This window comes from uncultured Marinococcus sp., assembly GCF_947493875.1.
Classification (GTDB): Bacteria; Bacillota; Bacilli; order Bacillales; family Marinococcaceae; genus Marinococcus.
The window spans coordinates 227,025-284,695 of the sequence record NZ_CANLSU010000005.1 but is presented as its reverse complement, the minus strand read 5'-3'; the positions used below and the strand labels follow the sequence as shown (position 1 = coordinate 284,695).

The 57,671-nt window shown below is 45.7% G+C and carries 54 protein-coding genes and 1 pseudogene (1 of these 55 only partly in view); 49 read left to right on the top strand and 6 right to left on the bottom strand.

Features of this window, described 5'->3' with window-relative positions:
* Positions 1-66 precede the first annotated feature (66 nt).
* The 10 genes from rpiB to Q0757_RS11805 all read left to right on the top strand — a co-directional run bounded on the left by rpiB (position 67) and on the right by Q0757_RS11805 (position 10,456).
* Positions 67-519 carry a ribose 5-phosphate isomerase B gene (rpiB, locus tag Q0757_RS11850; RefSeq protein WP_298787610.1) on the top strand — a complete coding sequence of 151 codons (453 nt, stop codon included), beginning with the start codon at positions 67-69 and terminating at the stop codon, positions 517-519.
* An 18-nt stretch (positions 520-537) separates the two neighbouring features.
* Positions 538-1,545, top strand: a complete 1,008-nt coding sequence (locus Q0757_RS11845) for a dihydroxyacetone kinase subunit DhaK (protein WP_298787569.1) — start codon at positions 538-540, stop codon at positions 1,543-1,545.
* 19 nt (positions 1,546-1,564) lie between these two features.
* A complete protein-coding gene (gene dhaL, locus Q0757_RS11840) occupies positions 1,565-2,212 on the top strand; it encodes a dihydroxyacetone kinase subunit DhaL (RefSeq protein ID WP_298787567.1) in 648 nt (215 codons plus the stop codon).
* A gap of 2 nt (positions 2,213-2,214) precedes the next feature.
* Complete coding sequence (locus Q0757_RS11835) at positions 2,215-3,039, top strand: sugar phosphate isomerase/epimerase (protein ID WP_298787565.1); 825 nt, start codon at positions 2,215-2,217, stop codon at positions 3,037-3,039.
* Between the two features lie 55 nt (positions 3,040-3,094).
* Complete coding sequence (locus Q0757_RS11830) at positions 3,095-3,985, top strand: NAD(P)-binding domain-containing protein (protein ID WP_298787563.1); 891 nt, start codon at positions 3,095-3,097, stop codon at positions 3,983-3,985.
* Between the two features lie 200 nt (positions 3,986-4,185).
* Positions 4,186-5,469: an extracellular solute-binding protein gene (locus Q0757_RS11825; protein ID WP_298787560.1), complete on the top strand. Its 1,284-nt coding sequence runs from the start codon at positions 4,186-4,188 to the stop codon at positions 5,467-5,469.
* Positions 5,470-5,531: 62 nt separating this feature from the next.
* Entirely contained in the window at positions 5,532-6,467 is a 936-nt protein-coding gene (locus tag Q0757_RS11820) for a carbohydrate ABC transporter permease (protein WP_298787558.1), read from the top strand.
* The gene (locus Q0757_RS11815) at positions 6,468-7,289 is read left to right on the top strand and encodes a carbohydrate ABC transporter permease (RefSeq protein WP_022793433.1); all 822 of its coding nucleotides are present in this window, start codon (positions 6,468-6,470) and stop codon (positions 7,287-7,289) included.
* Between the two features lie 36 nt (positions 7,290-7,325).
* Entirely contained in the window at positions 7,326-8,498 is a 1,173-nt protein-coding gene (locus Q0757_RS11810; RefSeq protein ID WP_298787555.1) for an ROK family protein, read from the top strand.
* Positions 8,499-8,533: 35 nt separating this feature from the next.
* Positions 8,534-10,456, top strand: a complete 1,923-nt coding sequence (locus tag Q0757_RS11805) for a right-handed parallel beta-helix repeat-containing protein (RefSeq protein ID WP_298787553.1) — start codon at positions 8,534-8,536, stop codon at positions 10,454-10,456.
* Positions 10,457-10,723: 267 nt separating this feature from the next.
* Here Q0757_RS11805 and Q0757_RS11800 read toward each other — a convergent pair whose 3' ends face one another.
* Together Q0757_RS11800 and Q0757_RS11795 are read right to left on the bottom strand one after the other, a co-directional pair.
* Entirely contained in the window at positions 10,724-11,395 is a 672-nt protein-coding gene (locus Q0757_RS11800; protein ID WP_298787551.1) for a response regulator transcription factor, read from the bottom strand.
* A gap of 61 nt (positions 11,396-11,456) precedes the next feature.
* Positions 11,457-12,629, bottom strand: coding sequence for a sensor histidine kinase (locus Q0757_RS11795; RefSeq protein ID WP_298787549.1), 1,173 nt, complete (start codon positions 12,627-12,629; stop codon positions 11,457-11,459).
* Between the two features lie 218 nt (positions 12,630-12,847).
* On the opposite strand from Q0757_RS11795, the gene Q0757_RS11790 reads away from it, so the two are divergent.
* From Q0757_RS11790 to Q0757_RS11700, 19 genes are all read left to right on the top strand, one after another.
* Positions 12,848-13,492 (top strand): CpsB/CapC family capsule biosynthesis tyrosine phosphatase, encoded by a 645-nt coding sequence (locus tag Q0757_RS11790; RefSeq protein WP_298787547.1) that lies wholly within the window; start codon positions 12,848-12,850, stop codon positions 13,490-13,492.
* Positions 13,493-13,638: 146 nt separating this feature from the next.
* The gene (locus Q0757_RS11785; RefSeq protein ID WP_298787545.1) at positions 13,639-14,133 is read left to right on the top strand and encodes a winged helix-turn-helix domain-containing protein; all 495 of its coding nucleotides are present in this window, start codon (positions 13,639-13,641) and stop codon (positions 14,131-14,133) included.
* A gap of 15 nt (positions 14,134-14,148) precedes the next feature.
* Positions 14,149-15,072: an NAD-dependent epimerase/dehydratase family protein gene (locus tag Q0757_RS11780; protein ID WP_298787543.1), complete on the top strand. Its 924-nt coding sequence runs from the start codon at positions 14,149-14,151 to the stop codon at positions 15,070-15,072.
* A gap of 18 nt (positions 15,073-15,090) precedes the next feature.
* Positions 15,091-15,882, top strand: coding sequence for a tyrosine-protein phosphatase (locus Q0757_RS11775; RefSeq protein ID WP_298787541.1), 792 nt, complete (start codon positions 15,091-15,093; stop codon positions 15,880-15,882).
* Positions 15,883-15,924: 42 nt separating this feature from the next.
* Positions 15,925-17,313 (top strand): sugar phosphate nucleotidyltransferase, encoded by a 1,389-nt coding sequence (locus Q0757_RS11770; RefSeq protein ID WP_298787540.1) that lies wholly within the window; start codon positions 15,925-15,927, stop codon positions 17,311-17,313.
* Positions 17,314-17,586: 273 nt separating this feature from the next.
* Positions 17,587-18,543 (top strand): GDP-L-fucose synthase, encoded by a 957-nt coding sequence (locus Q0757_RS11765; RefSeq protein ID WP_298787538.1) that lies wholly within the window; start codon positions 17,587-17,589, stop codon positions 18,541-18,543.
* Positions 18,540-19,538: a GDP-mannose 4,6-dehydratase gene (gene gmd / locus Q0757_RS11760; protein WP_298787536.1), complete on the top strand. Its 999-nt coding sequence runs from the start codon at positions 18,540-18,542 to the stop codon at positions 19,536-19,538. The genes Q0757_RS11765 and gmd overlap by 4 nt, the downstream gene beginning before the upstream one ends.
* Entirely contained in the window at positions 19,525-20,793 is a 1,269-nt protein-coding gene (locus Q0757_RS11755; RefSeq protein ID WP_298787534.1) for a lipopolysaccharide biosynthesis protein, read from the top strand. The genes gmd and Q0757_RS11755 overlap by 14 nt, the downstream gene beginning before the upstream one ends.
* The gene (locus Q0757_RS11750; protein WP_298787532.1) at positions 20,794-21,699 is read left to right on the top strand and encodes a glycosyltransferase family 2 protein; all 906 of its coding nucleotides are present in this window, start codon (positions 20,794-20,796) and stop codon (positions 21,697-21,699) included. It begins immediately after the preceding gene.
* A gap of 13 nt (positions 21,700-21,712) precedes the next feature.
* Complete coding sequence (locus tag Q0757_RS11745) at positions 21,713-23,128, top strand: hypothetical protein (protein ID WP_298787529.1); 1,416 nt, start codon at positions 21,713-21,715, stop codon at positions 23,126-23,128.
* Positions 23,028-24,134 (top strand): glycosyltransferase family 4 protein, encoded by a 1,107-nt coding sequence (locus Q0757_RS11740; protein ID WP_298787527.1) that lies wholly within the window; start codon positions 23,028-23,030, stop codon positions 24,132-24,134. The genes Q0757_RS11745 and Q0757_RS11740 overlap by 101 nt, the downstream gene beginning before the upstream one ends.
* A complete protein-coding gene (locus Q0757_RS11735) occupies positions 24,131-25,414 on the top strand; it encodes a glycosyltransferase family 4 protein (RefSeq protein WP_298787525.1) in 1,284 nt (427 codons plus the stop codon). Before Q0757_RS11740 ends, Q0757_RS11735 begins: the two co-directional genes overlap by 4 nt.
* A gap of 27 nt (positions 25,415-25,441) precedes the next feature.
* The gene (locus tag Q0757_RS11730) at positions 25,442-26,119 is read left to right on the top strand and encodes a sugar transferase (protein WP_298787523.1); all 678 of its coding nucleotides are present in this window, start codon (positions 25,442-25,444) and stop codon (positions 26,117-26,119) included.
* Positions 26,120-26,149: 30 nt separating this feature from the next.
* Positions 26,150-27,316 (top strand): glycosyltransferase family 4 protein, encoded by a 1,167-nt coding sequence (locus tag Q0757_RS11725; protein WP_298787521.1) that lies wholly within the window; start codon positions 26,150-26,152, stop codon positions 27,314-27,316.
* Positions 27,301-28,068 (top strand): YveK family protein, encoded by a 768-nt coding sequence (locus Q0757_RS11720; RefSeq protein ID WP_298787519.1) that lies wholly within the window; start codon positions 27,301-27,303, stop codon positions 28,066-28,068. The genes Q0757_RS11725 and Q0757_RS11720 overlap by 16 nt, the downstream gene beginning before the upstream one ends.
* Before the next feature lie 228 nt (positions 28,069-28,296).
* On the top strand, positions 28,297-28,815 hold the full coding sequence (locus Q0757_RS11715) for a winged helix-turn-helix domain-containing protein (RefSeq protein ID WP_298787517.1): 519 nt from the start codon (positions 28,297-28,299) through the stop codon (positions 28,813-28,815).
* Positions 28,816-28,922: 107 nt separating this feature from the next.
* On the top strand, positions 28,923-29,267 hold the full coding sequence (locus Q0757_RS11710) for a helix-turn-helix domain-containing protein (protein ID WP_298787515.1): 345 nt from the start codon (positions 28,923-28,925) through the stop codon (positions 29,265-29,267).
* Positions 29,264-29,584, top strand: coding sequence for a helix-turn-helix domain-containing protein (locus Q0757_RS11705; protein ID WP_298787513.1), 321 nt, complete (start codon positions 29,264-29,266; stop codon positions 29,582-29,584). The genes Q0757_RS11710 and Q0757_RS11705 overlap by 4 nt, the downstream gene beginning before the upstream one ends.
* Complete coding sequence (locus Q0757_RS11700) at positions 29,524-30,468, top strand: IS3 family transposase (protein WP_298787608.1); 945 nt, start codon at positions 29,524-29,526, stop codon at positions 30,466-30,468. Before Q0757_RS11705 ends, Q0757_RS11700 begins: the two co-directional genes overlap by 61 nt.
* 71 nt (positions 30,469-30,539) lie before the next feature.
* Here Q0757_RS11700 and Q0757_RS11695 read toward each other — a convergent pair.
* Positions 30,540-31,549, bottom strand: a pseudogene (locus Q0757_RS11695) (NAD-dependent epimerase).
* Between the two features lie 489 nt (positions 31,550-32,038).
* Between Q0757_RS11695 and Q0757_RS11690 the strand changes: the two are divergent.
* The 16 genes from Q0757_RS11690 (at position 32,039) to Q0757_RS11615 (ending at position 49,390) form a co-directional block, all read left to right on the top strand.
* On the top strand, positions 32,039-33,838 hold the full coding sequence (locus Q0757_RS11690; protein WP_298787511.1) for a nucleoside-diphosphate sugar epimerase/dehydratase: 1,800 nt from the start codon (positions 32,039-32,041) through the stop codon (positions 33,836-33,838).
* 38 nt (positions 33,839-33,876) lie between these two features.
* Positions 33,877-34,854: an SDR family oxidoreductase gene (locus Q0757_RS11685; RefSeq protein ID WP_298787509.1), complete on the top strand. Its 978-nt coding sequence runs from the start codon at positions 33,877-33,879 to the stop codon at positions 34,852-34,854.
* 55 nt (positions 34,855-34,909) lie between these two features.
* A complete protein-coding gene (locus Q0757_RS11680) occupies positions 34,910-36,190 on the top strand; it encodes a nucleotide sugar dehydrogenase (RefSeq protein ID WP_298787507.1) in 1,281 nt (426 codons plus the stop codon).
* A 192-nt stretch (positions 36,191-36,382) separates the two neighbouring features.
* Positions 36,383-37,801 carry a hypothetical protein gene (locus Q0757_RS11675; protein WP_298787505.1) on the top strand — a complete coding sequence of 473 codons (1,419 nt, stop codon included), beginning with the start codon at positions 36,383-36,385 and terminating at the stop codon, positions 37,799-37,801.
* A 63-nt stretch (positions 37,802-37,864) separates the two neighbouring features.
* A complete protein-coding gene (gene wzx, locus Q0757_RS11670) occupies positions 37,865-39,232 on the top strand; it encodes an O-unit flippase-like protein (RefSeq protein WP_298787503.1) in 1,368 nt (455 codons plus the stop codon).
* Between the two features lie 37 nt (positions 39,233-39,269).
* Positions 39,270-40,472 carry a glycosyltransferase gene (locus Q0757_RS11665; RefSeq protein WP_298787502.1) on the top strand — a complete coding sequence of 401 codons (1,203 nt, stop codon included), beginning with the start codon at positions 39,270-39,272 and terminating at the stop codon, positions 40,470-40,472.
* 54 nt (positions 40,473-40,526) lie between these two features.
* Complete coding sequence (locus Q0757_RS11660) at positions 40,527-41,102, top strand: acyltransferase (protein WP_298787500.1); 576 nt, start codon at positions 40,527-40,529, stop codon at positions 41,100-41,102.
* 23 nt (positions 41,103-41,125) lie between these two features.
* Positions 41,126-42,016: a glycosyltransferase family A protein gene (locus Q0757_RS11655; RefSeq protein WP_298787498.1), complete on the top strand. Its 891-nt coding sequence runs from the start codon at positions 41,126-41,128 to the stop codon at positions 42,014-42,016.
* Positions 42,009-43,163, top strand: coding sequence for a glycosyltransferase family 4 protein (locus Q0757_RS11650; RefSeq protein ID WP_298787496.1), 1,155 nt, complete (start codon positions 42,009-42,011; stop codon positions 43,161-43,163). The genes Q0757_RS11655 and Q0757_RS11650 overlap by 8 nt, the downstream gene beginning before the upstream one ends.
* A gap of 19 nt (positions 43,164-43,182) precedes the next feature.
* Positions 43,183-43,773: a sugar transferase gene (locus Q0757_RS11645; RefSeq protein WP_298787606.1), complete on the top strand. Its 591-nt coding sequence runs from the start codon at positions 43,183-43,185 to the stop codon at positions 43,771-43,773.
* The gene (locus Q0757_RS11640) at positions 43,770-44,393 is read left to right on the top strand and encodes an acetyltransferase (protein WP_298787494.1); all 624 of its coding nucleotides are present in this window, start codon (positions 43,770-43,772) and stop codon (positions 44,391-44,393) included. Before Q0757_RS11645 ends, Q0757_RS11640 begins: the two co-directional genes overlap by 4 nt.
* A gap of 16 nt (positions 44,394-44,409) precedes the next feature.
* Complete coding sequence (locus Q0757_RS11635) at positions 44,410-45,555, top strand: aminotransferase class I/II-fold pyridoxal phosphate-dependent enzyme (protein ID WP_298787492.1); 1,146 nt, start codon at positions 44,410-44,412, stop codon at positions 45,553-45,555.
* A 120-nt stretch (positions 45,556-45,675) separates the two neighbouring features.
* Complete coding sequence (locus tag Q0757_RS11630; protein ID WP_298787490.1) at positions 45,676-46,635, top strand: IS30 family transposase; 960 nt, start codon at positions 45,676-45,678, stop codon at positions 46,633-46,635.
* Positions 46,636-46,794: 159 nt separating this feature from the next.
* Complete coding sequence (locus Q0757_RS11625; RefSeq protein WP_298787488.1) at positions 46,795-47,484, top strand: YveK family protein; 690 nt, start codon at positions 46,795-46,797, stop codon at positions 47,482-47,484.
* A 237-nt stretch (positions 47,485-47,721) separates the two neighbouring features.
* A complete protein-coding gene (locus Q0757_RS11620; protein ID WP_298787485.1) occupies positions 47,722-48,075 on the top strand; it encodes a hypothetical protein in 354 nt (117 codons plus the stop codon).
* Positions 48,076-48,223: 148 nt separating this feature from the next.
* Positions 48,224-49,390, top strand: coding sequence for an MFS transporter (locus Q0757_RS11615; RefSeq protein ID WP_298787483.1), 1,167 nt, complete (start codon positions 48,224-48,226; stop codon positions 49,388-49,390).
* 57 nt (positions 49,391-49,447) lie between these two features.
* Here Q0757_RS11615 and nhaC read toward each other — a convergent pair whose 3' ends face one another.
* Positions 49,448-50,932, bottom strand: coding sequence for a Na+/H+ antiporter NhaC (gene nhaC, locus Q0757_RS11610; RefSeq protein WP_298787481.1), 1,485 nt, complete (start codon positions 50,930-50,932; stop codon positions 49,448-49,450).
* A 35-nt stretch (positions 50,933-50,967) separates the two neighbouring features.
* Positions 50,968-52,143, bottom strand: a complete 1,176-nt coding sequence (locus Q0757_RS11605; RefSeq protein WP_298787479.1) for a PLP-dependent aspartate aminotransferase family protein — start codon at positions 52,141-52,143, stop codon at positions 50,968-50,970.
* 159 nt (positions 52,144-52,302) lie between these two features.
* Here Q0757_RS11605 and Q0757_RS11600 point away from each other — a divergent pair, with 159 nt between their 5' ends.
* Complete coding sequence (locus Q0757_RS11600; RefSeq protein ID WP_298787477.1) at positions 52,303-52,995, top strand: FadR/GntR family transcriptional regulator; 693 nt, start codon at positions 52,303-52,305, stop codon at positions 52,993-52,995.
* A gap of 167 nt (positions 52,996-53,162) precedes the next feature.
* Positions 53,163-53,351: a hypothetical protein gene (locus Q0757_RS11595; protein WP_298787475.1), complete on the top strand. Its 189-nt coding sequence runs from the start codon at positions 53,163-53,165 to the stop codon at positions 53,349-53,351.
* Here Q0757_RS11595 and Q0757_RS11590 read toward each other — a convergent pair.
* On the bottom strand, positions 53,348-54,451 hold the full coding sequence (locus tag Q0757_RS11590; protein WP_298787473.1) for a diguanylate cyclase: 1,104 nt from the start codon (positions 54,449-54,451) through the stop codon (positions 53,348-53,350). The genes Q0757_RS11595 and Q0757_RS11590 overlap by 4 nt on opposite strands.
* 340 nt (positions 54,452-54,791) lie before the next feature.
* Between Q0757_RS11590 and Q0757_RS11585 the strand changes: the two genes are divergently transcribed.
* Both Q0757_RS11585 and Q0757_RS11580 read left to right on the top strand, forming a co-directional pair.
* Positions 54,792-57,227, top strand: coding sequence for a bifunctional diguanylate cyclase/phosphodiesterase (locus Q0757_RS11585; RefSeq protein ID WP_298787471.1), 2,436 nt, complete (start codon positions 54,792-54,794; stop codon positions 57,225-57,227).
* A 158-nt stretch (positions 57,228-57,385) separates the two neighbouring features.
* Positions 57,386-57,671 carry the 5' end (the start) of a hypothetical protein gene (locus Q0757_RS11580; RefSeq protein WP_298787469.1) on the top strand. The gene runs 749 nt beyond the window's last position, so the window shows 286 of its 1,035 coding nt (coding positions 1-286); its start codon is at positions 57,386-57,388; its stop codon lies off the right edge, out of view.

Sequence of the window (57,671 nt, the reverse complement as noted above, 5' to 3'; positions counted from 1 at the left end):
ATTGACAAACAAAAGATGAAATGCGAAAATTTAATCAAATATTAACAGAAACGGGGATTGAAAATAGTGAAAATAGCTATTGGAAGTGATCACGTCGCATACGATTTGAAAGAAACGATAAAAAAACACGTGGAAGAGCTGAATCATGAGGTCATTGATTACGGCTGCTATAACTGTACAGAGGTGGATTATCCGGATGTTGCATTTGAAGTGGCGGAGGATATTAACGATAATAAAGCTGACCGGGGGATTTTGATCTGCGGCACTGGTATTGGGGTAGCTATCTCGGCTAACAAAGTCCCAGGCATTCGCGCGGCTCAATGTCACGATGCGTATTCTGCTGAACGTGCCCAATTAAGCAACAATGCCCAGATTATTACGATGGGCGCCCAGGTTATCGGCGCAGAGCATGCTAAAAAAATTGTACAGACGTATTTAAGTGTAGAATTTCAGGGAGGCAATTCAGAGCGGAAAATCAATAAGATTTCAGAAAAAGAAAAAGAATTTATGAAAAAATAAATTTCAGGAGGTTTAACGGTGAAAAAGTTAATTAATGACCCGGATGTGGTCGTCGAAGAAATGCTTAATGGTTATTTGAAAGCGCATTCTCATCTTGTGAGGGGGATAGAGGCGCATTCGCGAACGATCGTCCGCACAGATGCTGGCTTAAAGCAGAAGGTCAGTTTAATTATTGGAGGAGGCTCCGGCCATGAACCGGCTTTTATGGGTTATGTAGGCAAAGGAATGGCTGATGGCGTCGCGGTGGGCAATATCTTTTCTTCTCCGCCTCCGGATCCAATTGTGGAGGCCATAAAAGCAACGCATACCGACCAGGGGGCCCTGCTTTTATACGGGAACTACCAGGGAGACATTATGAATTTCGGGATGGCAGCCGATATTGCAGACATGGAAGAAAACATAGAAGTAAAGCAGATCATCGTAAAGGATGATATTGCGTCTGCACCGAGGGAGGAAGCGGAAAAACGAAGAGGGATCGCCGGAGAATTCTTTGTGACGAAGGTGGCTGGAGCAGCAGCGGAGGAGGGTCTTTCGCTCGACGAGGTGTACCGTATAACCGAAAAGGCCAACCAGAATGTAGGCTCCATGGGCGTCGGCCTCTCCCCGTGCTCCCTTCCGCAAACCGGACAGCCAAGCTTCAGTCTCGAAGAGGATGAAATGGAAATCGGCCTTGGCCACCACGGGGAGCCGGGCGTGGAAAAAACCAAGCTGGCTACTTCAAACGAGGTTACTGAGCGTATTTTAAACAATATTATTGATGAAATGGATATTACATCCGAGGAGGAGGAGGTCTCGGTGCTTATTAACGGCCTCGGGTCCACAACCAGAATGGAGCTTTACATCATGTACGACAAGGTGGAAAGCCTCCTGAATGAAAAAAGAATAAATATCTATACTTCCTATGTAGGGGATTATTGTACGTCTCTCGAAATGGGAGGGTGCTCTATCACACTTTTAAAAATGGACGAGGAATTAAAGCCATTGATTGATGCCCCGGCCCAGTGCCCGATGTATACACAGAGTTAAGCAGGAGGGGAATTACTACATGCAGGCAGAGGAATGGAAAAATTATTTTGAGAGCGCTCACATTGTACTTGAAGAAAACAAAACCTATTTATGCGAACTGGACCGGGCGCTCGGAGACGGCGATCACGGCATAACAATGAGTATCGGATGGAAGGCCGTGCAGGAAGCCCTTCATTCAAAGCTGGCGGACGAAACAGATTGCGGAAAAATTGCGATGACAGCCGGGCGTTCCTTTTTAAGCGCTGTGGGTTCATCAGTAGGACCGCTCTATGCTTCTGGCTTTATGGCCGGGGCAAAGGCCGTTAAAAATAAAACAGAACTCTCCATGGAGGATATGAGGCAGTTCTGGATTGAATTTACCAATGGCGTGCAGGAAAGAAGCCAGGCGGAGCCGGGGGATAAAACGATGGTGGATGTTTTATATCCTGTCCAGGAAGCTCTGCAGAGTGAAGATGGAACGGTGGAGAAAAAATTTGAACAGGCATCACAGGCGGCAAAAGATGGCATGGAGGCCACCAGAGAGATGAGCTCCCAAAAAGGAAGATCCAGCCGGCTGGGCGAGCGCTCCATAGGCCATCAGGACCCGGGGGCAACATCGATGCAGCTTCTGTTTTCCACCTTTGTTACGGAAGCATTAAATTTAAAAACTGTTAAAGAGGAGTATTAAAAATGGTCATGAAATTCGGATGCCAGGGCTCCACCTGGGTGTTGGATTACGATGTAGAGGCAGACATGATGGACCAGATCATGGATGACGTAAAAAACGGCGGGCTGACCGGCCTGGATATGCAGATCTCCCTGCTTGGAAAGTATAGGGACCAGCCGGAGCGCTTCAAGGAAGAGCTGGATCAAAGAGGTCTTCAATTAGCGGCCCTGACGATCCCGCATGCTTTTGAAGGCGGAAAGCCCTCTGAGCAGGAAAGGGAGCTGGAAAATTACTATTTCGACTACCTAAAGCACTTCCCGGGAGCGGTAATGAACGTGCCTTCGAGAGTCGGGGCCAGCAGGGATAATGTACGGCAGCGGCAGCAGGAGATTATTAAGGGAGCCAATGAACTGGGCAAACGGGCCCGGGAGGAGCACGGCATTGTGACCTCGCTGCACCCGATTTCCTACAAAACCTCCTACTGGAAATCCCGCGAGGACTATGAAGTCCTTTTCGATGGCCTTGATGAAAGATATATGGGCTACACTCCGGATGCCGGTCATATCATGTTCGGGGACATGGATCCGGTGGACATTTTTAGGGAAGCGTTGCCGTTAATTAAACACGTGCATTTTAAAGAAGCCTCGAAGCAGCATGAATGGAAGAAAATGGGCGAGGGCGACATTGACTTTGTAGGGTGCATGCAGGTCTTAAAAGACGGCGGCTACGACGGCTGGGTGATGCTCGAAGAAGAAACCGGGGCAGCAGAGCCGGATACCGGAAAAGTCATTAAAGAGCTTGGCGATTATGTCAATAAACACCTCGCGCCCGTCGTTCAGGAAAACTGAGAGCATTTAGCGTTACCAGAATCTATTTAAATACTGTTGTATGGAGGCGTGTCGTATGAAGGTTGGATTTATTGGCTTAGGGATCATGGGCAAACCGATGGCCGGGCATCTTATCAAGCAGGGGTTTGAGACGTACCTTTTTGATTTAAACACAGAGGCTGTCAACGAACTGGCAGCTTTAGGCGGCCATGCGTGTAAAACAGGCCAGGAGGCAGCAGAAAGCAGTGAGGTCATCATCACGATGCTGCCGGAAGGAAAACATGTATCCCAGGTGTTATTTGAAGAGCCAGGACTAGCTGCAGCCAGTAAACCGGGAACCATTATTGTGGATATGAGCTCGGTATCGACGGAAGAATCAAGACTGTTTGCCAATAAACTGGAAGCACTGAATCTTCACTTTATCGACGCTCCGGTCAGCGGCGGCGAACCGATGGCTGTTGAAGGCAGACTATCCATTATGGCAGGCGGGCACGAAGATCACTTTCACAAAGTGCTGCCCGTATTTGAAGCCATGGGTGAGAACATCGTTCATTGCGGAGCGACTGGCACCGGTTCGGCAGCAAAGCTGGCAAACCAAATCATCGTCAGCGGAAACCTCGCCGCATTATCGGAGGCCTGTGTGTACGCGAGCCAGGCAGGCATCGACTTAAACAAACTGTTTGAAGCCATTCACGGCGGACTGGCAGGCAGCGCTGTCATGGAAGCCAAAATGCCGCAGATTATCGAACGGAATTTTGAGCCGGGCGGCCGCATTGAAACGAACTATAAAGATTTAAAGAACATCCAGTCCTCAGCGAATGCGATCGGGGTACCGCTTCCTGTCACTAACCTGGTGAAAGAAATCTTTCACTCCGAAATTGCTAACGGAAACGGGAAAAGAGACCATTCCTACATTATTAATTTCTTTGAAAGAATGGGGAATTGTCAGACTCCGAAGGGAGGTTGAAACGCCTGTATATAACATTATTAGTTTATCCAGCCGACAAACATAGGCAGCCGGCTGGATGAAAATAAACATGAAAGGAGCTGATTCCTATACTAAATATCAAACATCACTTTTCTTAATATTAAGTTTTTATCACCCATTAAATGTAAGCGTTATCAATTAAAAAGAGGAGTTGATTGAACGTGAATTACAAAGTTCCTATGGCAGCAATTTTACCGGCATTTCTCATTTTTTCGGCAGGATGTCAGCCTGCAAACCCGGAAAGTCCGGATGGGGAAGAGGCTTCATCAGGCGGAAACAACGGCGGCGGAGATAATGCAATTGAAGTATGGCACATTGAAACCGGAGCAGGAGAAGAAGTACTTCAGAATGCGGCAGAACGCTTTGAGGAGGAAGAAGGAGTTACGGTAAATTTAAAGCAGTACCAAAACGATCCTTATAAACAACAGATTAGTACGGCCATGGGCGGTAATGCCGCACCTGATATTTTTCATTCCTGGGGCGGCGGCTGGCTGGAGAATTTCGTGGATGCTGACCAGGTGGTAAATATCACTGATGAAGTTGAATCAGATAGATTTCTGGAAGCTGGCTTAGGTACAGTGACCTTTGATGATGAGGTATACGGCGTGCCTATGGGGCTTGATTTAGTGCCTGTATGGTATAACCAGGAAATTTTCGATGAATACGGTCTCGAAGAACCGGAAACATATGATGAACTTTTAGATATTGTCGATACATTGAATGAAAACGACGTTATTCCATTTGCCCTCGCAAACCAGACGCAGTGGCCGGGTGCCTTCTATCTGATGTATCTTGCTGAAAGAGCCGGAGGAGAAGATTTATTCGCCGACGCCTTTAGCCGCGAAGGAAGCTTTGATGATGAAGCATATGTCGAAGCAGGGGAAAAGATCCAAGAGCTGGTGGATAAAAATGCATTTCCAGATGGCATTAACGGCAGCGACTATGACACAGGCCAGTCCCGTCAACTAATGTATTCCGGGGACGCTGCGATGGAAATTATGACCAGTGGTGCGATGCTCAAAAACGTTGATAGTGAAATGCCTGAATTCAAAGAAAAGCTTGATTACTTCATGTTCCCTGAAATCGAAGGTGGGGAAGGCGCGCAAAATCACCTTGTGGGCGGTGTGAGCCCGGCATTTTCCGTGTCAGAGCAAAGTGATAACAAAGAAGCTGCTATTGACTTCCTGAACTTCATTTCCCAGCAGGAAACAGCCACCGAGTTTGCGAACGAAAGCGGCGCTGTGTCTCCGGTAGAAGGGGCTGAGTACGAAGATGAATACATCAAGCGTTTGAGTGAAACCTTAAACGAAGCTGATTTTGTACAAACGTACTATGACCAGACTCTGCCTCCAGCACTTGCAGAAGTTCACTTAGACACTACACAAGCATTGTTTGGCGGATCCATTACACCAGAAGAAGCGGCAGAAGAGATGGAACAGGCTGCGGAGGAAGAGCTGGAATAATTAACTTCTATATCAAGCCGGTTCTGCCGGCTTGATGTAGTTAAAAATTGAGGTGAATGTTGTTGGCTACCAACGTCGAAAATGAAGTGAACACAAAATCCCGGAATGCTTCCAGGAAGAAGAAAGGCAAGAACTGGCTTGTCATATTAGGATTTATGGCTCCGGCGCTCATCTTCTACGGAGTGTACGTGGTTTATGCGATTGGGATGACATTTTACTACAGTCTGTTTGACTGGAACGGCATCGATTCCAATATGGTGTTTATTGGGCTCCAGAATTACTTTGAAGTTATCCGGGATGGTGTGTTCTGGCAGGCTTCCGGAAACAACGCCCTGCTGATTGCTGCTTCACTGCTGACGCAGCTTCCTCTCGGCTTAATTATGGCCCTGCTGCTGTTCAGCCCTATTAAAGGGATGCGGCTGTTCCGCACCGTTTATTTTATGCCCTTCTTAATGTCGACAGTGGCTATCGGTATTTTATTTATCTATATCTTTGATGCCAACTACGGCCTCGTGAACCAGTTCCTGGGCGCCGTGGGGCTGGAATCATTACAGCACGGATGGCTCGGCAGTGAAGATACGGCCATTTGGGCAGTTATTATCACCATTTGCTGGCAGTTCGCTCCGTTTTATATGATTTTATTCCGGGCCGCTATTGTCGGGATCTCGGAGGATTTATATGAAGCTGCTGATATTGACGGCGCTTCGGCCTGGAGAAAGTTTTCGGGGATTACCCTGCCATTACTGCGTCCTATCATTATCACCTCTGCCATTCTTTCGGTTATTGGTGCCTTGAAGTATTTCGATTTAATTTACGTAATGACTGGCGGCGGTCCGAACAACTCAACGGAATTAATGGCTACGTATATGTATGACCAGACGTTTACAAACTTCAGCATGGGCTACGGCAGTACCATATCCTCCATGATGTTCATTATTGCGTTTATAGTGACACTCGGCATCATTACAGTGGATAACAAAAGAAAGGCGGATTTTTAAATGATAAATAAATTAAGACAAACCCCATTGTATATCGTAGCCATTGCTCTTCTTTTATTTACCGGCCTTCCTTTCTTTGTAATGATCAATACATCCTTTAAAGGACAGGCAGAATTCGCCACGGCCCCCTGGGCACTGCCGGAGGCTTTATCCTTTGAAAACTACACCTTTTTGTTTGAAACGAACTTCTTTCAATACTTTGGAAACAGCTTATTTGTAACAGTGATCTCGGTTATCTTAACGATCATATTTTCTGCAATGGCAAGCTACCCGTTGTCGCGCATGAAATTCAAATTAAACAGACCAATCCTGCTGCTGTTTATGGTAGGGATGATGATTCCTATCCACACGACACTGATTCCTATATTCCTTCTTACTCAGAATATGGGATTGTACAATACCCTTTGGGGCCTGATTGGTCCTTACGTGGCCTTTGCTCTCCCAATATCAGTAGTGATCTACACTCAATTTATGTCTGATCTGCCAAAGGAATTAATCGAATCGGCAAAAATCGATGGCTGCGGGCATCTACAGTTATTCTGGAGAATTTTATTCCCTCTATTAATTCCAGCGACCGCCACCGTAGCTATTTATAACTTTATCCATATATGGAATGAGTTTATCTTTGCTCTCGTGTTAACGAACTCCGATGACGCAGCGACACTTCCCATCGGGCTGCGGGAATTTTACGGGGAATTCTCCATAAACATTCCAGGACTGATGGCTGCTCTGACGCTGGCGAGTGTGCCGCTTTTGCTCGTATACTTTGTAGCCCAGGAAAAAATCATCAAAGGACTCGCAGCAGGCTCTGTGAAGGGATAACTTTATGAAAAAATAAATAACCATGGAGACTCACATATGAAAACTGGTGATCAAGGTCTTGTCAGAAAAATTAATAAGTCCATCGTATTAAATAAAATTCAGACAGAAAGCCCGGTATCCCGAGCTCAAATTTCAAAAATTACCGGATTAAACAAGGCCACTGTGTCGAGTCTGGTAAGTGAGCTGATGGAAGAGCATTTTGTCGGGGAGATAGGTGTAGGTCTTTCCAGCGGGGGACGCAGACCGACGATGCTGTTCTTTAACAAGAATGCGGGCTATTCCATCGGGGTGGATCTTGGTGTTAATTACATTCTTGCCGTAATAACAGATCTTCAGGGAAATATTATCAATAAACAAAAAATTGAAACGGATGAGACCGAGCCTGAAATTATTTTTCTGAAAGTAAAAAATTTGATCAGGCTGCTGCAGCAGGAAGCTTCCGGAAGCCCGTACGGCCTCGTCGGTATTGGCCTCGGGGTGCCCGGCATGATTGATAACAACGGCCTGATACTATTTGCCCCGAACCTTAACTGGCACAGGGTTGATTTAAAGAAGTACTTGGAAAAGGAATTCCGGCTGCCTGTGACGATTGAAAATGAAGCAAAGGCAGGAGCTCACGGAGAAAAAATATACGGTGCAGGTCAGAATGTATCTGATTTAATTTATGTAAGCATCGGCATTGGTATAGGAGCAGGCATTATTATTAACGACAGGCTTCATAAAGGATCGACGGGTATTTCCGGGGAAATCGGGCATGTGTCAATTGACTCCCAGGGGAAGAAGTGCCCCTGCGGGAACAGGGGATGCTGGGAGCTGTACAGCTCCGAGGCAGCGTTAATGGATAAAGTAAGACCCATTTTCCCACCCGGCACCAGAATAAACCTGGAGATGCTTATTAAAATGGCTATGGAAAATCACCACGGGGTACTGAATGCCCTTGATCAGATTGGTGAATATATCGGCATTGTGCTGACTAATATAGTAAATACTTTTAATCCGGAGCAAATTATTATCGGCAACCGGTTTGCGGTATTAGAGCCGTGGCTGCGCAATCCGATTCAGCGTGTTCTTCAGCAGCGCCTGCTTCCTTATTATCATGATTCATTTGAACTGAAATTCTCCGAGCATGGTATGCTGTCATGCGCACTCGGCTGTGCTGCATTTTCAATTGAACAATTTTTCTCGGAAAGCAGGGTCACCGTAGTATAAGTAATAATAGAGACGATGCAAAAGGAGCAGATACAATGGCTAATGAATATCATGTGGCGAAAGATGGAGCAGATAACCAGGAGGGAACAAGGCAGAACCCCTTCCTGACCATCAACCAGGCGGCCGCTGTGGCGACAGCGGGAGATACCGTGATTGTGCATGAAGGCGAGTACCGGGAATGGGTAAAGCCCAAGCATGCAGGATTAAGCAGCACGAGAAGAATTACGTACCAGGCGGCGGACGGAGAAAGGGTCGTCATCAAGGGATCGGAGCAGATAACAGATTGGGAGCAGGTGGAAGGAACGGTCTGGAAAACGACGCTGCCAAATGATTTCTTCGGGGAATATAATCCCTACCAGGAAAAAATTTTTGGGGACTGGGTGAAATACAATCCCGGCAGGCATCTGGGCGATGTATATGTAAACGGCAAGTCATTCTACGAGGCGGAGCATATGGAGGAGTTGTACAGTCCTACGGTGCAGACAGAGATCGTGGATCATTGGACGGAACAAACAGTCTCCGTTGAAGATCCGGAGCAGACAAAGCACGTATGGTTTGCAGAGGTGGATCAGCATACAACGACGATTTATATTAATTGTCACGACATAGATCCCACGCAGGAGCTGGTGGAAATAAACGTGCGCAAATGCTGCTTTTATCCGGAACAAACGGGTATGGACTACATTACCGTCAGCGGCTTTGAAATGGCTCAGGCAGCAACTCCCTGGACGCCGCCGACGGCTGATCAGCCGGGACTTGTGGGGCCACACTGGAGCAAGGGCTGGATCATTGAAAACAACATTATTCATGATTCCAAATGCAGCGCCATCAGTATAGGGAAAGAGGCGTCAACCGGACAGAATTACAGCACAACACGAAAGGACAAGTCCGGGTATCAGTACCAGGTGGAATCAATCTTTCAGGCCCAGCAGGCTGGCTGGACGAAAGAAAAAGTCGGCTCACATACGATTCGTAATAATAAAATATATGACTGCGGCCAAAACGCTGTCGTCGGGCATCTCGGGTGTGTGTTCAGTGAAATATATAACAATCACATTTACAACATAGGCGTAAAGCGCGAATTTTTCGGTCATGAAATTGCGGGAATTAAGCTGCATGCGGCCATTGATGTGCAAATTTATCACAATCGCATTCACGACTGCTCCCTTGGCATATGGCTGGACTGGCAGACGCAGGGGACAAGAGTGAGCAGTAATTTATTTTACCGGAACAACCGCGACCTGTTTGTGGAAGTCAGCAGCGGCCCGTATGTGGTCGACCATAATATCTTAACCGCAGATTATGCCCTGGATAATCACGCCCAGGGCGGAGCTTACGTTAATAATCTGATACGCGGGGAAATGGTCCATAAGAAAATGCTGGACCGCGCTACGCCGTATCATGTACCGCACAGTACGGAAATGGCTGGCTTTGCTGTGACCTATGGCGGGGACGACCGCTACTTTAATAATCTATTTATAGGGGATAAAGGCCTTACAGGCGTAGGCACGGATCATTATAACGGATATACGGCATCGCTCGAGGAGTACATTGATACAGTAAACGACTTTTCTGCTGATCATAAAGCGTTCAATAACGTCGAGCAGCCGGTATATATTAATAAGAATGCGTATTTAAACGGGGCAGCGCCCTTTGAAAGAGAGGAGCAGAATTTAACGACAAAGCAGTTCGATCCCAAACTGGAAATTATTGAAAAAGAAAACGAAGTGTATCTTTACTGTGAGCTGCCAGAGGATTTTGAACAGCTGCGTGGGGATATTCAATCGACAGAAACGTTACACAGGACCCGTATCGTTGATGCTGATTTTGAGAACGCGGACGGAAGCGAATTAATATTGGATAAGGACTACTACGGCAATAGTAAAAGTGAAAAAGAAGCCGTAGGACCCATGAATAATTTAAAACCGGGAGAAAACTATCTGAAGGTATGGGGCTGAAAGCGTAAAGCCCACGCCTGAGAGCGATTTTAAATGAATCATTGCCGTGTTGTATGTTTATAGTGCTTCCGGTAGTTCCATTGGCTGAGAATGCTTAAAATGATGGCAGCTATAGTTAAGACGACAATAATCGAAGCTGAACGATATAAACCGAAAAATAAATACAAAATAGTGTTTGTGAGTAAAAAGAGGAAAACTATAAGTATATTGATAATCCAAAATTTCCTTTTCATTATGCTCCTCCCAGTTCAAACCGGCCCCTGCATTCTAGGAGCCGGTTTCTTTGTGCCGCCGCTGGAAATAGGCAATCGCTTCGCGGCGGTTGTGGACGCCGATTTTCCGGTAGATGGCGGTCAGGTAATTTTTAACGGTGCCGAGTGTTAAAAACAGTGTATCCGCAATCTCCTGGTTGGAGTAGCCTGCGAGCAGCAGATCCATAATCCGCCGGTCCTGCAGGGAAAGACCGGTGGTGTCCTCGGTTTCCTGAAAATGCGGGGCGCCGTCCTTGCGGTTGCGGGCGACCAGCTGGTCGCTCAGCGTCTCCGAGACAGATGTCGGAAGCACCATCTGGCCGCGGGCCACCTGGCGCACGCAGCGGACGAGCTCATCGCTTTCCCAGTCCTTCAGAAGAAACCCCTTCGCGCCGTTGGCCAGCGCCTGAATGACATTTTCCGCGTCCACGTAGGAGCTGAGCATAATAAACTTCGTCTGCGGCGATGTCAGCTGAAAGTCCGGCAGCCATTCAATACCATTATTGCCCTCTAAGTACACATCAAGCATCACCACGTCCGGAAGCTCATTCGTAAGCATCATTTCTGCTTCCGCCCCGTTTCGCGCAATACCGACCACTTCCAGATCCTCTTCAAGCTCGATGATCATCGCCAGTCCGTCCCGGACAATGGCATGATCATCGACAATCCCTATCCGAACGGTTTCCATCTGCTGATCCTCCTTCTTATACGTATCCTGAGATTTTCGCGTATAAATAGTCAGTTTCGTATTATGACGGAGTGTAAGGACTCCGGTCCTTCACCGGCAGGCGCAGTTCAAGCGCCATGCCGTTTCTGTCTTCGGCAATTGCTTCGAAACGAAGCAGGCCGCCGAGCTCTTCGGCCCGGGCGGACAGCCCGCGAAGGCCGAAGCCGTAGCTGACGTTTTTCGCGGCTGTGCGGCCATTGTCTTCGAGCCGGGCAATCAGCTGGCCGGGCACCTTCGTGGACAATGTATAGGAAAAATACGTGCACCCACCGTGGCGGAGGCCATTGGTGAGCCCCTCCTGGAGCATCCGGTACAAAAGCATCTCCTGCTCCGAACGCAAAAGGGGCAGCGGCTCATCAAACTCCCACTCGATCCGTACGTCCGAGGTGTCGCGGGTGGAGACGAGAAGACCCTCCAGCGCAGCCGGAAGATCGATGAAGCCGTCGGTGTGCGCCATGGAATGCGCCGTTTTCCGGATTTCCTTCATGGTCTCCTGCACCTGATGCTTGGACGTCTGCAGCTGGGTGCGGGCTTTTTCCACCTCGCCCTTTTCGAGCAGACGTTTGGCTGTTTCAAGCGCCATCATGGAGGTGGTTAAATAATGACCGGCGCTGTCATGAATGTCCCGGGAGAGCTTCAGCCGCTCCTGCATAATGGATCTATCCTCCATCTCCCGGTGATACAGCCGGAGCCGGTCGTAGGCCCGCTGCAGCTCATTGCGCTGTTCGTTGGAGCGCTTGGCCAGATAGCTGAACCCCCAGAACAGTACGTATTCAATGGAACGCGGAAGCACAAGGAGGAGTGCCGAAGCAGTCAGAGCCCCTTCGTGAAACACCGAAGCGCTCGCAAATCCCGCAAAGCAGAGAAGCATGAACGGAAAGCTGAAGCGCCGAGGCGCCCGGTAGCCGAGCTCGGCAATCAGGACGAAAAAGAGTGTCTGGGGCACAAACCCGCCGGCAATGGCCTGAACCACCCAGGCAATGAGGAACTGGAGGCAGATGACCATCACCGAGGAAAAGCGGGCAAGTGGTATGGATAAAAGCATGAGCCGGATCATCTGAATAATACCAAATACCCAGCAAAGGCCTGCGGCAAGCCACCGCTCATCCGGCGACTCCATGTATACGAACAGTCCGGCTGCGATGATGGCTATGAATTGGATCGTATACATGAAGATTCGCTGGCGGCGGTTCATTCAGATCCACTCCCTTTCGCCGGGGTAATCCCGCGCGGGGTCCCATCTTCCTAGAAAAGGTCATATGACTATTAACATTTGTGTGATTATTAATGACTAGGTAATTACTATTAATAATTATACTGGACTATTAATATAAAAGAAACGGCAACAGGCAAAATATTCTAAAAAATATCACGTAGTACATTTGCCTTGCTCAAATAGAAAGGGGTGAGTACATGATTGAGATGCATGCCCATATTCTTCCCGGCTTTGATCACGGCCCAAACACGATGAAGGAAAGCCTGGAAATGGCCAGGCAGGCAGCGGCCGCCGGTGTCAGCATTATTTACGCAACGCCTGGATACCGGTATCCGTCGTATGATTTCGGGGCCGTTTTCGTGACAGAGGCGGTAAAATTTCTGAATTTTCAGCTCCTGAAAGCACGGATTCCGGTCCGCGTCCGCTCGGGTCAGGAAATCACCCTGTACGGCGGAATGGAAATCGATTTGGAAAGAAAAAGGATTCTGCCGCTGGAGCATACCAATTATGTACTCGTTCATATGAATGAAACCCACAGCTTTTTATACGTCCGGCAGATGCTCAAAAAACTGTACAATCACGGGTTCATTCCCATTCTTTCATCGCCGGAGCGGCTGCAGATGTTTCAGAAGAAGCGCGGGGGGCTTGAGACGCTTGTGAATGAAGGAGCAGCCGTGCAGCTCAGTGCGGGAGCACTGCTCGGCCGTGATGGGAGAACCGACCGGCGCTGGGCGAAATATTTTCTAAAAAAGCGGCTCGTGCATTTGTGGCATCGAACGCCTGCAGTGCATATGACGAGCCATTCTGCCTGGATCAGATGCATCGGCAGTTTGCCCGGATGAACCGGCTCGATGAATGGGAGCGGATGCAGAAAAATACGCATCTGCTGCTGGAAGGGGGAAGGGTCACACCGCCGGCACTGACGCTGTAATAGCCCCGGCAAAGAACATAATCCGTATTGACGAGGGGACTGAAGGGGGAGATGGTTTTGCACCAGCTAGTAACATCCAAAACAAGACTGCGGCTCGTAATGAAGTTTTATCTGACAGAGGAGGAAACGTATCTGCGTGAGCTCGTGCGCGAATGCAAGGAGTCAACAAATGCGATCCGCCTCGAGCTTCGGCGGCTGTATGATATGAATTTAATTACCGACCGCTGGGTCAAAAACCGACGCTACTATAAAATCAATAAAGATTACTACCTGCACCTGCAGATGGAGTCGCTCATTAAACAGTACTTATACTGGGACGAGCTGCATGAGAAGCTGAAGGGAATCGACTGGAAGACCATCTACATTACGCCTGATCCGAAACGGAGCTCGCCGGTGGAATACGTGATCGAAGTGGAGGAAAACTCTCCGCACTGGGGGAAGCAGTTTTATCTCGGAGAGGGGACGACGGTGACGTTCGCAACGACTTCCATGCTGAACCATATTGAGCAGGTGCTGATAAGCGTAGGCAGGCAAAAAGAAAAGGTTTCATAAAAGGAGGCCGCCGGGTTGGATAAACAGGCGAAAATTTACGTAACCAATCATCAGGAGAGGGCAGGCAGCGCCATTTATCACTACCTGTTAAAGCAGGGATACGAAAACGTGGTTGTGCGTACCGGCATGGAAGCGGGAAGGGAAAGCATTCAGGCCATGAATACATTTTTCGCAGAGGAAAATATCGAGTATGTGCTTATGACAGACGGCTATGAATATGCAGAATCAAATGCGAAGGCAGAGCTGCAGGCGAGGCGCTGGCACCAGGCGAACGTGCTCGAGGCCTCTGCCCGGTATAACGTGAAAAAGCTGCTGTATGTCGGCGACATTCACGTATATCCGAAGTACACCCCGCAGCCGCTGAAGGAGACATTTCTGCAGCGGGGGATCATTGATGAGGTATACGCGGAACAGACGCAGGTGACCAGGGAGGGCATTGCTCTCTGCCGGGCCTACAACCGGGCCTCCAACACAAATTTCCATATTGCGGTGGCTCCGCGAATGTATACCGCAGCAGACATGAACAGGCAGGACGGCATGGTAGCCGATGCGATGCAGCGGTGCATCCGGGCCCGGGACCAGTGGCAGTCGAAGGTGGAAATTCCGGAAAAAGAACCCGCCTTCCAGGAGCTCATCTACGGCGACGATATGGCCTCCGGCTGCGTGTTTGTAATGAATCACTACAATGAAAAGGGCCCGGTCAATATCGGTACCGAGCGGGAGGTGAGCGCAAAGGAGCTCGTCATGCTGATCAAGCGGATTACCGGCTACAGAGGCGCCGTATTTTTTACAGGCTCGGGATCCGGCGGGATGAGGAGAAAGACGCTCGACACGTCAAAAATCAACCGGTACGGCTGGTACCCGGAAGTATCGCTTGCCAAAGGGCTGCAGGCTCTGCATCAATGGGAAATAGAGAGGGACCGCGCCGGCCGGGCGTAAGGGCGCTCCCTGCAAGGAATGAATCGAAACAGATACCTGGGGGAACGCCGGATGATCGATATACACACACACATTCTGCCAGGGCTCGACCACGGGCCGGAGGCAGTAAACGAAAGCATTGCCATTGCAAAGGAAGCCGTTGCAAACAATATTCAGACGGTTTTTGCCACACCGCATTACCGGCCCGGCATCTATGAAAATGACGGTCTGACCGTGAAGGAAGCCGTGCTCGATTTTAATACGAAGCTCCGGGCCGAAGGCATTCTGCTGCATGTCAAAAGCGGCCATGAAATTACACTGCATCAGGGGATGACAGATGACCTTTTATCCGGGCAATTACTTCCGCTTGAAGACACCAATTATGTACTTGTGGAAATGCAGACCGGCGACACCTTCGCACGTATTAAAAGGCTGTTTTATTCCATGCAGCTTGAGGGCTATATTCCAATCATGACGCATCCCGAGCGGCTGGCCGGGTCCGCCGAGACAGACGACCCGCTGTATTATTTCGTTTCCCACGGGGCGCTTTCGCAGGTGAGCGCGGAGACGGTCGCAGGAAAACGCGGCCGCAAAAAACAGCGGTTCGCCCTGAAACTCCTGCGGAAAAACCTGGCTCATTTTATCGCTTCACAGGCAGACAGCGTGCCTTTTCGCTTAAAGCCTGCCTACGAACAGACCGCTGCAGCTCTCGGCCTGAAAAAAGGCCGGGAGCTGCAGGAAAATACCAAGCGCCTGCTGGTCGGTTCGCCGGCGTTTGTGGACCCGCCCGAGCCTCTGCACAAGAAACGTGCTTTTTTTAAACGAACGTAAGGAAATTCTGTCCAAAATTTCAGGAAACAAGGAGGAAGGCAGATGCGATTAGTCCTGTTATCCGGAGGGTCTGGAAAACGATTGTGGCCATTGTCCAACGATACGAGATCCAAACAGTTTCTCAAGGTGCTCGACGGGCCGGACGGCCAGAAGGAGTCGATGGTCCAGCGGGTGTGGAGACAGCTTGAAGCATGCGGCCTTGCCTCCTCGGCGGTGATCGCCACCTCGGAATCACAGAAGGATCTGATCAGGCGCCAGCTCGGGGAAGAGGTTCCTCTGGTGATGGAGCCGTCGCGCCGCGATACGTTTGCGGCTGTGGCCCTTGCAGCGAGCTACCTGTTTTCTGTCGAAAAAGCGTCTCCGGAGGAAGTGATTGTGATGCTGCCGGTAGATGCCTTCGTAGACAATTCGTTTTTTGAAAATTTTAAACTTTTGGAACGACTGATTCAGGAAGGCACGAGCAGTATGGCTCTGATGGGCGTGCGGCCGGTATACCCATCCACCAAATACGGCTACATTGTGCCGGGCGGCCAGAATAAGCAAACCGGCGTTTTTACCGTCAGAGCCTTTACGGAAAAGCCGGACGAAGCAACCGCAAAGCGGCTCATCGATAAACAGGCGCTCTGGAACTGCGGCGTGTTCGGCTTTACGATGAATTATCTGCTTCGAATTCTCAAGGAGGAGCAGCTGCCGTTTGAGTACGAGCTGCTTAAAAGCCAGTACCATACCATCCCCGAGATCAGCTTTGATTACCGGGTTGTGGAGAGGGCGGAAAAAATCACCGTTTTAAAATACGAAGGCGACTGGAAGGACCTTGGCACGTGGAACACGCTCACCGAGGAAATGGCCGCGAATCAGACCGGGAAAGGCATCATTTCCGAAAGTTCGGTCAACACCCATCTCGTGAATGAGCTCGACATTCCGGTTGCGGTCATTGACGCCAGCAATATGGTGGTTGTCTCGAGTCCCGACGGCATCATTGTCGCAAGCAAAAAAGCGAGCTCACAGATTAAAGAACTGATTAAGGACTTCCGCTACCCGCAGATGTACGAGGAGCGGCTGTGGGGATGGTCACGGGTGCTCGACCACGCCAAGTATCCGGACGGCCAGATGATGATCACAAAACGTATTCTGTTGGAAAGAGGAAAAAATTCAACGCTTCACTATCACCATAACCGCGACGAGGTGTGGACGGTCGTGCGCGGGGAAGGCGAAGTTGCGGTCGACAACCATATGCATCGCATCAAAGCGGGCGACGTGGTTCATCTGCCGGCGGGCACAAAGCACGCGCTCCGGGCCACCATTGACCTTGAAATAGTGGAGGTACAGACAGGCATCGACATCAGCGACGAGGACACCGTCCGGATCCATGACACGTGGGATGATGTGCTCCGTGCCCACAACGGCTCCGCCGCTAAGTTCATTAAATAGTTTTCCTGAAAAATTTTCGGTCATGTCTCCTGCACCGGTATCACGCGGAGGCACTCGGCAGTGCTAAGGGCTTCTCTAAAAGCCTTAGACGTTGATCGTCAACAGCGCTGCGTGAGGAGAGGTTCAATGCCTCCGGTTTACCTGCGGCAGCTGCGCATACAAAGCTGCCGCAGATGAAAAGACAAACTATTGGCATTCACACTCCAGCCATCTGTTTTGAATAGATGCAGATACTGCACAACGCCAAAATCTTATTGGAAAAGAGGAGCTCCAGTGGAAAAACATGCGTGTATATATGTGGCCGGGCACCGGGGGCTTGCAGGCTCCGCGATTCTGCGGAAGCTGCAGAGCGAAGGCTATACGAACCTGGTGTACCGGACGAGCAGCGAGCTCGACTTACGAAACCAAACCGAGGTAGACGCTTTTTTTCAATCCTCTTCGATAGATTACGTGTTTTTAGCAGCCGCTAAAGTTGGCGGCATTACCGCGAATAATGATTATCCGGCGGATTTTATCCGGGATAACTTATATATTCAAACAAATGTTATCGATGCGGCCTATAAGTACAACGTGAAAAAGCTGTTGTTTTTAGGCAGTACGTGCATTTATCCAAAACATGCCCCGCAGCCGATTAAAGAGGAGGCGCTCTTAACCGGAGCACTTGAGGCGACGAATGAACCGTACGCGATCGCAAAAATTGCCGGACTGAAGATGTGCGAGTCCTACAACCGACAGTACGGCACCCGTTTTATCGCCGCGATGCCGACGAACCTGTACGGAAAAAACGACAATTTTGACCTGGAAACGTCGCACGTGCTTCCGGCACTGATGCGGAAATGCCACGAAGCAAAAGTAAACGGCGACCCAACAGTTGAAATATGGGGCACGGGCGAGCCGCGCCGCGAGTTTATGTATGCGGACGATCTGGCTGATGCTTGCGTCTTTTTGATGAACGAGTACGACGGCACGGACATGGTGAACGTCGGCACCGGGCGGGATCTTTCCGTCCGGGAGCTCGCCGAAACGCTTAAAGCTGTTACCGGCTTTGACGGCGAGTTTGTATTTAATACCAGTAAACCTGACGGCACATTCCGTAAACGCACCGATGTCACCAGGCTGCACGGCCTCGGCTGGCAGGCCAAAACGCCGCTTGCCGACGGCCTGGAAAAAACGTACGACTGGTACACCAGCCACGCGGCACAACCAAACAAAGGAGCTGCTTCCCTATGACAAAATCAGCACTTATTACCGGCGTGACCGGTCAGGACGGCTCATACCTGGCGGAGTTTCTGCTCGAAAAAGGCTACACCGTCTACGGCCTCCGGCGCCGGACGAGCACCCCGAACTTTGAAAACATCGAGCACGTGAGAGACCAGGTTGAATGGATCGATGGTGACCTGACCGATTTGTCCTCTCTCATCAGCGCCGTCCAGCAGTCGCAGCCGGACGAGGTGTACAACCTGGCCGCCCAGTCATTTGTTGCCACCTCGTGGCCGCAGCCGATCGCAACCAGCCAGATTACCGCTGTCGGCGTCGTCAATATGCTCGAAGCGGTCCGCATCGCCAAGCCGGACGCTCGCTTTTATCAGGCCTCAAGCTCGGAAATGTTCGGCAAGGTGCTCGAGACGCCGCAGACGGAAACGACGCCGTTCTGGCCCCGCAGCCCGTACGGAGTGGCGAAAACGTACGGTCACTGGATTACCGTCAACTACCGGGAAAGCTTTGATATGTTTGCCTGCGCCGGCATTTTATTCAACCACGAGTCCCCACGGCGCGGAATGGAATTTGTGACCCGGAAGGTGACGGACGCCGCTGCCCGCATCAAACTCGGACTGCAGAGCGAGCTGCGGATGGGCAACCTCGATGCCAAGCGTGACTGGGGCTATGCCGGTGACTACGTAAAAGCCATGTGGCTCATGCTGCAGAGCGACGAGCCGGATGACTACGTGATCTCGACCGGCGAGACGCATACGGTCGAAGAGCTGGTGGACATTGCCTTTCAATACGTGGGCCTCGACTGGCGTGACTACGTGGTGACCGATCCAAAATTTGTCCGGCCGGCCGAGGTGGACCTTCTGCTCGGTGACTGCTCGAAGGCAAAGGAAAAGCTCGGATGGGAGCTCGAAGTCGGGTTCCGGGAGCTGGTGGAAATGATGGTGGAGAGCGATTTGAACCATTACGGCAGCCATCAGAAGGTACGGACCATCTACCGTGAAACCTCTTAAGAAGGTGCTTGCCGTCAGCATTTCCGGCAAAGCCTTCTACACCGTTCTGGACCAGGCGGCGCTGAGCGGCGTGAATTTTACGATCGGCCTCGCGTTTGTATATTTCAGCTCTCCGGAAAATTACGGATTTTATACGATGTTTATGGGCGTGTTCTTTCTGTTTTTAAGCGTGCAGAACGCGCTGATTAACACGCCGATGATTGTGCTTTCCCCAAAGCTGGAAGACGGGGATGCCGTCCTGCTCCGGCGCAGCCTGTTTGCGATGCTTCTGCTGTTTCTGGTGGTGGTATTTCTTTCAATGATGGTGATCACCTTTTTCAGTGGGATCACCGGCGCCGACGGCACGGCCCTCTGGGTGCTGCCGCTTGCGGTCTGCCTGCTTCTGCTGCGGGAATACTTCCGCACGGAGGAATACGCCCAGCTGCTGCCCCAGAAAGCACTCAAACGGGACAGCGTCTACGCCGTGGCGGCGCTTGTGGCGATTGGAGCAGCCGTATATGCCGATATAGTGTACGTTTCGCTGATGTTTTTGATCACCGGCGTTGCGTCGCTGCTCGTGTCAGCCAGGAAAATGTATCAGTTTACGGTGCATCTGCCGCCGAAGCGCGTAATCCGGCAGAAGTTCCGCGAGACATGGAAGCTCTCGCAGTGGAGCCTGTTCGGGGCTACAAGCAGCTGGCTGCAGGGAAACGTCTACCTGCTGCTGCTTTTTCTGATGCTCGGCGTTACCGAGGTCGCCTATATTGCGGCTGCGAAGCTGTTAATGACGCCGATCGTGCTTATTATCACCAGCTGGAGCAACGTGATGCGCCCGCTCCTCAGTAAAGCAATGGTGCGCGAGCGCCCGGGCCGGGCGGAGACGTTAATGTATCAGGGGATGGCTGCCTCTGTCGCCATTCTGCTAGTGTATACGCTCGTGTTGATGGCCGGGCTCGCCGTTGTGCCTTCCGAAGCATTTCCGGAAGCGTACCAGGGCATTCAGGAGTACGTGCTTTTATGGATGCTCGTGTTTTTGTTTCAGCTCATCCGCGTGAACTATTCCAATTATTTTCAGTCCGCGCTGTTTTTCAAAATGCTCGCCAAGTCGGGCATGGTCGTTGCTGTCATCACGGTAGGCATGACCGCTGTGACGGTCCAGGCGTTCGGCGAAGCAGGAGCGCTCGTCGGGCTCATGCTGAGCGAGCTGCTGTTCAGTATTATTCTGCTCCTGAAAATGAAAGCCGGTGTTCCCGTCGTGGAAAAGAGGGAGGAATAAATGAAGCTTGCGGTATGCATTATTACGTATCAACGTCCGGAAGGATTACATGCGCTTTTAGAGGGTATTGCTGCCCAGCAATGGAAGCAGTATCAGCCTGAATTAACCGTGGTGGTCGTCGATAACGACCCCGGGGGAAGCGCGGCCAAGGTGCTCCCGATAAACTATCCGTACCCGCTCATCTACGAGGTGGAACCCAAAAGGGGCATACCGGCGGCACGTAACACGTCGGTCCGTCTGGCCGGGGATGCAGATTTTGTCGTATTCGTTGATGACGACGAAACGCCGGCGCCCGACTGGCTCGAGCAGCTGCTTGCTGCCCGTCACGTGTACGATGCAGACGTCGTTGAGGGCAAGGTCGTAAGCGTGTTTGAGCAGGAGGCCCCCGAATGGGTCATCCGCGGTGGTTTTTTTGACAGCCTGCAGCGGCGCACCGGGGATCCGATCCGCCGGGCAGCGACCAACAACCTGCTGATGCGCAAAAGCATATTCAACCGCTACCGGTTTAACGAAGCGCTCGCGCTGACTGGCGGCTCCGACACGTTTTTATTTACCGAGCTGGAGCGCGAGGCGTATACGATGATCTGCTCCGAGGAAGCGGTTGTCTACGACCTTATTCCCACCACGCGCACCACCCGGCAGTGGGTGCTGCAGCGGGCTTACCGCTCAGGCAATACGCTCGCGATCTGCACCGGCGCGAAGGCGAATGCACGAAGGGCGAAGGCGGGCCGGGCCATCGTCGGGAGCGGCCGTATCATACAGGGGGTTCTCCTGTACGTGCCGGCGCTGCTGCGCTGGGAGCACGAGCGGGTCAAAGCCCTGCAGTACGTGTATATGGGCGCCGGTAACCTGGCCGGACTGCTCGGGATCAAGTATTTGGAGTACCAGAAAACCCATGGCAGATAAGTGAGGTACGCCGATGTTTACGAAATATGTTCTCGTATGTGTACAGATCATTGCGCTGCTGCTTTTAATAAACGGCAATCCGGCGATCGCGGTGGCGTCCAATCTGTTGATCATCGTTCATTTTATTTATCATCTGCGGAGGTTCAAGGCCGTCATGCTCCTGGTGGTGTTCATGAGCACGTACTACATGAACTTCGCCTACGTGTATTACGGCGGCTATAAAACCACGTACTACGACGTCTACTTTTATCCGATGTATTACGACAAAACGCTTCTGATTATGTCGCTGTTTCTGCTCGTGCTTTATCTATTTACCCAAAAGCCGGAAGCGCCGGTCTGTATCGCCGACCGGCTGGAGCGGAAATCCAACTGGGCACTGTATCTCGTGAGCCTGGCCGCGATTACGGTTATTATCGTGCTCGGGAAATCAGGCGAAAACATTTTGGAATCGGGCGGCTACGGGATGAATTCCACCGCCACGTTCGGCAGCCTGGCGATATCGGAATACGTGGTGCTGTTTATTATTCTCGGCTATTACTATTCCAGAAGCATTCCGTATGCGAATGTGCTGCTGCTCGGGCTGTCGTTTTTGTATATTGCCAAAATGATGCTCTTCGGCGGCCGGATCGAAGCGCTCCAGGTCGGGATGCTGCTGTTTATCCTGTTCTGGGAAAAGCGGCTGTCGCCTGTGATGATGCTTTCCGGGGGCGGCATCATTTATTACGTGTTTATGGTGTTTGGCCGCATCCGGGCGGACATTTCGTTTTACCTGCAGAACCCGGAAAATATTAACTTCGGCCTCACCAGCTACTCCGAGGGCAGCTATATGCCAAGCAACGCCGGCGAAGTACTGTACAATTCCACCCTGTTTTCGGGGCTTCTGCAGGACGGCCTGCTCGGCACCGGCGACCGGCTAGCCGCAGCGGCGGCGTTTGTCATGCGGATCTTTCTTCCAACAGGCCGCATTCCATTTGAACAGGCCGAGCTTAGCAATTACCTGTCGGAGATGTCACCGGCTGGGGGCGGCGGATTTATTGCCAGCTACTTTTTCTACTTTTTCGGCTTTGCCGGAGTGGTGGTCATCGCTATTTTGATCGCCTTGCTTTTGAACAGCCTGGCAAATGCCCGCCATCCGCTGTTTATTTTCGCCGGCATCATCGTCCTCACCACCTTTCCCCGCTGGCTCGCGTATGACCCGATTACGATGTTTAAAATGTCGTTTTATATGATCATTACTGCTGTGCTGTACGCGGTGGTCCATGAGCTGATGGCTGAAAAGCCGCCCCAAAAGCGGCCATTTCTGGTAAAACCTGAGGAGGTGAGAGCATATGCGCACAAAAGCGGCGCTCGTCGGCCAGTTTCCCCCGCCGGTACACGGTTTGTCAAAGGCTCTCTTCAAGATAGCCGACGCAAAAGAGCTTCAGGCTGATTACGATATGCAGACGATCAACCTTACCAATAACAAACGTATTTTTTCAACGATTCGAAAGCTTGTCACATCCGACTGTGATTTCTTTTATTTTACGATTGCCCATTCGAAGGGCGGCAACGCCCGGGACCTGCTCCTGCTTGCAATCATGCTCGGGAAAAGGCGCCCGGTTATTATTCATTATCACGGCGGCTACTTTAAACAGCTGCTCAGCAAAATGAATCCGCTGCAGCGGAAGCTGAACGAACGGCTGCTTCCGAAAGCAGCCTGCGTGGTCGTGCTGAGCGAGAGCTTAAAGGCATTGTTTCAGCCGATTATCCCCGACGAAAAGCTCGTTATCTGCGAAAACTTCGTGGAAAAGGAAGCGCTTCTCACCGAGGAGGAGCTGGAGAGGAAAATACAGACAATGAACGGCAAGCACGTGCTGTTTTTGAGTAACTTTATCGCTTCCAAGGGCTACCTGGACGTACTGAAGGCGGCGAGTTTGTCGAAGGACCATCCGGAAATGACCTTTCATTTTGCGGGTGCTTTTTTTGACCCGAAAGAAGAAAAGCGGTTCCAGGCGATGGTGGATGAGCACGAGTTAACCAACGTCGTGCTTCACGGCGTGGTTGGCGGCGAAGCCAAAAAAGATCTGCTGCGCACGTGCAACGTGTTTATTCTGCCCACCTACTACCCGAATGAAGGCCAGCCGATTTCGGTCATCGAAGCGATGGCCAACGGCCTCTCGGTCGTGACCACAAAGCACGCCGGTATTCCGGATATCGTCAAAGAGGAGAACGGCTATTTCGTTCCCAAGCAGGCACCGCATGCCATTGCCCGGCTGCTTCAGGACATCAGCGTCCGGGACCTGCAGAAAACGGCGCGGGTTAACCGGACGTACGCCCTGCGTTCATTTAAAGAAACAGACTATACCGAACGGATCCACCGGATATTTCAGCGGGCGCTCCCGGCAGAAGCCTCGCCGGAAGCAGCCGAATCCTCAGCAAAGGAGAAGCTTGGATGAAAAAACTGGTGTTTGTGATCAACTACTTTTACCCGGACCTTGCTTCCACCGGTCAGCTGATGACCGAGCTGTGTGAAGAGCTGGCGGATGACTTTACGATTACCGTCATCGCCGCCCAGCCCGGCTATGCAGGCACAGGTGCCGAAAAAACGTCTCCGCCCGCGCCGGATTATTACGGCTCCATTAAGGTGGTGCGTGTCCCGCTCCCGCCGGTTGATAAAAACTCGAAGGCGAGCCGGGCCAAATACGTGGCACTGTACTTTACACGGGCCCTGCGTGCCCTGCAACGGGAAAAAGACGTGGATCTTGTGTACACCATCTCGCAGCCGCCGGTGCTCGGCGGCCTGCTCGGCACGCTCGGCAAGGTCCTCAAGCGGGCCAAACACGTGTATAATATTCAGGATTTTAACCCGGAACAGGCCGAAGCGGCCGGCTACGTAAAAAACCAGACGGTGCTCCGGCTGGCAAAGGCCGTCGATACTGTTAACTGCGCCTTTGCTGATCATGTGGTTGTCGTCGGCGAAGATATGCGCACCACGCTCCGCCGCCGGTTCGGCAAGCGAAAGGCGCCCATGCATAGCGTCATCAACAACTGGACGAACGAAAAAGAGCTCGTGCCGCTCGACAAAACGCATCAGGTGGTCCAAAAATTTCTGAAAGCTCACGGCCTGGAGAACAAATTCATCGTCATGTATTCCGGCAATCTCGGGCTGTATTACGACCTGGAAAACCTGATCCGGCTCACCAAAAAGTTCCAGAGCTATCCGGATGTGAGTTTCGTGTTTATCGGCGAAGGGGCGAAAAAGGCAGAGATGCAGGAGTTCGTAGCCAATCATCAACTCACGAACGTACTGTTTCTGCCCTACCAGCCGCTGGAATTCATCAAGTATTCATTAAACGCTGCGGACATTCATCTGGTGGTGAACCAGAAAGGGATCAAGGGCGTGTCGGTGCCAAGCAAAATCTACGGCGTCATGGCTGCCGGCAAACCTGCGATCGGCGTGCTTGAAGCAGGCAGTGAAGCGGAAAAGCTGCTGCGGGTAAGCCGCTCGGGTCTCGTGGCAGAGCCGAAGGATTACGAAGCGGTGGAGGAAGCGATCGCAGCCATGTATCATATGGACACCGAAGACCGACAGGCGATGGGACGTGCCGGCCGGGCATACCTGGACCAGCACCTAACGAAGGAGGCATCAATCGGAAAGTACCGCACACTGTTTGGGGATCTGACGCGCGAAAAGCACGCAGCCGTAGTGCCGGGAACAAAGGCAAAGCCTTCATAAAAATCCAATCGGAAGGGGAACATGCGGATGGAAACAAAACGACAGGCTGATGGCATTGTGAAGGAAGTCCGCCAGTTGCTGGAGCCCGTAAAGACGAAGCGGTATTACGGAGCAACGAAGCGTCTGGCCGACCTTGTTTTCGCCTCCTTAGGTATTATTCTTCTTGGCTGGCTGTTTGTGCTGACCGCCCTGTTTATCAAGCTTGAAGACCCGAAGGGCCCGGTATTTTTTAAACAGACCCGCTGCGGAAAGGGCGGCACACCGTTTACGATGTATAAGTTCCGTTCCATGACGACAGATGCCGAAGCGAGGTGGGAGGCGCTGCAGGATCAAAACGAAGTAAGCGGACTGATGTTTAAGATGGCCGAGGACCCGCGCGTGACCAGGGTCGGCCGGTGGATACGCAAAACGAGCATCGACGAGCTCCCACAGCTGTGGAACGTGATCAAAGGCGACATGAGTCTCGTTGGCCCGCGTCCGCCGCTCCCGCGTGAGGTGAAATACTACAGTGATTATCATATGCAGCGGCTGAATGTGAAGCCGGGATGCAGCGGCCTCTGGCAGGCAACGGCCCGCAACAGTGTTGGCTTTGAGGAAATGGTACAGCTCGATCTCCTGTACATTCAAACGCGCAGCACCGTGCTTGATATGAAAATTATCATCTGGACCTGCCTGAATATGGTATTAAAGAGAGACGCAAGCTGAAGCAGGAGACAGACAGAAAGGAGCATCCGGATGAAAATTGCCTTTGTCACAAATTTACGGGCCCCGTACCGGACGCTGCAGTGGAACGAATTCGCCCGTATACCGGACGTCCAGGTGACGGTTTATTACACTGACCGCCCAAGTAAAAACCGGGCCTGGAAGATGACCGCGGCCGAAGGGTATAAAGAAATCGATCTCCCCGGCGTCGAGCTCAGCAAAGCAGGACGGATGAACGCCGGTCTGCACCATATCGTGAGCACCCATGATCTGATAGTGATCGGCGGGTATGAAAAGCCAGCGTATATTGCGCTCAGTCTCCTGTGCCGGATGTACCGAAAGCCGTACGTGCTTTTGTATGACGGGATCAGTACGTCCCGGCTGCAGGACGCGCCTGATGGCTATAAGCATAAACTAAAATCACTGGTGATTGACCACGCCGCTGCCGTGTTTGGCAACGGCGAAGTGAGCCGGCGATACTTTGCCGAGGTGTTCGGCTATCCGGAGGCGCGCATCTACAACCAGCACCTGGCGGTGGACGGCCGTAAGATTCAGGAAATCGCTCGGCACCGCGATTATCATCGGGAAAAGCTGCGAAACAACTACGGCCTCAATCCGGAGGAGCAGGTGCTCGTGTATTCCGGCCGGCTGATCGCGATTAAAAATATGGCAACGGTGATCGAAGCGGTCGGCACGATGACAAACCCGGTGACCGTGTTTGTCATCGGGGGCGGGAAGCAGGAGGAGGAGTTGCAGCAGCAAGCCCAAAGGGCTGGAGTAAAGCTTATCATCACCGGATTTCTGTCCCGGCAGGAGGACGTGTTCGAGCATTATATGCTCGGCGACGCGTTTATTCTTCCCTCCCTTATAGAGCCGTGGGGGCTGGTCGTGAACGAAGCGCTGGCGGTCGGTCTTCCGGTCATAGTGTCAGAGCGCTGCGGCTGCTCTCTGGATTTAGTCAAAGAGGGCGTAAATGGCTACACTGTCGATCCAAACGAAAGCGGGCAGATAGCGAGTACGATAGAGAAAGTATTTACGGTTCTGAACCGCAAAGAAGCTGCCGGAGAAGCATGGCGGCTGACGGAGCAGTGGAGCTTTGAAGGTTCACGGGCATCATTCACGGAGCTGCTCGAATACGTACAGAAAACGCACCTGACGCCAAGTCAAACGCCAAGGAGGGCCGTATGGAAAAAACCATGAGCGCAGCAAAGGTGCTGACTGTCCTGAAAAAATACGCTCTGGTGATCGCGGCCTTCGCTGTTATCGGAGGAATGGTCGGTGCGGCGTATACGTACCTGTTCATGACGCCGGTGTACGAAGCCCGGGCACAGATCCTCGTGAACCAGGAGCCGGAGGAGGGTGCAGAGCCCGGCACCGGACTGGAGGCGAACCTGGCGTATATTAACACGTACAACGTCATTATTATGAGCGCGCCGATTCTTGAACAGGTCATCGAGGAGGCAAACTTGAACGAAACGGTGGAAGAGCTGCAGTCCCAGATTACGGTTGCCGGGGAAAATGAATCGCAGGTAGCGTCGATTACGGTGGAGGACACGGATGCGAAAATGGCAGTTTCGATCGCCAATACGACAGCCCGAGTGTTTGAACGCGAAGTGCCGCAAATTATGAGCGTGGATAATGTCAGCGTGCTGGCACCAGCCAAATTAGCCGACGCGGAGGAACCAGTATCGCCGCAACTAATTTTTAGTATGGGGCTTGCTCTATTGATCGGCGCGATGATCGGCATCGGATTTGCATTCGTACGCGAATACTTTGACCGGACGATTAAAGAGGAAGAGGATGTTGAAAACAACGTGGGTCTGCCTGTTCTTGGAACGATTGCATTTATTTCCGATCAGAAGCAAAACCGGACAGAAGAAGTGATTGAACTGGAGGACATTACGCAGCCTGACAGTGAAAGCCCAAAGGTTTCCAAACAAAAAACTTCATAACGAAGCAGAAGCTGACTGAAAAGGACGTTTCGTGGCACGGTCACGAAACGTCCTTTTGGCCTGGATATATAAATACAAAAAGAAAGTTTTTGAAATTACCTGGCAAATAACCTTCATATCCCTGCGAAAACAGCCGAAACAATGAGTAGAAATAAAACCGGCTTCAAGTATTTTCCCGCTCGTTTGAAGATACCTGTTAAAATCATCGCCGCCAGAGGAGGAAAATCGTTGCTGCATCAATTAGTCACATCAAAAACAAGATTACGGTTAATCGTGAAGTTTTTTTTATGCGAGGAAGAAACGTATTTAAGAAGAATTGTCCGCGAGTTCAACGATTCAGCCAACGCCATACGCGTGGAATTAAAGCGGCTAAGCGAGATGGAGCTGATTACCGGACGCCCGGTACAGAATCGCCGTTACTACCAGGTGAATAAAGAGCATTACATGTACGTAGACATGAACCGGCTCATCCGCAATTACGTGCAGTGGGATCAAATGCAGGAGCTGCTCGAAGAAACCGAATGGCAGAACGTGTATATGGCTTCAGAGGAACAGCCGCCGCACGGGCTGGAATACATCGTCGAAGTGGAGGAAGATTCCCAGGAAGCAGGCAAGCAGGTGCTGCTCGGAGAGAATATCAAAGTTACCTTCGTGCCCCCCGACACAGTCCACACGATGGCGCAGACGCTGATTATGATTCACCGTTTTGATCTTGGTGCAGCTGACGTCAAACCGCAGCTATCATAGAACTACATAGAATATAAAAAGCCAGCCTGCCGATGATCTGATATGCTCTCCTTTAAGTAGACAGATGAAATAAATCATCTGTTTTGCTTAGAGGGGGAGCATTTTTTATGTCTTATCGAGGGTATACGAACGAGCAGAAAATAGCGGTGATTCAGGCTTTTCACCAACGGACGGAGAGGTTGGAAGATTTTTGTGATCATTGGGGTATTCGCGAAACAACGTTAAGGGATTGGATTAGTCGGTACGAACGCTATGGAGCCGAAGCACTGACGAAAGCCACCCAGTGGAAGCGATATTCCCAGGAACAGAAGCAAGAAGCCGTGGAAGCGTACCTGAACAACGGGATATTATTCATCTCTACGGCATTTCGAGTAGATCCGTGTTTCGGAGGTGGATTGTGCAGTATCATGAAGGGACCCTACTATCTAAGAAACGAGGAGGTTCCCCGATGATACACGCACGCTCCACCACCTGGCAGGAACGAATAGCTATTGTGCAGGATTACCTGGCCCAACAGAAGAATTACCGCCGTGTCGCCGAGCAGCATCAGGTTTCCTACAATCAAGTATACCGATGGGTCCAGAAATACGAGCAGGGCGGCTGGGAGGCCCTGGAGGACCGTCGCGGACACTCCCGGCAACCCAAAGTGTTAACCAACGAGGAGCAAGCCAAACAGGAGAAACGGCGGATCGAGAAGGAAAACGAACAATTACGCATGGAGAATGCCTTTTTAAAAAAGCTCCAGGACATCGAAAGGAGGGATCGCTGACGCGGGTACGTTATGCGTCCCGGTTTCAAGCCATTCAGGAGCTGCAGGAGGAACAGGGGTTTCCGGTGCAGGCGTTGTGCCGGATCGCTGGGGTTTCCCGGGCGGCCTATTATAAATGGCGGAAACGCACCCCCACGGCGGAGGAAAAGCACAATGAGGCGCTGATGGTGCTCGTCCGTGAGGTACAGACCCGGGTGCGGGGCATTTATGGGTACCGGCGGATGGCCCAACACCTAACCCGGGAGCTGGGGCAGCCGGTCAACCGGAAACGCCTGTACCGGCTCATGAAGATCTACGATCTTCAGGCCGTGATCCGTCGGAAGAAGAAACGTTCGCCGGCAGCTTCGCCCCAGCACGTGGAGGCAAACAAACTCAACCGGAACTTTCAGGCTTCGCAACCCAATGAGAAATGGCTGACGGACATCACGGAATTCGTGGACGCTACCGGACGAAAAGCGTTTCTCAGCACCGTATTCGATCTGTACGACAAGTCGATCGTTCATTATGAAATCAGCCCGCTTAATAATAATCAACTGGTCTTTCAGACCATGGAACAAGCTCTTCGAGCTTGTCCGGGCGCCCAGCCCATGATTCACAGCGACAGGGGCTTCCAGTACACCTCGCGGGGATTTAAGGCCATCGTGGAGGCCCACGGCCTGGACCACAGCATGTCGCGGGTGTCCCGGTGTCTGGATAACGGACCCATGGAAGGGTTTTTTGGCACGCTGAAATGCGAAGAATACTATCTGCCGTACTCGTTTTATGCCACCTATGAGGACCTGGTGAAAGCGATTCGTCGCTACATTCGGTTTTACAACCACCAACGATACCAGGAACATTTAAACGGCTTGACCCCGATAGAATACCGGAATCAAGCCGCTTAAGAGTTTTACTTATTTTCATTGTCTACTTGACGGGGATCAGTTCAATCGTCGGCAGGCTGGCTTTTTGGTGTTTAATGATTGGAATTGTTTTTGGACGCTGACTGCACGGAAAAGTATTCCGGATAATAGTTCTTATACCATTCCACGAATTTGCCGATGCCCTCATCAAGTGAGGTAAGTGGTTTGAATCCGACCGCCTTCTGCAGGCTGTCGATGTTTGCGTATGTTGCCTGCACGTCTCCCGGCTGCATCGGCAGATATTCCTTCCGCGCTTCCATGCCCAGATGCTTTTCCAATGTTTCGATGAATTCCATCAGAGCGATTGGCTGGTTGTTGCCAATATTAAAGACCCGGTAGGGTGCATAGCTTGTCGACGGATCCGGATTTTCGGCATCCCAATAGTTGTCGCCGGTCGGCACAGCCGGAATCAGGCGCACAATGCCCTCCACGATATCGTCAATATACGTAAAGTCCCGCATCATATCGCCGTTGTTGTACACTTGGATCGGCTCCCCGTTCACGATTTTGTTCGCAAACTTGAAATAGGCCATATCCGGCCGCCCAAGCGTTCCATATACGGTAAAGAACCGCAGACCGGTCGTCGGCAGGTCATACAGGTGGCTGTACGTATGTGCCAGCAGCTCGTTGGATTTTTTCGTCGCTGCGTACAGGCTGACCGGATGATTTACCCCGTCCTCCGGGGAGAATGGCATTTTTTGTTTGCCCCGTACACCGAACTGGAAGACGCGTAAATCAGATGTTCGACCTGATGGTGACGGCACATTTCCAGAATGTTTGAAAACCCGACAATATTGGATTGGATGTATTTATCCGGACGCTCCAGGCTGTAACAGACGCCCGCCTGCGCCGCCAGGTTGATGACAACAGTAATCGTATATGTATTGAAAATCTCCTGAAGAGCAGAAGCGTCGGCCAGATCCAACTCATGAAAGTGAAATTCGTCGTGTTTTTCCAGGCGCTCCTGTCTGCTATACTTTAGGTTCACGTCATAGTAATCGTTATTGTTATCAACCCCGACGACTTCATAGCCTTCTTCCAGCAAACGTTCCGCTGTATGCATGCCTACAAATCAATTATTTCTTATCACTATATTATATGTAAATCCCGTTATTAACTTTTAATTTATTATTAATTGCTCTTGGGGAAGGACACACACTTATTAATTAATTAACTTTTATTGTGAAATAAATGAAGGAGATCTATGTTATGAATTATCAAATAGGATGAGACTAATAAACGGTGAAAAAATAATAATTTAGGATGTTTTTCCTAAAAAATTGAATTTGACTGTTGAAATTATTGCCAGTTAAGAGGAAAATAGCTTTGTAATAAGTATTCAATTACAGTTTTAAACTTTATGAAATATTACCCAAAACACATAATGAAATAATTAATGTATAATAATTTGTAAGTTAACTCAAAAAGATTGAGATTGTTAATGAATAGTGTTCGTTAAATACATAAATAGATATAACACTTTGGTTATAATAAATGCGCGGAAACAAATCAGAGGATTATTTATTACTTACAAGAAGGAGTAGAGAAAACTATGGGGTTAAAGCAAAGGCTGTTGGCTTTAGTTTGCTTAGATTCAGCTATTGTTATTTTTTCTATATTCATTTGCAATTTTATACTGGCAGCTGATATACGTCCTGTCGATCGCGTTTTAGTTACTAGTGCAATCATATTACTTATTGTGCACCATGTTTGTGCTTATTATTTTAAACTTTATAAAAAAGCATGGGAGTATGCGAGTGCAAATGAAATTAAATCTATTGTGTACGCTATAACTATTTCTGTAGGAGTTACAGCTTTAATGCAAATGGTTGCATTCCAAGAATTTTATGCACGCACTTTAATTATGACTTGGATGGCTCATGTTATTTTGATTGGCGGTTCAAGGATGGTATGGCGTCTTTACCGTGATACATATATTACTAACAATAAAGATGGAAAAAAAACATTGATCGTGGGCGCAGGTTCGGCAGGGACTATGGTAGCTAGGCAATTAAATCAAGAGACAAATTCAGGATTGCTGCCTGTCGCTTTTTTAGATGATAATCCTTCCAAGCATGGGTTAGAAATTATGGGTATGCCAGTATTCGGAAGTATAAAAGATGTAGAGCAAGCAGTTGAAAAATATTTCATAGAACACATTATAATTGCTGTACCTTCATTAGAAAGCGAAGAATTAAATCAAATTGTAAATGTATGTGCAGAGACGAAAGTTAAAACACAAACCTTACCGCGTATGGAAGACATTATGCTGGGTAAAGTAGAAGTAACTCAATTTAAAGATGTGGACGTAGAGGATCTATTAGGGCGCGAGCCTGTGGAATTAGATGTAGAAGGAATTGCAGATTCTGTTACTAACAAGCGTGTATTAGTTACAGGGGCTGGCGGCTCTATTGGATCTGAAATTTGCCGTCAGATTGCCCGCTTTTCCCCAAAAGAAATTATAGTACTTGGTCATGGAGAGAATAGTATTTACTCCATAGAGATGGAGTTAAAAAATAGCTTACCAGAACTAAATGTTTCCACAGAAATTGCTGATATTCAAGATAAAGATAAGATGTTTCAAATTTTTAAAAACAAAAAACCTCAAGTAGTTTTTCATGCAGCGGCTCATAAGCATGTGCCGCTTATGGAACGTAATCCAGAAGAAGCTGTAAAAAATAATATTTTAGGTACTAAAAATACCGCAGAAGCTTCTGATCATGTAGGTGTTAATACATTCGTTATGGTATCTTCCGACAAAGCGGTGAACCCAACAAGTGTAATGGGAGCTACGAAACGTTTAGCGGAAATGATTGTTCAACATATGAATAAAGTAAGTAAAACGAAATTTGTAGCTGTACGTTTTGGTAATGTCCTTGGGAGCCGCGGGAGCGTTATTCCTCTATTTAAAAAGCAAATACAAAATGGAGGCCCTGTAACTGTAACAGACCCTGAGATGGTTCGTTATTTTATGACTATACCTGAGGCCTCGAGGCTAGTAATCCAGGCTGGAGCTTTAGCGAAAGGGGGAGAAATGTTCGTACTTGATATGGGCGAGCCAATAAAAATTGTAGACTTAGCTAAAAACCTTATTAAACTTTCAGGTTATACAGTTGAAGAAATTGGAATTAAATATAGCGGAGTCAGAGTTGGAGAAAAGTTGTATGAAGAGTTATTGGGTAAGGAGGAAGTACATGAGAATCAAATATATCCTAAAATTTATGTGGGAAAATCGACAAATTTAAACACAGAAGTAATTACTCGTTTCTTGAATGAATTTAATAATGTTGAGCGAGAAGAAATGAAAAATGAGCTATTAGAAATTACTAATAATAGACTTTTTGTGAAATAAAAATCACTATTAATAGATTACAAATAGGAGGTATCAATTTGGGCTACCACAATATAACATTTGAAAAGACAACAAAATTTTTAGTCACAGGTGGAGCAGGTTTTATAGGAGCTAATTTATGTGAGAAAATTCTAAATTTAGGTGCTGAAGTTATTTGCTTCGATAATTTTTCAACTGGGAGTAAAAAAAATATTGAAAACTGTCTTAACTCGTCTAATTTCACATTAATAGAAGGAGACATAACTAATTTTGATGAATGTTTATCTGCTTGCACTGATGTTGATTATGTATTACATCAAGCAGCTTGGGGGAGTGTACCAAGAAGTATCGAAATGCCTTTAAAATATGAAGAAATAAATATAAAGGGAACGTTAAATATGTTAGAAGCTTCAAAACAAAAGAAGGTTAAAAAATTTATTTATGCTTCAAGTTCTTCTGTTTATGGAGATCACCCTACTTTGCCAAAAGTGGAAGGAGTAGAAGGGAAGGTACTTTCTCCTTACGCGCTTACAAAAAAAGTTAATGAAGAATATGCTAGACTTTATTTTGAAGTTTATGGATTAGAAACTATTGGTATGAGATATTTTAATGTTTTCGGAAGGAAACAAAACCCCGAAGGTGAATATGCAGCGGTTATTCCGAAATTCGTCAAAAATTTATTAAAGAATAAAGCTCCGACCATAAATGGTGATGGAAAACAATCTAGAGATTTCACTTATATAGAAAATGTTATAGAAGCTAATTTAAAAGCTTGCTTAGCTCCAAAAGAAGCATCTGGGGAAGCTTTTAATATAGCTTTCGGTGGACAAGCTGTTTTGACCGAAATGTACGATAAGATTAGAGAGTTATTAAATAAAGATATCCCGCCTTATTTTGGGCCAGAAAGAGCTGGTGATATAAAACATTCAAATGCTGATATTTCTAAAGCTAAAGAACTGTTAGGTTACAATCCTTCATATAGTTTTGAAGAAGGAATTGAATTAACTATAGACTGGTATAAAAAGAATTTAATATAAAAATTAAATTCTTAAGAAGATTAATATAAATTTTTAGTTAGATGGGAGAGTTTTTATGAATAGAAAAATAGCAGTAGTTGGGTTAGGCTACGTAGGACTACCAGTAGCTGTAGCTTTTGGAAAGAAACATAAAGTGATAGGTTTTGATGTTAATGAAGAAAGAATTCGTACTCTAAAAGAAGGAAAAGATTATACAGAGGAAGTTGAACCTGAAAATCTTAAAAAAGCAGATATAGATTTCACTACGGATTCGTCTGAATTGAGTAATGCTGACTTTATTATAGTAGCTGTGCCAACACCTATTAACGAAAATAAGCAGCCGGAACTACAACCAATGGTGAAAGCCTCACAGGCCATTGCTGAAAATATAAAAGAAGGTTCTATTATAGTTTATGAATCTACTGTTTACCCTGGAGTGACAGAAGAAATTTGTATTCCTGTATTAGAAAAATATTCAGGTTTAAAACAGGGAAAAGAATTTTTTGTAGGGTACTCTCCTGAACGTATTAACCCTGGAGATAAAACTCATACTTTTGCTCAGATAACTAAAGTGATATCTAGCGAAAATGAAGAAATTATGGACATTATCGAAGAAGTTTATTGCTCAGTAGTTAAGGCTGGAGTACATAGAGCGACTTCTATTAAAGTAGCCGAAGCAGCTAAAGTAATAGAAAATACACAAAGAGATTTAAATATTGCTCTAATGAACGAGTTGGCGGTTATATTTGATAGATTAAATATTAATACTAATGACGTTTTAAAAGCAGCTGGAACGAAATGGAATTTTCTCCCTTTTTCTCCGGGGCTAGTGGGAGGCCATTGCATTGGGGTGGATCCTTATTATTTAACATATAAAGCTAATGCAGTAGGGTATCACCCAGAAGTGATTTTGGCTGGAAGAAGGATTAATGATGACATGGGAAATTTTATTGCAACTTCGTTAATAAAGAAAATGATCCAAAAAAATATGCTTATACAAGGTTCCAAGGTGACAATTTTGGGTATAACTTTTAAAGAAAACGTTCCGGATTTACGTAATTCCAAAGTTATAGATGTTATAAATGAACTAAAAGAATTTGGTTTAGATATTCAAGTAACAGATGTAGAGGCTGACCCTACAGAAGCAAAAAAAGAATATAATATAAACTTAGTTTCATATGATAGTTTAGAGCCTGCTGACGCAGTAGTTTATGCGGTCCCACATGATGAGTACACTAGTCTTGAATGGAAAGAATTTAATAGCTTATTAAAAAATGGGGAAGGGATAATAGTAGATATAAAAAGCAAAATTGATATTGAAAAATGTCCAGAGGGCATTGATGTATGGAGTTTATAAATATAAAAAAAATTTGGGATAGAAAACAAATTTTTCTATATTCATATGATTCATTGAAACTAATATATACTTTAAAAAATTAACATTATATGTAACTTTATGTTTTGCAGTATTTATTTTTTATAGTACAGAATTTTTATTTTATATTGAGTTTTTTTACTTAAAATCCCCCATAACTAAAGAGGGTCTATTATGCGCAAATCAAGCTTCAAATTAAATGGTATACTAAGAATTACAGTATTTTCTTTATCTATAGTAATAGCTTTATTAATACTTATTGACCCCAATCTTCCAAGTGAAATGAATTATTTCCCGTTAGTCGTTTTAACATTTGGAATATGCTATTTAGTTTTTGGGAAAATGTCTTATTATATTCTTAACAATATTGGAATACTGGGTCTAAATATTACTTTAATAATAAGATATGTTTTTACTCCTTTTTTTATGTGGCTCAGTGGTTATTCAATAAGTAATGCCGTGAGCCCAAGTGTAGAAAACTACGAAACTGCTATTATTTTGATGATTTATGAAATAATAATCATATTTTTAGTAGTAGAAATACTTGCAAATAAGTTTTATAGGAAAGAATCTAATACCAACAAAATTAATGTGAACAGTAATTTTGTTGGTTCAATATTTTTAGCAATTACGATATTAATCGTATTAATTTATCCTAGTGTGCTAAGTAACTATTCATTTATTTTTACTTTTAATAAATTCGATGAAGGCCTGACGTCGAATCTCCCCTTGGGTTCTTTATTTCCACTCATGGTTTCTTTTTCTATAATGCTTTTCACCGTGAGTATAATAAATAAAACGTATTCATCTTATTTAAAAAAACCTAGTCCTGTGTATATTTATTTTTCTATTCTAGTTGTATTTACTTTTTCTTCTTTCATAGAAGGAACTAGTAGATTTAGTATAGTTATACCAATGGTTACTGGTATGTATTTAATTACTAGAATATATCCTGCTTTTAAATATAAGATATATAGTATTTGTGGTATTATCTTGTTGGGCATTGTTAGTATTACAACTCTAGTAAAGCAATTTGGTGTAAATTCATTTAATAGTATTAATAATAGTCAAATAAATAATATAGGAGAAGCAATAGGAGATTCTTTGCAATTATATTTTTCAGGGATACACAATGTTGCAGTCGCTGTAAAAACGAAAGAAAATTTTTCTCATATAATTAGCCCTAAAATGTTAATAGAAGATTTGAGTTCCTCTGTTATATTATTAAGTGATCAAGTTGCTTCTAATTTTGGTGTAGTGGAGATGTTTAATTATACTTTTCATAATAATACGAATTCAGTGGACCAAATAATCCCTATGATTGGGCAAGGGTACGTTTATTTTGGTTTCTTTTTTTCACCTTTATTTGTAATAATTTTCACTGTTTTGGTTATGTTTTTTGATAAAAAAAGTCGTGAGGCAGAATCTGTTTTTGAAGTTTACATTTTTTCCTACGCTTCTGTTAGGTTTGGTTTGTTTTTAATGTCTAACGCTATTGTGTTGACTTCTTTTATTACAAATTATTTTTTATTAATGTTGATTATAGTATTACTTAATAAAAAGATTATTTTTATTAAAAAAAACATGAGATAAACACATACAAAGTTTAATTGGAGATTCTAATATTATTTAAAATGAAGAGGTTTTATAAATACTATGTCAATAAATATCTCAAAGTCAGATGTAAAATGGAGTTATTTTAGTTTAATCTTATTTAATGGAATAAATTTGTTGTTGTTACCATTTATTTTAGCATATTTAACATCTCCAGAAGTTGGTTTGTGGTACACTTTTACTGCTGTTTCTAGCTTGGTTATTTTATTAGATCTTGGTTTTATGACCACTTTATCTAGAAATGTTACTTATATATGGGAAGGAGCAGAAGAAATTACTTCTTCTAGCTTCCAAGAGCTTTCTGTAGAAGATAAGAGACCGAATTATGAGTTATTTGTTAAGTTATTTCGAACAACTAAAATAATTTATCTATTTTTAGGTTTAACCATATTTATAGGTCTTTTAACAATCGGTAGCTATTATATAAAACAAATTTCTGTTTCAGAGTTACCTTTAAAAAATACTTTAAGTGCATGGATAATATATTCAACCGCTGTATTTCTACATATGAAATATGCCTACTGGAACCCCATTTTAAAAGGTATAGGCGCTGTGAAGCAAAATCAACAGATTTTAATATTCACAAAGTTAACTCAACTGTTATTTACGGTTATTTTTTTAATGTTGGGTTTTGGCCTTGTAGGGGTGAGTATTGCATATCTCACATCTATAGCAGTAAATAGAATTTTAGCTAATATAATGTTTTATTCTTATCAAAACAATAAAAATTATATTAAGCCTTTATTAAAAAAGAAAATGCACCGATTAGAGTACGTAAATATTTTCAAGAGGCTTTTACCCAATACTTATAAGCAAGCTTTAGTATCTATATCAAATTATATTAATCTACGTTCTACTACTTTATTAAGCTCTGCTTTTTTAAGTTTGAGTACTACTGCAGCCTTGGGTTTTACTCTTCAAGTTTTATCGTTGACGACTGTAGTAGGGAATACTTTTTTTAATACCTTTTTACCTCAATTTAATTCATATAGATTAAAACAAAAATATAGATTATTAAAAAGAACTTTTAAAAAAGCATTGGTAATTAATTATTCTATTATTTCGATATCTTTTCTTGCATTTTTTATTATTGCAGAAAAACTTTTAGAAGTTATTAATTCAAATGTAGAATCTTTACATTGGTCTTATACACTTGCCATAATGTTTTATATATTTTTATACAATAATCATACTGTTTTTGCAACCTTCATTGCTACCAAAAACGTTTTACCACATTATAGAGCTTTTATTATATCTAGTTTAGTAATTTTAATTATACAATTTTCTCTTTTGTATAATTTTGAAGCAAATTTATGGCATCTCATTCTTCCAATATGTATAGTCCAGCTACTATACAATAATTGGAAGTGGCCATTATTAGTGATAAAAGAATTAAATGAGATTAAATAAAAATAGGAAGATATCAAATACTATAGGAGTTTTACTCATGGAAAAAAAGAAAATTCTATTTGTAGTAAATAACTTTAATATCGGTGGACCACAAAAAAGTTTACTTTCACTTCTTTACAAAATAAATTTTGATTACTATGAGGTAAGCATCCTTTCATTGAGTGCCGAAGGAAAATTAATGAAACATTTACCTAATGAAGTTTCTGTAATAACACCTGATTCAACAGTGAATTATGCAATTCTTGCACCTAAAATATTTATCCGCAAAACAATAAAATTTCTTCTTTCTTCTAATTTTAAATTAGCGTTTAAAGCTATTTTAACTGTTCTCTTGGGCTTTATGAAAAAAAATATGACTGAACAAAAGCAAAAGTTTTGGGTTGAAAACAAAAAAAAACTGCCAAAATTAAATCAAGAATTCGATGTTGCTATAGGGGTTTCTGGCGGACATTCGATAATGTTTGTTGTGGACTGCGTGCGAGCCAGGAAAAAAATTGGATGGATTAGATCCGATTATAGGGTTTTAAAAAGAAACGTTGAAATAGATAGACCATATTTTCAGACGATAGATAGTATACTTTCTGTGTCTCATCTTTGCAAAAACATATTTTTGAGTATATTTCCTGAAACAGAAGAAAAAATAATTGTAATGTATAACGTTTCTCCTTTTAAAATGTATAGAAACATTCCGGTTAACACAAAGAGTATGAAAAAAAGTGAAGAAACAACTAACTTGCTAACTATATGCAGATTAGATCCTAATAAGGGCCTTGATTTGGCTATTGAAGCTTTAGAAATTCTTGTGAAAAAAAACAATAAAGTTGTATGGTACGTTTTGGGTGAAGGGTCTTATAGAAAAAAGTTAGAAAAAATGATCTACCAAAAAGGATTACAAAATTATTTTATACTATTAGGAGCCCATTTAAATACAGGTGAATTTATTAAAAACACTGATATTTTAGTTCATCCTTCTAGGTTTGAAGGTAAATCTAACGTAATAGATGAGGCTAAGCAATTATTAAAACCAATTGTTGCCACTAATTTTGAGACAGTACATGAACAAATTGTTCATGAAAAAACTGGCTTGATTTCTAATATGAACGCTAGAGATTTAGCAAAATGTATATTAAGGGTAAAAAAAGAAGACTATCTTGTGCAAAAGTTTAAAAGAAATTTAGCCTTCGATATGTATGACGACACAGAAAGCTTGAATATATTTCAAAAAATTATAGAGGAATAAATATCACTCCTAGAACTCGTAAGTTCATTAAATAATTTGTAGAAGGAGTAAATAATGAAAAAAAGAGGCCGAGAAAATTTTAATAAATATAAATCAGTTATAAATTTACTAGTGTTAATAAATAGTTATATTCCTAAAAATATGAATAAGATTCTATGGCTTTTTTTCTCTCAAACGAAAGGATTGCCCGGAATACTTATTAGGTATATCTTATTAAGAAATTTAACAAGATCGTGTGGTGACAATGTTTCTGTACATTCAGGTGTTTATATATTTGGAATTGAAAATTTATCAATAGGAAATAACGTTAGTGTGCACCCTATGTGTTATATTGAGGCTAATGGGGGCGTAGAAATTGGTAACGATGTATCGATAGCTCACGGGGTTACAATTATGTCCACCACTCACAATTACAAATTAAAAGACGTTCCCATTAAAGACCAAAAAATTTCAACTAATAAAGTTTTGATTTCGAATAATGTCTGGATAGGGGCAAAATCTACAATTTTATGTGGAATAAAATTAGGTTCTGGAAATATAGTGGCTGCCCACACATTAGTTACAAAAGATTTCATAAATGAAAATATCGTATTAGGTGGAATACCGGCTAAAGAAATTAAAAAAAGATAATAAAGATTAAGGTGGATGATAGTATGCAGACTCTTACGGTATTTACCCCAACTTACAATAGGGCTTATACATTAAAAAAGTGTTATGAAAGTTTAACTCGTCAAACATCTCAAGATTTTAAATGGCTCATTATAGATGATGGCTCTAACGATAACACAGAAGATTTAATCCAATCATGGATAAAAGAAAATAAAATAGAAATTAAATACGTTTACCAAAAAAATGCTGGAATGCATGCTGCTCATAATACCGCTCATAAATTAATTAAAACTGAACTGTGTGTGTGTTGTGATTCTGACGATTATTTAGCAGACGAAGCGGTTAGAAAAATAGTTAGTACTTGGAAAAATAAAGGTGGAAATAAGCACAGCGGTATTATTGGTTTAGATGCTAATCCGAATGATGAAATAAACGCGGAACTCCCACCTAAATTAAAAGAAACCACATTGTATGATCTTCGATATAAATATAAAATTAGAGGAGATTTCAAATTAGTATATAGAACAGATTTAATGAAAAAAGAATACTACCCAATTAATTCAGGAGAAAATTATTTACCAATAGGTTATAAGTATTTCAAGATCGATAAGGATTTCAAAATGATTACTTTAGATGAAATACTATGTTACGTGGAGTATTTACCAGATGGTGGAACTAATAATAAAATGAAATTATATGAAAAAGCACCGAAGGGTTTTGCTCATTATCGGAAGGAAGTAATGAAAGTAGCCCCTGATTTTTCAGTAAGGCTACGAGAAGCCATACATTATGTTTCAAGTAGCATTCTTTCGAAAAATAAAAGGTATATTCATGAAAGTCCTAAAAAGCTTGAAACAGTATTAGCTACACCAGCGGGTTTAGCATTATTTATTTATATCAAATGTCGAAATAAATCAAAGGAAAAATATGAATAAAAAAATCTTACAAGTTTGTGCTGTAGATCTGACAGTAGATAAACTACTAATGCCTCTAATATTAGAGTCGCGTCAAAATGGTTTTGAAACTGAAGTTGCTTGTAAAGATACTGGCTTAACAAATGGATTAAAAAAAGAAAATATTAATTTTTTTAATGTTAACATCGATAGGTCTATTAGTTTAATCTCAAATCTAAGTTCAATATTTGAATTATATAAGATAATGAAAAAAGGGAAATACGATATAGTTCATGTTCATACTCCGGTTGCAGCTCTAATTGCAAGAATTGCAGCTAAATTAGCTAGAGTAAATAAAGTTGTTTATACTGCTCATGGTTTTTATTTTCATGAAGAAATGTCTAAAAAAAAGTATTACTTTTTTTTCACGCTCGAAAAGTATGCAGCTAAATTTCTAACTGATTGGCTCCTGCTTCAAAGCATAGAGGACTATCAGTTAGCTTTAGAGAATAATTTTATTAGTTCAGATAAAATTATTCATTTAAGTAATGGTGTAGATCTAACAGATAAATTTAATCCTGAATTAATAAATCAAAACCACATATTGAAATTAAAAAAAGAGTTAAAAATAAATGATAAAGAAATAGTGTTTATTTTTATCGGAAGATTAGTGAAAGAAAAGGGAATTGTAGAATTATTGAAAGCTTTTGATAACGTAAGCAAATTTAATTCCAATGCTCGTTTATTGGTTATTGGTGATTTGCCCGCAAGCGAAAGAGATAAAGAAACATTTAAAGAAATCAATAATCTTTTAAATAAACCAAAAATAGATTATCTGGGTTTTCGTAAAGACACTGAACAACTTTTATATCTTAGTGAAGTATTTATCTTGCCATCATATCGAGAAGGACTACCCCGTTCGATAATAGAAGCTATGGCAATGTTAAATGCTATTATAGCTACTAACATTAGAGGCTGTCGAGAAGAAGTTCAACATGAAAAGAACGGTTTATTGATTAGGGCTAAATCCGTTGCTGATTTAGAAAAAGCAATAAACAAAATGATAAAAAATGAACATCAGAGAAAATTATATCAAAAAGAATCTAGAAAAATTGCCTTAAATAATTTCAATGAAGAAAAAGTTCTTTCAAAGCAAGTGGCTTTATTTAAAAAAATTACAAAAGGATAGAGATAAATTGAAAAGATTTATGGATTTAATATTAAGTGCTATAGGTCTGATCGTAACTTCACCGATTATATTAGGAACTGCTTTTTTTATAAAAAAGAAATTAGGTCCACCAGTTATATATAAGCAAGAACGTCCAGGCATTTATGGAAAACCATTTATTTTATACAAATTTCGAACTATGAGTGATGAAAAAAATTCCGTTGGAGAGTTATTACCTGATTATGAACGTTTAAAGGGTGGTGGAAAAATAATTAGAAAATTAAGTTTCGATGAATTGCCTCAATTAATAAATGTATTAAAAGGTGATATTAGCTTAGTTGGGCCTCGTCCTTTATTAATGGAATACTTAAACTATTATTCTCTACATCAAGCGAGAAGACATGAAGTAAGGCCAGGCATTACTGGTTGGGCCCAAGTTAACGGCCGTAATGCAATTAGTTGGGAAAAAAAATTCGAGTATGATGTGTGGTACGTGGAAAACCAGTCTTTGGGTTTAGATATTAAAATTCTTTGGTTAACTATAATTAAAGTCGTAAAAAGCGAAGGCATTTCTCAAAAAGGAGAAGTTACTATGCATAAATTTAAAGGAACTCAAAAACTCAAAAAATGATTAATGTAATATTAATAGGTGATGGGGGTCACAGTAGAGTTATCCAGTCAATGATAGAAGAACATCTTGAATTGAAATTAAAGGCCATAGTAGATATGAAGTTCAAAGAGTATGAAATAAAAAATCAAGTGATGCATGTCCCATTTGAGAAATTTTCAATACTAGAAAAAAATAATAGTAAATTTTGTATTGCTATCGGTAATAATAGAACAAGAAAGAAAATAATCGAAGATTTGTTGTTAAATACAGATGATTTTGTAACAATTATTGACAAATCAGCTGTTGTTAAATCGAATGTGTTAATTGGTAAAGGGACTGTTATAATGCCTAATGCAGTAATAAATCCTAATACTATTATCGGGAACCATTCGATTATTAATACAGGAGCCATCGTAGAACATGATAACAAACTAGATAATTATACACATATCTCTCCCGGATCTGTTTTAACTGGAGGAGTAACAGTTAAAGAAGGAGCCCAAGTGGCATCGGGGGCAACGATCATCCCGAATATAACTGTAGGGGAATGGGCTGTGTTAGGAGCGGGGAGCACAGCAATAAATGATCTCCCAGCATACTCTAAGGCTGTCGGTTCGCCTGCAAAACAACTAAAAAATTAAAGAAAAAGGAGTTATTATGACTGAACGCATACATCTTTCTTCACCTCATATGAGTGGTAAAGAACAAGATTATATTCAAGAAGCTTTTGATTTAAATTGGATAGCTCCACTTGGAAAAAACGTGAATGAATTTGAGAATAGTATTGCTGATTATGCTGGAACAGCCGGAGCATCAGTATTGACTTCTGGTACGGCAGCTATACATCTGGCTTTACGAATATTAGAGGTAGGTAAATCAGACAAGGTTATCTGTTCAACTTTTACTTTCGTAGCAAGTGCAAACCCTATTATTTATCAAGGGGCAGAACCAATTTTTATAGATTCAGAACCAGAGACTTGGAACATGTCTCCAGTAGCATTAAAAAGAGCTTTAGAAGAAGCTGAAAAAGAAGGAGAGTTACCCAAAGCTGCTATAATTGTAAATTTATATGGTCAAAGTGCGAAAATGGATGAATTAAAATTTATTTGTGATCGCTATAATGTCCCAATAATTGAAGATGCAGCAGAATCACTTGGTAGTGAATACAAAGGACAAAAAAGTGGTACTATTGGTAAGTTTGGAGTTTATTCATTTAATGGTAATAAGATCATAACAACTTCAAGTGGTGGCGCTCTAATTTCTAACGATAAAGCTGCTTTAGAAAGGTCGCGTTTTCTGGCCACTCAATCAAGAGACAAGGCTATGCATTATCAACATAGTGAAATTGGTTATAATTACAGGATGAGCAATATTCTAGCTGGAATAGGACGGGCACAATTAGAAATACTAGAAGAACGAGTTTTGCAAAAAAGAATGGTTTTTGAGAATTACAGACAAAATTTAGAAAATAATCCTGGTTTTGAATTTATGCCAGAATTATCGGAAACTAAGTCTAATCGTTGGTTAACTGCGTTAACGATAGATCCACTTGAAACGAATGTAACTCATTTACAAGTAATTGAAACTTTAGGTATGAATAATATTGAAGCTCGTCCGCTTTGGAAACCTCTTCATTTACAACCTGTATTCAAGGATAAAAAATTCTACTCCCACTCTCCAGAAGAATCAATCTCTGAATCATTGTTTCAAAAAGGTTTATGCTTGCCCTCAGGAACTAATATGTCTTGGGAACAGCAAGAGAAAATCATAGAAATTATTAATTCACTAAATAAAACTATGTGATTTCTTTTGAATTATTTTTTAGCACCGCTGATTGTAAAATTAAGCTAGACAACGAAAAAGATCACTCGTGATACACTCGATATGAATTTCCGACCAAAGAAATCATAGGAGTGATCACGAATGACCTACACCCATCTTAGCACGAATGAAGTCGTCCTGATAGAAGCGTATGCGCAGAAGGAAATCCCTGTTTCCCGGATGGCCAGGCAGCTCGGGCGTGCCCGTCAAACGATCCACAACGTCGTGACTTATTTACGGGAAGGGTATCGGGCCATCGATTATGTTCAGCGGTATCAAGCCAATAAACAGCGTTGTGGTCGAAGACCAACGGTCTTATCGGAAACCGACCAGGCCTATGTCACCGAAAAAATCAGCGAGGGATGGACCCCCGATGTCATCGCCGGACGCCAGGAGCGTCCGCTGCCCTGTTCCGGACGAACCCTATACCGCCTATTCGAGCGACGGGTGCTAGATCGAAACGCTTTGCCGATGAAAGGAAAGCGAAAACCGAACGGATATCAGGAACGCCGGGGAAAACAGGCGTTTGGCCGGACATTGACGGACAGAAACCGGGATTATCCGGCCTTTCGGCAGGAATTCGTGCACCTGGAAGGAGACACTATTGTGGGCCGTCACCATCAAAGTGCCGTGATCACTCTGGTCGAGCGCTTGTCGAAAGTCATTATTACCCTGCAACCAGCCGGCCGCACGGCCAGGGATATTGAAACCACGCTGCACCGGTGGTGCAGCTGTTTCCCGAAACACCTGTTCAAATCTATCACTTTTGACTGTGGCAAGGAGTTTTCCAACTGGCGGTCCATCAGCAACAGCCATGACCTTGCCATTTATTTTGCGGATCCAGGAACCCCATCCCAACGCGGGTTAAATGAACATTCAAACGGCCTGCTCCGAAAGGACGGTCTGCCCAAGCACATGGATTTTCAGGACGTCGATCAGTCGTATGTTTCCGCCGTGGCCTCCCGAAGAAATCATATCCCAAGAAAATCATTAGACTATTGCACCCCGTTGGAAGTATTCATGAGGTACATGGAGATCGATGCTTTGTCTAACTTAATTTGACGATTTAAACACGTTAAAAATTTTGTAGTGAGTTATTTTTGTTTTTGTTACTATTACTAATTATTAGATTTGTCGCTTATATTAAAAACATATAACGAGAATTTAGATATACAATAATAGACTCGCAATAAGAAAATGAAATTTTAGTTGGAGGATTATATGAAGGAATCAATTAGTGTACTGGAAATTTTAAAAATAGCTAAAAAACACATGGGTTTAATTTTTTCTATTGTTTTGATTACTCTTATTGTAGGAGCTATAATTACTTTTTTCGTTCTAACACCACGTTACCAAGCTTCTACTCAAGTGCTAGTCAATCAATCTCAAAATGAAAATGAAGAGTTGACTACTACAGATTTGCAATCAAGCCGGGAATTGATTAGTACATATAATGTAATTATGACTAGTCCGGCTATATTAGAACCAGTTTTAGAGAAAACTAATTTCCAAAGTTCAACAAGTGATTTACGTTCTAAAATAAGTGTTACAGCAGAAGAAGAATCTCAAGTGGCCACAGTAACCATAGAAGATACTTCTCCACAAAAGGCTGTAAAATTAGCGAATACTTTGGCTGAAACTTTTGAACAAGAAATCTCTACTATTATGGATGTAGACAACGTAAGCATCTTGTCTCAAGCTAAAATAGCTGAAAGTAATACCCCAGTTTACCCTCAACCTGTGTTAAATTTATTTATATCTTTGATGATAGGGTTAATTTTAGGTGTTAGTCTAGCTTTTATGATAGAATTTCTAGATAAATCAATTAAAAATGAAGAAGATATTACGGAAGAACTAAGCTTACCTATTTTAGGAACTATTCCGATAATAGATAAAAAAGATTTTGATTGAAAATAAAACTTTATATGGTTGCTGGTTGAAGGAACACGGGCTCACCCAGCAGGCCAAGCAGACCAAAGTTGTGCTAACCGAATTTGGCAGCTAGGCAACCATGCTTGGGGCCGTGGCGCTCCTGCTCGTAGAGCTGTTTCAGCCGCAGTAAATGGGAGTGTTTCTTACAAAACATTCACCATTCATGACTAACTTTCCTCTCTTTTGGGAATAGAGGGAGGAAAGGAGTTGTCATAGATGAGAAACACGTTCATTGCAGCCCAGGTCCGCTCGGAGCGCTGGGAAGACATCGGCTCTCTTTTTCGTGATAGTGCAATTGTTAACTTCGAACAGGCAAAGCAGCGAAAGGAAGGATTACTTATTCCTTTCTTTTACGACGAATATATGATGTGGAAGCCGGAAACGTACGAGCTGCTGGAGGAACTGCAGGGGCGCCCGGTACACATAGAGGAGCTGGCCTCCTGCCGTTTGACCGGTTTTCGACACGAATTGGTGCTGTCGATCACCGATTGGGAGATTACCCCGGAAGGCATCATGGCCAGGCAGTACCAGAGTCACGAAAAAACGACACCCAATGCGCAGCTGATATAAATGAGAGAAGGCAGGACCCGGTTCGGGTGCTGCTTTTTTCGTGCAGGCATCATATCGTTTTCGGTGTGAGGTTCATGTTAGAATGAAATAGAAGATTTTAGGATAGAAAGGGACGGAAGACGAAGGAGTCTTTCGAGGTCATTGTGTTATGAATTCACGTGTATACTTACTGGCGGTGTCGGCGTTTATTGTCGGCATGGTCGAACTGATTATCAGCGGCATTCTTCCGCTCATTTCGGACGATTTAGGGGTCTCTATTGCGATTGCCGGGCAGCTGATTACGATTTTTGCCCTCGTATTTGCGGTGGCGGGGCCGCTATTGCTTTCGTTTACGTCCAACGTGGAGCGCAAAACTGTGTATATGTGGGCGCTCGCCGTATTTGCCATCGCGAATATCGGCGCAAGCTTTGCTCCGACGTTTGCGGTGCTGATGGCAGCCCGGTTTGTGACAGCGGCCAGCGCTGCGCTCATTATTGTGCTCGCGCTCACGATGGCCCCAAAGCTCGTGGAAGCGAAATACCGTTCCCGCAGCATCGGCCTCGTCACGATGGGCGTGAGCTCAGCGCTCGTGCTCGGGGTGCCGCTCGGCGTGCTTATCGGCGAGGCGTTCGGCTGGCGGATCATCTTTGTCATGATTGCAGTGCTCACGGTGCTGATTGGTGCGCTCATGGTCCGCTTTCTGCCGCGCATGCAGCCGGAGCAGGTGGTCACGGTCGGCCAACAAATCCGCTCGCTCAAGGACATCAAGATCGTCGGCATTCACAGCGTGACGCTGCTCGTGCTTGCAGGCCACTACACACTGTACGGCTACTTTAACCCGTTCATGCAGGAAACGATGGGACTGAACTCGTTCTGGATCAGCGCTATGTTCTTCATTTTCGGTGCCGCAGCGGTCTCCGGCGGTGGCGTCGGCGGCTGGCTGACCGACCAGTTCGGATCCAAAAAAATGTCGCTTACGTTCATCGCCTCGTTTGCGGTCATCCTATTCATCCTGCCGTTTGCGACGAACTCGATGGCCCTCTTCATCACAGCCGTCATTATCTGGGGCATTCTCAGCTGGTCGATCGCTCCGGCGCAGCAGAGCTATTTGATCGCCGTCGCACCGGAAACGTCGGATATTCAGCAGAGCGTGAACACCTCGGCCCTTCAGGTCGGCATTGCGATCGGGTCCATTCTCGGCGGCATCGTCGTGGAACAGTCCGTCGTTGCGGCCACCTCCTGGGCCGGAAGCGCACTTGTGGTGGTCGCCATGGCGATTGCGCTGATGGCGTACCGGGCGCCGCGGGTGCGGGAAAGTGAAGCAAAGTCGCATTAAATGAAAAAATGCCTCTCTGTCCGCCGTTCATGCGGCGCCAGAGGGGCATTTTTCTGTTTATTTATAAAGAGATTGAGGTTCTTCCTCAGAAGGCTCGCCGTACTGGGCGGAAGCCTCCGGCAGCGTGCGGATGCCGAAGTTATTGGTCCACGGCGCCAGAAACGCGAGCAGTGCAGAAAAGATAAAGCCGCCCCAGTTAAATACGGCCCACGGCAGGAATTCAAAGTTGCCTACGCCGAGCGTGGTGGCCATAAAGACGCCGGACACGGTCCATGGCATCAGCACCTCGGTGATGGTGACCGAATCCTCCATGCTTCTCGACAGGTTGACCGGATGCAGGCGGTGCTTTCGAAACACGTCGCCGTAAATATCCTTTATCAGAAAATAGGTGACGAGTGCGTTGGATGTTCCATTAATCACAACAAAGCCGGATACGAGCGTCGTGAAAACGATGCTGCCCGTCGAACGGAGCTTTTGAATGATTCCTTCAAGCAGCACGCGCAGTACATTGGAGGCTTCGAGAGCCGAGGCGAAGAAAAACGCACAAAAGATAAAGAAGGTGGCATTATACATCGAATACAGGCCGCCCCGGTTCAACAGCGAAGACAGGTCCTCCGATAATTCCACATTTTCCGGAAGCATATCTGTCGTAAACCCGGAGACCACAGAGGCAAAAATATTACTGAACGCGGCTCCCTGAAGAATCCACGCGAGCAGCAAAGCCGTGAGCGAGGAAACAAATAAAATAATCAGCGGCGGCTTTTTCATCATGGATCCAATCAACACAATCAATGGCGGAACGAGCAGCAGGGGATTCAGCGAAAATAAATTTTCCAGCGAAGCGGTCATGCTTTCCACCTCGGCGATCTGGCCGGAGGATGTTGGAATCGTCGTACCGGCAATCCAGAAAACAATGAGCGCGAGAATCGACGAAGGGACGGCGGTATACAACATATGACGGATGTGCTCATAAAGATCCGAGCCCGCGGCGATGGCGCTCATGTTGGTCGTGTCTGAGAGCGGGGAGAGCTTATCCCCGAAATACGCCCCGGAAACGACCGCGCCCGCTGTGATCGCAAGAGATACGTCCATCGTCTGGGCGATACTGATCAGGGCGACACCAATTGTCCCGGCCGAGCCCCAGCTTGTACCGGTAAAGGTGGATGTGATAGCGGTAACAATAAAGGCGAGTACAAATAAATGCGCCGGATTGATCAGCTGCAGGCCGTAGTACACCATCAGCGGAATCGTTCCTGAAATCATCCAGGAGCCGATGATGATGCCGATGCTGAGCAGAATCAGAATGGCCGGAAGCGCGCGCTTGATCTTTTCTCCCATTTCCAGAATGATATTGTCCCACTTGGCCCCGTAAATGACCGCAAAGATGACGAAAACGACCGCGGCAAAAACGAGCATCAGCTCAGCGGGATACTGCAGAATGCCGATGCCGCCTACGAGAATGGCTACGGCGAGAAACACCGGAATAAGGGCGATCCCTATACCCGGCTGCGGCCGGTGCTGCTGTTCTGTATGTTCAGACATGCTATTTCCTCCTCATCCATACTTCAGTTTAACTGCTACTGCACATAATGCCTGGTTCGTTCAAATGCACCTTCGAGGTCCTGAATCTGCTGCGGAGCTCCCTCGAGGCCGACCGACAGCCGGATCAGGCCGTGGTCAAACCCCTGGCGGAGAAGAGCCTCTTCGTTGCCGGGCTTCACCGGGGAGGTGACCAGGCTCTCAAATCCGCCCCAGCTTGTGCCGATGCGAAACAGGCGCAGCTCGTTGATGAAGCGTGCCACGCTTTCAAAGCCGCCGTCCTTTAATTCAAAGCTGAGCAGCCCGGACAAGCCGTAAAACTGCTGGTCGACCAGGACACTGGCTTCCTCGTTCACCGATGGATGGTGAATCGCTTTTATTTCGGGGCGGGTCTGCAGAAAAGAAATAATCTCTGCCGCATTGCTTTCATGATTTCTCATCCGGAGCGGTAGTGTACGCAGCCCCCGGATGACCATGGAGGCCTCCATCGCAGACAGCACCGACCCGAACAGCTGATAGCCGTGGAAAAACAATTTTTTAATAAACGCCCGGCTTGCGATCACGGCTCCGCCGAGCACGTCGCTGTGGCCTCCGATATACTTGGTTAACGAATGAACCACAATATCCACACCCATGGTTAAAGGCTTTTGAAAAAGCGGGGTCGACCACGTATTGTCCATCATGGTGGTAATGCTATGGTCCCTGGCCATGGCGACCGCCTGTTCTATGTCGATAATCTGCATGGTCATTGTTCCGGGGTTTTCCATATAAATGAGGGCGGTGTTTCGCTGAATGCAGTCCTCCATGCTTCTCTCAGAGTCCTTGGTCCAGACCGTATAGGCAATATCAAAGAAAGACAGGTGTTCGATCAGCTGCAGGGCCGGCCCATAGGTGTGATTCAAAAACAGCACGTGATCGCCGGGACGGAGAATTGTCATCCAGGTGCTGCTGATCGCCCCCATGCCGGAGCCAAAGCACTTGCAGGCCTCGCCGCGCTCCAGGGCAGCGAGCTTTTGCTCGAGCACCTCGACCGTAGGGTTGGTGCCCCGGCTGTACACGTGGCGCTCGTTTTCATGCACCTGATCCTCGGCGAATGCTTCAAATGTCGGTTTGGTGAAAAGACTCGTCTGATAAATCGGTGGTGCCACGGCGTGGTAGGGATTTCCTTCATTGTCGCCGTCCCCCATGCAAATTTCTTCGTCCGTTAATTCCATTATGCAACCCTCCAATGAGTCATGCTGTCTACCTATCATATAGGTTAAAATATTCTGATAAATTAAGCAAGGTTTTTTTATTTCCCGGCACATTTCCTTTCATATGGCAATTCAAGTTATAATAAAAAGAATAACAACGCTGAAGGGTGGTATTCCTTAGTGAAAGCTATAAAAAAACAAAAGCTGTCTGCCCAGGTGGTGGATGAAATATATGCGTTTATCAAATCAGAAAAATTAAAGGAGGGGGACCGCCTGCCAAGCGTCAGCGATATGTCGGAAAAGCTGCAGATCGGCCGCTCAACGCTGCGGGAAGCACTGCAGATTCTCGAGTCCCGAGGGGCGATCCAGGTGATTAACGGCAAGGGCATTTTCGTGAACGAGCTGCGCCCGTTTTATATTCATACGATGTTTGATATCGAGAACGAACAGCGGTTTCTGCTGGAAATTCTTGAGGTGCGGGAGGCGCTGGAGAAAAAGGCGATTGACCTGGCGATTTCAAATATTCAAGAAAAGGATATAAAGCAGCTGCAAGCGTATTTAACGGAATATGAAGAAGCCATCAGCCACAATGACCGGAAAACGGCGAACCAGGCGGATGCTTCCTTTCATGAATACATCTATCAGCTGGCGGATAACGATTTTCTCAACAGCATCATTAATTCTGTGGGGGACCAGTTTGAACAATTCTGGAACGAGCCCTTTGGCATTGAACATATCTTTGATGAAAGCTACCCGTACCATCACACGTTACTGGAGGGGCTGGCAGAGCAGGATATTGAAAAAGCCCAGAAAGCCTTTGACCTGCTGATTCAATCGGTGCGCCGTGCGATTAAGAATGTGCAGGTGGATTAAGGGTCATTTGAGACCGAAAAAAGCCGTCCCGCAAAGGAACGGCTTTTTCTATATACTGGAGTTCAGTGAGAGGAATGGCTGTCCAGTGCTTCGTAGAAATTGTATAATATTAGAAATATCAAAAACGCGAAAGACTGTTAATAACTTAAACCCTGGGAGTGAATAGGTTGAGAACAGGTGATTTGTATCGTTGCTCCATCGATCAGCGTGTGTATCAAGTCCTGAGAATTGGAAAAAACATCGTTTTTATGAAGTCGGGAAATATTATCCGTCCGGTCGCTTTAACGTCTGAAAAAGAAGATTCTATTCCCGGATATCAGAGACTCTTCCGAAAAAAAGCAAAAGCAGAAGGTTAAAGCATTTCCTGCTCCTGCCCGGATGCCCGGTAAGAGCAGATGCGGTTGCGGCCCAGATGCTTTGCCTGATATAAAGCATCGTCCGCTGCAATGTGTAAATCGGATATGTCCTGCCCGGGAGATGGATACGTGGCAGCCCCGATGGAGACAGTGACAGAAAGAAAGCCGGGAGGCTGCTGAATGATGAATGCAGTTCGGTTAATATCTGTTCGAATGCGTTCGGCCACGGTCTCAGCATGCTCTGCTTCACAATCGTAAAGCAGAACTGCAAATTCCTCGCCTCCGATCCTGAACGCATCATCACTTGGGCGAATGGAAGCCAGCAGCACTTCACTGAACTGCTTCAAAATAGCATCTCCATCAGGATGGCCGTAAGTGTCGTTAATCTGCTTGAAATAATCAATGTCCAGCATCAGCAGGGAAAGTGGGCGGCATTTTTCTGAATATTCAGTTTTTGCCAATTGAAACATTTCCTGGTATGCCCGCTGGTTATACAAATTCGTTAAGTGATCCCTGTAGGCCTGATAATAGTAGCGATTAAACATCTGATTGACCTTCGTGAGGTGAATAAACATATAAACGGCGATCGACATTCCCGCTGTAGAAGCAATGAGGTAGGCAACGGAAGCGAAAAGCCAGTCCTGGAAGGGAAGGATAAAGAAAAGCAGGATGCTTATATAGATGCTCGTAACAGCTACCATCCAGGCTGCCTGCCGCCGGACTCTTCGAACAAAGGTATGTATAAGACTGAAAGAAACAACGCCGGCAACGATGAGAAAAAACGAGGCCACAGAAGCAGTGCTGAAATCGATCAATAAACGCCCGGCGATAATAATCGTGCCGGAAATAACAGCAGGCACCCAGCCTCCAAATAAAGCCATCAATGCCACAGGCACCATGCGAAGGTCAATAAAGGCGTCGTGGGGAAGAGGGATGCTGTACAAAAGCAGGACTACTCCCAACAGTCCACTGGCTGTCCCGGCCGCTGCTTTTTGCCGGAGAGAGGAAGCGGGCGTTAAAGATGTTTTATAAAACACACGGTGAAACAAGAAAATAAAAGCCGTAAGAATCGTTATATTGACGAAAAATCCTGATAGCATACATCCCCCTCCATTACCCTGGCAAGTAAACCTTTTCTGTTGATAGGTAGTGTGATTAGTATCGAAATGAAAAACAGAGTGCTTGGTACATCAAGGAGAATAGGTAATTATATTATACCATTTCTTTAGAACTACATAATATTTTTATATAAGGAATAAAAAACAAGTAATAACGGCTGAGATATTAAAAAATCTTAATAGAATGATATGGGACTATAATATTTTTTTCGAATTTTAAAGAAAAAATGTCTATGAGTCTAATAAATTGCTTTCCCAGCCGATATAAAAGATATAGATTATATAATAACGGATAGTTGTGCAAAATAGGAGTTCTGAAGAGGTGAATGTGGTGGATCTTACTTATGAATCATACAGCCCATGGCTGGTGGTGCTGTCTGTGTTGATTGCAGTGCTTGCTTCCTATACATCCTTTCATGCAGCCGGACGCTTAAAAACGTCCAGTTCGAAGCATAAAGCCGTCTGGGCGATGAGCGGGGGCCTGTGTCTTGGCGGCGGCATCTGGTCGATGCATTTTATCGCCATGCTCGCGCTCGATATGGGGATGACGGTTACATATGAGCCGCTGCTGCTCGTGCTTAGCATCGTGTTTGCGGTGGCCGCCAGCTGGCTTGCCTTTTTCATTCTTTTATTTTTTAAGCCGAGTGTTCAATGGCATCTGCTGGGGGCTGTGTTTATCGGTATCGGCATTGTGTCGATGCACTATATCGGTATGGCTGCCATGCAGATGAATGCTGAGATTCAGTACAATCCGCTGCTTGTAACGCTGTCAGTCGTGATCGCTTATCTGGCTTCGTTCACCGCTTTGCGGCTTCTTTCAGCCGTACCGTCCATCCGGAAACGCCTGTGGAAGGAATTCGGCTTTATCGGGAGCTCGCTTTTGATGGGAGCCGCTATTTCCGGGATGCATTATACAGGGATGGCGGGAGCGTCGTTTGAACATGGAAGCGCCGGGGTGGCAATGGACAGCGGCACTATTCACACAGAGATTTTGTCCATTTTTATCGGTATCGGCATTATGACGATTTTAGTTATTACAATTATTGTGGCCGTTTTCGACCGTCAGATCGAATTTAAAAAAGACCAGCTGGATTATATCGATGATTTGTACCGGGGCATTATTCATACGGCAAATGATGCGATTATTACGTCCAATATGGATATGATGATTGTTTCCTGGAACGCTGCCGCCGAGCGTATTTTCGGGCATCGGCGGGCGGATATTATCGGTGAACCCCTTTCGACAATTATTCCAAGTGCGTATCAGAGAAGGGTGGAGTATTTTCATAAAACCGGCGAAGAGGTGGAGCATGCTTCACTCGTAGAGCTTGAAGGGCTTCACCGCGAAGGCTACACGTTTCCGCTCGAGCTGTCCTTTTCCCGGCAGGGCACCGGAGAGCAAAAGGTATATACCGGGATTGTCCGCGACATTTCGGAGCGGATCAGGCAGAACGAGCGTATCCAGGAGCTGATTTACCGGGACGATTTAACCCGGCTCCCGAACCGGCGTATGCTGAATGAACATCTCACCCATATGCTGGAGCAGCGGCCCCGGGAGAATCTGGCTGTACTGTTTGTCGACCTGGACCGGTTTAAAAATGTAAATGATGTCTACGGTCACCGCATTGGCGATGAACTTTTAATCATTGCAGCGGAACGGATGAAAAAGCTGCTGCGGGAGTCGGATTTTCTGGCCAGGCAGAGCGGCGATGAATTTGTCATTATTCTGCCGGAGTCGACCGGCTATCGGGCCGGAAACACGGCTCATTCGCTGGTGGAAATATTAAATGAGCTGATTATCATAGAGAAAAATGAATTGTTTATTTCCGCCTCGATCGGCATCAGTATGTATCCGGAGGACGGAGAAACGTCAGAGGACCTGTTAAAGCATGCCGATACAGCGATGTATAAGGCGAAAAGCAGCGGCGCAAATCAATACTGCTTCTTTACCTTGGATATGAACGAAGAGGTCTCCAAAAAAATGCTGCTGGAGTCCGGGCTGCGCAAGGGTATCCTCAGCGAAGAATTTCTGCTTTATTATCAGCCGCAGGTGGACGTTGGGAGCGGAGAGGTCAAGGGCTATGAAGCACTTGTCCGCTGGAGGCATCCGGAGCTCGGGATGGTGCCGCCGGGGGAATTTATTTCCCTAGCTGAAGAAACCGGGCTCATCATTCCGCTCGGGCGCTGGATCCTTCAGGAGGCGTGCCGGCAGATGGCGGAATGGAAAGCGGCCGGAAGCACAGTGGACAGAATGTCGGTAAACATTTCGACCCTGCAGTTTCAGCAGCCGGACTTTTTGAAGATGGTGACGCAAATTCTGGAAACCACCGGCCTGCCCCCGGAATACCTGGAGATTGAGCTGACCGAAAGCATCGTGCAGGATCCGGAACGGTCAGTACCGCTCATGGAGCAAATACGGGCCAAGGGCATCCGCATTTCCCTCGACGATTTCGGCACCGGCTATTCGTCGCTCAGCTACCTGAAGGATTTCCCGCTGAATACGCTGAAAATCGATAAAACATTCATGGATAACATCGAGGACGGGCAGCGGGAGGAAGCGATTGTGGAAACCATTATCCATATGGCCCAGCGCCTCGGCTTTAACGTGATCGCAGAAGGCATCGAAAAAAGCTCACAGCTGAGCCTGCTCTCGGAGAAATCCTGCCAGGAGTACCAGGGCTACTACTTCAGCCCGCCGCTCCCGGCCGAAGCTATTGAAATGCGCAGAGAGCAAAGAGATGAAGAATGTACATCTTAATAATGGAGGCGTGCCCGCGCAGGAAGAGTCTGCACGGGCTTTTTCGTTGAAAAACCGATGAATTTATTCGTTCATAATGTTTTTTGGAAATTAAAATACAATTAGTGTAAATTAGTCTTTAAGACTTAGTACAAAGAATTTATTTATGGAGGCTTATTATGTCCGAGGTGCATTATTTCCCAAGGTATTCGCAAAAAGAAAATATGGTGACAAACAATACTTTACTTTTGTTCAATCGTTTGTACAATCACAGCGCAGATACCTTTAACCAGTTTTTAAATAATCTAATTGAAAAAGAAAATCATGAAATTGATACAAGACTGTCATTCGAACAACAGGTGAAAGCAAAAGAAAGTGTGCCGGATGGAGTAATTCAGCAGCAGAGCTTTAAAATCATTATCGAAACGAAGCTGTATGGCCAGGAACACATTCAGCAGTTAATCA

Coding starts and splice junctions, on each gene's coding strand:
- dhaL (WP_298787567.1), top strand. CDS start 1,565: ATGCAGGCAGAGGAATGGAAAAATTATTTTGAGAGCGCTCACATTGTA.
- Q0757_RS11835 (WP_298787565.1), top strand. CDS start 2,215: ATGGTCATGAAATTCGGATGCCAGGGCTCCACCTGGGTGTTGGATTAC.
- Q0757_RS11830 (WP_298787563.1), top strand. CDS start 3,095: ATGAAGGTTGGATTTATTGGCTTAGGGATCATGGGCAAACCGATGGCC.
- Q0757_RS11825 (WP_298787560.1), top strand. CDS start 4,186: ATGGCAGCAATTTTACCGGCATTTCTCATTTTTTCGGCAGGATGTCAG.
- Q0757_RS11815 (WP_022793433.1), top strand. CDS start 6,468: ATGATAAATAAATTAAGACAAACCCCATTGTATATCGTAGCCATTGCT.
- Q0757_RS11810 (WP_298787555.1), top strand. CDS start 7,326: ATGAAAACTGGTGATCAAGGTCTTGTCAGAAAAATTAATAAGTCCATC.
- Q0757_RS11805 (WP_298787553.1), top strand. CDS start 8,534: ATGGCTAATGAATATCATGTGGCGAAAGATGGAGCAGATAACCAGGAG.
- Q0757_RS11800 (WP_298787551.1), bottom strand. CDS start 11,395: ATGGAAACCGTTCGGATAGGGATTGTCGATGATCATGCCATTGTCCGG.
- Q0757_RS11795 (WP_298787549.1), bottom strand. CDS start 12,629: ATGAACCGCCGCCAGCGAATCTTCATGTATACGATCCAATTCATAGCC.
- Q0757_RS11790 (WP_298787547.1), top strand. CDS start 12,848: ATGATTGAGATGCATGCCCATATTCTTCCCGGCTTTGATCACGGCCCA.
- Q0757_RS11775 (WP_298787541.1), top strand. CDS start 15,091: ATGAATCGAAACAGATACCTGGGGGAACGCCGGATGATCGATATACAC.
- Q0757_RS11770 (WP_298787540.1), top strand. CDS start 15,925: ATGCGATTAGTCCTGTTATCCGGAGGGTCTGGAAAACGATTGTGGCCA.
- gmd (WP_298787536.1), top strand. CDS start 18,540: ATGACAAAATCAGCACTTATTACCGGCGTGACCGGTCAGGACGGCTCA.
- Q0757_RS11750 (WP_298787532.1), top strand. CDS start 20,794: ATGAAGCTTGCGGTATGCATTATTACGTATCAACGTCCGGAAGGATTA.
- Q0757_RS11745 (WP_298787529.1), top strand. CDS start 21,713: ATGTTTACGAAATATGTTCTCGTATGTGTACAGATCATTGCGCTGCTG.
- Q0757_RS11740 (WP_298787527.1), top strand. CDS start 23,028: ATGCGCACAAAAGCGGCGCTCGTCGGCCAGTTTCCCCCGCCGGTACAC.
- Q0757_RS11735 (WP_298787525.1), top strand. CDS start 24,131: ATGAAAAAACTGGTGTTTGTGATCAACTACTTTTACCCGGACCTTGCT.
- Q0757_RS11730 (WP_298787523.1), top strand. CDS start 25,442: ATGGAAACAAAACGACAGGCTGATGGCATTGTGAAGGAAGTCCGCCAG.
- Q0757_RS11725 (WP_298787521.1), top strand. CDS start 26,150: ATGAAAATTGCCTTTGTCACAAATTTACGGGCCCCGTACCGGACGCTG.
- Q0757_RS11720 (WP_298787519.1), top strand. CDS start 27,301: ATGGAAAAAACCATGAGCGCAGCAAAGGTGCTGACTGTCCTGAAAAAA.
- Q0757_RS11710 (WP_298787515.1), top strand. CDS start 28,923: ATGTCTTATCGAGGGTATACGAACGAGCAGAAAATAGCGGTGATTCAG.
- Q0757_RS11705 (WP_298787513.1), top strand. CDS start 29,264: ATGATACACGCACGCTCCACCACCTGGCAGGAACGAATAGCTATTGTG.
- Q0757_RS11690 (WP_298787511.1), top strand. CDS start 32,039: ATGGGGTTAAAGCAAAGGCTGTTGGCTTTAGTTTGCTTAGATTCAGCT.
- Q0757_RS11680 (WP_298787507.1), top strand. CDS start 34,910: ATGAATAGAAAAATAGCAGTAGTTGGGTTAGGCTACGTAGGACTACCA.
- Q0757_RS11675 (WP_298787505.1), top strand. CDS start 36,383: ATGCGCAAATCAAGCTTCAAATTAAATGGTATACTAAGAATTACAGTA.
- wzx (WP_298787503.1), top strand. CDS start 37,865: ATGTCAATAAATATCTCAAAGTCAGATGTAAAATGGAGTTATTTTAGT.
- Q0757_RS11665 (WP_298787502.1), top strand. CDS start 39,270: ATGGAAAAAAAGAAAATTCTATTTGTAGTAAATAACTTTAATATCGGT.
- Q0757_RS11660 (WP_298787500.1), top strand. CDS start 40,527: ATGAAAAAAAGAGGCCGAGAAAATTTTAATAAATATAAATCAGTTATA.
- Q0757_RS11655 (WP_298787498.1), top strand. CDS start 41,126: ATGCAGACTCTTACGGTATTTACCCCAACTTACAATAGGGCTTATACA.
- Q0757_RS11650 (WP_298787496.1), top strand. CDS start 42,009: ATGAATAAAAAAATCTTACAAGTTTGTGCTGTAGATCTGACAGTAGAT.
- Q0757_RS11645 (WP_298787606.1), top strand. CDS start 43,183: ATGGATTTAATATTAAGTGCTATAGGTCTGATCGTAACTTCACCGATT.
- Q0757_RS11640 (WP_298787494.1), top strand. CDS start 43,770: ATGATTAATGTAATATTAATAGGTGATGGGGGTCACAGTAGAGTTATC.
- Q0757_RS11635 (WP_298787492.1), top strand. CDS start 44,410: ATGACTGAACGCATACATCTTTCTTCACCTCATATGAGTGGTAAAGAA.
- Q0757_RS11630 (WP_298787490.1), top strand. CDS start 45,676: ATGACCTACACCCATCTTAGCACGAATGAAGTCGTCCTGATAGAAGCG.
- Q0757_RS11625 (WP_298787488.1), top strand. CDS start 46,795: ATGAAGGAATCAATTAGTGTACTGGAAATTTTAAAAATAGCTAAAAAA.
- Q0757_RS11620 (WP_298787485.1), top strand. CDS start 47,722: ATGAGAAACACGTTCATTGCAGCCCAGGTCCGCTCGGAGCGCTGGGAA.
- Q0757_RS11615 (WP_298787483.1), top strand. CDS start 48,224: ATGAATTCACGTGTATACTTACTGGCGGTGTCGGCGTTTATTGTCGGC.
- nhaC (WP_298787481.1), bottom strand. CDS start 50,932: ATGTCTGAACATACAGAACAGCAGCACCGGCCGCAGCCGGGTATAGGG.
- Q0757_RS11605 (WP_298787479.1), bottom strand. CDS start 52,143: ATGGAATTAACGGACGAAGAAATTTGCATGGGGGACGGCGACAATGAA.
- Q0757_RS11590 (WP_298787473.1), bottom strand. CDS start 54,451: ATGCTATCAGGATTTTTCGTCAATATAACGATTCTTACGGCTTTTATT.